Below are 57,127 nucleotides of genomic sequence, written 5' to 3'. Positions count from 1 at the left end.
TGCGGCAGCGAACGGCTGGACTGCGCACCATCACCCTGGTGACCAGCGGCGCCTGCTTGTTTGTGATCCTTGGCACCTTGACCGGCAACGGAACCGCGACCGTGACACAAATGGCGGCGTATGTGGTGTCCGGCGTGGGCTTTCTGGGCGGCGGCGTCATCATGCGCGAGCAGGGCGCAATCCAGGGTATCAATACGGCGGCCACCTTGTGGTGCTCTGCGGCCGTTGGCGTTCTTTGCGGAGCGTCGCACTACGGGCCCGCCATCGCTGGAACCCTGGTGATTCTCTTCACCAACACCGTGCTCCGGGAGATAGGGCGCGCAATCAATACCGCGCCTGTGGCTTCCGCCGACCTCGTGAGCAAATATGTGCTGACGGTAGTCTGCCGCGCGGAGGATGAAGTGAATATCCGGGCGTTGATCACCAACTCCATGGTGTCCGCGCCGCTGTCGTTCCAGGGACTTAGCAGCACGGATGTCGACGACGATTCGGGGCGAGTGGAAGTGGTTGCAACGCTCGAAACGCATCCGAAATATCAATCAAAGGTTGAAGCCGTTGCGAGCCGGCTCAGCATGGACAAGGGTGTGTCCAGCGTGAGCTGGGCCGCGCTCGATACCGTGCCGGTGCCTGACTGACGCTGCGCATGGCTTATCGGCTTGATCCGCGTGCCCGCACGCGTGGGGCATGGCATGGGTTTTGAAAGGATGCATCGGTAGTATCCGGGGCAGCGATGCCTGGCGCGTACTCATGCCGACATGGCGTGCAGGTTCGACCCGCCGTGCATGATGAGCGGAGGGTCGTATCCTCAGGCGTCGCTTCACCCCATTCAAAGGTTGCAGATGAGTACTTATGTGTTGTTGGTTTGCGGGTTCGGGGCTGGATTCGCGATTGCCATCTGGGGAATATTCGACACACTGAAGCGCACCCGGGGCGAATCGCATGAGCACGATGACCACGCCCATTCCACGGGCGATAAATCCAGGCAGTAAATGACTCTCTCCGGCGCGGCAGGCGTTCATCCCGACGTTTGCGCGGGGGTAAGCCCTTGCCAACCGCCGCCAAGCGCCTTCAATAACAACACGCTTGCATCCAGCCTGCGTGCGTCGATCTGGTCGGCGGTGCGCTGATTCGTCAACGCGATAGTTTGCGCGGTCACTACGTCGAGATAGCTCACGGCGCCCGCCTGAAACCGGTTGGTCGTCAGTTTCAATGCAAGCGCGGCAGCGGACGTTGCGCGTTGCTGGCTTGCGGCTTCGCTCTGAAGCGACTGTAATGCCGACAGATTGTCCTCAACCTGCTGAAACGCCACGAGCACGGTCTGGCGGTAATCAGCGACCGAGGCGTCGTACTGTGAGTTGGCGCTCTTCAGTGTCGCGTCGCGCCGGCCGCCATCGAACAACGTGCCCACCAGTTGCGGACCAATCGACCAGAAGAGGCTGGGGGCGGTCAGCCACGGCGCAAAAAACGTGCTTTCGAGTCCGGCGCTCGCCGAGAGGGCAAGATCGGGAAAGAATGCGGCATGCGCCTCGCCTATCTGCGCATTGGCCGCGAATACGCGGCGTTCGGCAGCAGCAATATCGGGGCGGCGTTCGAGAAGCTGCGAGGGCAAGCTGGGTGGAATAGATGGTACAACGAATGATTGCTGCTTGGCCGCAATGGAGAACGTCGATGCCGGTTCGCCGACCAACGTGGCAATCGCATGCTGAAGCTGTGCGCGCTGGACATCGATATCCGTGTCCTGTGTCCGCGTACTTTCCAGTTGGGTCGCGGCAAGCGCGACCGCCGATGCGTCGATTGCGCCATTCTTCAGTTGCTGGTTCAGGATTCGCAACGCGTCGGCATAGGCGTTCACGGTGTCGTCCAGGAGTTTCTTCTGGGTATCGAGTGAACGCAGGTCGAAGTAATCGACGGCCAGATCGCTGGTCATAGAGAGGCGCACCGCTTCAAGATCGGCCTCGCTTGCAGCCGCCTTCGCTTGCGCGTTGACGGTTGCGTCTTTCACGCGGCCAAACAGGTCGGGCTCCCACGAAGCGCTCAAGCCGGTCGAATAGTCGGGTATGGTCTTGCCCGCAAGCGAATGGCCCTGCACGTTCTGCGATGTACGGAACCGGCTCTCGGACGCGCCCGCGGTCACGGTCGGGAAGAAGCCGGCGCGCTGATAGTCGACGAACGCACGTGCCTGCTGCAATTGCGCGACTGTTTTCTTCACGGTCTGGTTGGACACATCAATACGGTTTTCGAGCTCGTTCAACTGCGGGTCGCCGAAGACGGTCCACCATGGACCGCGCGGCTGGGTATCGGCAGGCGTGGCGAGCGCCCAACCTGCGGCGCCGGCATAGTGCGCCGGTACGGAGACATCCGGCTTCTGATAGGCAGGCAAGGTGGAGCAAGCGCTGAGTGCAACGCCCAGGCAGACGACCAACGTCTTGCGGGCGAGTGCGAAGGGTGACATGGGCATGGGAGCGATCCTCAGGAAGCGGACGAAGCGATCTGCATCGGCTCGCCTGGACTGATAGCGTCCCCCGGATTGTCGATGACACGATCAGTGGCCGTGAGCCCGGTCGTGACTTCAACATGGGTGCCGAAGTCCCTTCCGACGGTCACGGTCTTGAGCGCGGTTTTACCCGTACTGTCGACAACCGCGACGGTCACGCCATTGGGTCTGAACAGGAGCGCGCTTACCGGCAGGTCAAGCGCGGGGCTGGCGTTCTGCAGCGCCAGATGTACCTGTGCATAGGCGCCGGGCAGCAGCGCGCCGTCGCGGTTGTCGACATCGACTTCCACGTGCAGCGTGCGGCTGACCGGATCGATCGCGCCGGCACTGCGCGCGACTTTCGCGGCGAAGCGCCTGCCGGGATATTGCTGCACACTCAGATAAACCTCGGTGCCCGGCGTGACGTAGGGCGCATCGTTTTGCGGCACATCGACGAACACCCGCAACGTGTCCGTCTGCTCCACATGAAAGAGTTCACCAGGCATGGCGGCCAGACCCGGTGAACCGCCCGCCGTGACCAGCGCACCCACGTCCACGTTGCGAGCTGTCACGACGCCGTCGAAGGGCGCGCTTACCTTCTCGTACGACACAAGCTCTGACAGGCGCTGCACATTCGCTTGGGCAGACTGCAGCATGGCGCGTTTCGCCTGCATGTCGCTGACTTTCGTGTCGGTGTCCTGTTGCGAGACCGACTGCGTCTTCAGCATGTCCTGCCAGCGTTGCGCGCTGACTTTGGCGTAGTTGAAATTGGCTTGTGCCGTTGCTTCGTCGGCGCGGGCCTGACTAAGCTGTGCATCGAGCTCCGGCGTCTGGATGACGGCCAGCGTTTGCCCTGTCTTCACTCTCGCACCAATGTCGGCGTACCAGTGCTCGAGGTAACCGCTTGTGCGGGCATAGATCGCGGCGTCGGCGTAGGGCATCACCGAACCGGGCAGCAGCAGCTCCTGGACGGCAGGTGCGCGGCGCGGCTTGATGATCGAGACGCTGAGCGCACGTTGCGCAGCGGCTTGCGAGGTCAGCGCGGTGCTGGCTTGAAGTCTCGGAACAATGCCGACAACGAGCAACGTGGCAGCAATAGCGCCGAATGCCAGCGGCATCATGAAGCGTCGCTTGGTGTCAGGCTTAGGGGCAAGCTTCGGGTTCGTCTCACCGGCCAACGCCGGTGGTTCGTGCATGTCGTTGTGATGGTTCATTGTCTAAGCTCGTCTAAAGGCGGTCACTGAATGGCCGGATTAGCTTGGCGCGCCGCTTTGCTCAAACGGCGCCTTTCGATCCACGCGTGGACCATGCCGAATACGACCGGGACGAAAAGAAGGGTGGAGACCGTGCCAATCGCCAGGCCGCCGATCACGGCACGCCCAAGCGGCGCGTTCTGTTCGCCGCCGTCACCCAGACCAAGCGCCATCGGCAACATGCCGATCAACATGGCGAGCGCGGTCATCAGCACGGGCCGGAAGCGATTGAAGCCGGCTTCAAGAGCAGCGGTCAGCGGCGCCGCGCCACCCTGCAACATCTCGCGCGCCGTGTTGATGACGAGAATGCTGTTGGCCGTTGCAATACCGATGCACAGGATGGTGCCTGTGAGCGCGGGAACGCTTAGCGTGGTGTGCGTGGCGAAGAGCATCCAGGCAATACCCGCGAGTGACGCGGGCAAGCCGCTAATGATGATCAGCGGGTCGATCCACGACTGGAAGTTCACGACCATGAGCAGGTAGACCAGCGCGATGGCGAATACGAGTCCCAGTCCCAGGCCGCTAAACGATTCATTCATCGACTGCACCTGGCCGCGGACCACGATTGACGAGCCGGCGGGCAACTGTGCCTGCGCCTGGTCCACGAGCCGGGTCACGTCGGACGCCACGCCGCCGAGATCGCGTCCTTGCGCTGAAGCGAAGATATCAAGCACGGGCTGCACGTTGTAGTGTGAGACCACGGCTTGCTGCGTGCCACGTGACATCGTGCCCAATGAACCCAACAGGCTTTGCGGCGACGGGGATGTGACGTCCTTCGTCAAGGGTACGTTCGCCAGCGTTTGCAGCGAATGAATGTCGTATTGCGGCACTTCGGTCATCAACGGATAACTCACGCCGTTCTTCGGATCGAGCCAGAAATTTGGTGTGGTCTGCGAACTACCCGACAGCGCGATCAGCAGGTTCTGCGCAACATCGCGCTGTGTGAGACCGGCTTGCATCGCCTTGGTCCGATCTACGTTGACGTTGATCGCGGGTTCGTCGCCGGGCTGCTGAATGCGGGCATCGACCAGACCACGGACGGTTCTCAGCTTTGCCAGCAAGTTGTTTGCAACCACACGGTTCTGGTCGAGCTTGTTGCCGACGATCTGGATGTCGATCGGCGCGGGGAGGCCGAAGTTGAGGATCTGGCTCACGATATCCGCCGGGAGGAACGCGAAGATGGTGCCGGGGAACGACGCGGTCAATACGTTCCGCAATTTTGCGACGTAGTCCGCCGTGGGCGCGTGTCCTTTCTTCAACGTGATCATGATGTCCGCGTCTTCCGATCCGACCGGCGCCGACGAGTCATAGGTCAGGTTGATACCGCTCACCGGCACGCCGATGTTGTCGAGCAACGCGGCCTCGTCCGATTTCGGAATGACTGTGCCGATCTTCGCTTCGACTTCATCCGCGAGACGCGCAGTCTGCTCGATCCGGGTGCCGGTGGGAGCACGCATGTGCAGGCGAATTTCGCCGGTATCAACAGCCGGGAAAAAGTCGCGGCCTGTGAAGGGAACGAGCGCGAATGAGCCCACGCAGAGCAGCATGAACACCAGCAGGAACCGGCGACGATTTTCAATGGCGCGGCTGAGCGTCGCCTTATAGCCGTGCCGCAATTTTTCGAAGCGACGTTCGAACCCCGCCTGGAATCGCATCAGGAAAGCGAGCGGCCCGCGTGCTGGCCTGCCGTCTTCCGATGGCATCTTCATGAGATACATCGCAAGCGTCGGAATCAGGGTGCGCGAGAAGAAGTAGGACGCGCACATCGCAAACACAACCGCTTCAGCAAGCGGCACAAACAGATAACGCGCTACCCCTGAGAGCAGGAACATTGGCACGAACACAATGCAGATGGAGAGCGTTGAAACGAAGGTAGGGACCGCGATTTCGCCCGAGCCGTTGAGAATGGCATCATGCAGCGGCGCCCCCCGTTCCAGATGGTGCGTGATGTTTTCGATAGCAACCGTCGCGTCGTCGACCAGGATCCCGACCGCCAGCGCGAGCCCTCCGAGGGTCATGATGTTGATGGTTTGCCCGAGTGCGGACAGCGCGATCAGCGAGGTCAGTACCGAGAGCGGGATGGTAACTGCAATGATTAACGTCGCGCGCCAACTGCCAAGGAACAGCAGAATCATCAGCGCAGTCAGGCATGCGGCGATCATTGCCTCCCGCACCACGCCTGTTACGGCTGACTTCACGAATACCGACTGATCGGAGAGCGCCGTGATGTGCAGCGCCTGCGGCAGTCCTGCCGCAATCTTCGGCAGCATGGACTTGATCTGCCCGATGATTGTCAGCGTCGACGTGCTGCCGGTCTTTTCCACCGTGAGCAGCGCGGCGCGCTTGCCGTCGCTGCGCACGATGTTGGTTTGCGGCGCATACCCGTCACGCACTTGCGCGACGTCCCGTACATACACCACACCGCCTTTGACGGTCTTGATCGGCAAGTTGTTGAGCGCCGCGACGCTGTCCGTGCTGCCGTTCATCTGCACGTTGTATTCGCGTGCGCCGATCTTGGCGGTGCCCCCCGGCAGGATCAGGTTCTGAGCATTGACCGCATTGACTACGTCGCTGGGCGACAAGCCTTTGGCCTGCAACGCACGCGGATCGATGTCAATCATGATCTGGCGGATCTTGCCGCCAAAAGGCAGCGGTACGGCCGCGCCCTGCACCGTAGCAAGCTGCGTGCGAATGAAGCTGTTGCCCAGGTCGTAGAGCGTTTGTTCAGGCAGCGTGTTGCTCGACAGTCCCAGTTGCAGGATAGGGACAGTCGACGCGTTGTACGTAATGATGTTCGGCGGCAACGTGCCTGGCGGCAGCACGCGCAGGATGGATTCGGAATTGGAGCCGGCTTCGGCGATGGCGCGATTGATGTCGGCGCCGGGGTGAAAGAATATCTTGATGACCGAGACGCCGTTCAGCGACTGCGATTCAATGTGTTCGATGTCTTCAACATCGGAAGTCAGTGCGCGTTCATAGTTCGACGTGATCCGCTTCGCCATGTCTTCCGCGGAGAAGCCGTTATACGACCAGACAATGCTCACCACCGGGATATTGATGTTCGGAAAAATATCCGTAGGCGTACGCATGATGGCGAGCGGTCCGATCAGGAACAGCAGGATCGCGAGCACAATAAAGGTATAAGGCCTGCGCAGGGCCAGTCTGACAATCCACATTGGACATTCCCGGAAGATAAACTGCGCTTGAAAGCGGAGACTTCGTAACGTGCGGCCAGTGTGACGAACGGGTCTTTACCCGGTACTGACCGCAAGGTTACAAAGTTGTTATCTTCGAATGCCGGCCTGTGCAACATGACGATCTTGTCATCTGGGCGTCAGCTTCTGGACAGTGCTTGCCGCGCAGAATGAAGTTGCTTACCGTCGCTTACCGGACGGTGAAGCACGAGCTTCATTCATTGAGAGTGAAGCCACTTTTCAAAGAGGCGACTCATCATGAAAGCACTGATCTGCGCAACACTTGCTCTAGTTTTGGCTACTCCCGCCATGTCGTTCGCTCAAACCACGGATCAGCCCGTCACGCGTGCCCAGGTGCGCGCAGATCTGATCCAGCTCGAGAATGCGGGATGGCGCCCCAACTCGCAGGACGCTTACTATCCGAATGATATTCAGGCTGCCGAAGCACGCGTGCATTCAGGAGACACCACTACCAGTTACGGTGGAACCACGGAGAATGGAACGTCAATGTCGCAGCCACCGATGAACGGAACTGCGGTGGCCCCGGTGTCGAACGGACAGTGATCTGGACTGTGGCTTAGGACTGGTTGGCGCGCGGCTTGGTTAGACGTGGTGTACCTGAGCGACGATTTTTCAGCTTGTTAGCTGGATCGCGAAGTGCCGCCAAGCGGGCAACCGCGCGGATGAGGGAAGTTGCGGCCGCTGACAGAAACAACGGCCGAGATAACACTAGCGAACGCAGCATTGAGCGGCGAAGCGCCGGACTAACCAACGTCCGGCGCTTCGCCATTGCATAGGCTGAACTCCAAGTCAGCCTGGTCAGCCTGCTAACCTGTCAAATGCGCTGTCCTTGCTCGCAGTCCTCGCCATTGGCTTCCGCTTTCAATGCGCGCACGCGCGCCGGCAAGAAGGGATGAATCAGTAGTTGATAAGCGCCGCCACCAATCACGCCGCCTATCAACGGAGCGACCACCGGAATCCACCAGTAGTTGTCCGGCGAAGGCAGCGCTGACGAACCCCAACCTGCAAAGTACGCAAACAAACGCGGGCCAAGATCGCGGGCCGGATTCATTGCCCAGGCTTCCAGATAACCCATCGACGACCCAAGGATTGCCACCAGGAACCCGATCATGAGCGCACCCGCATTTGCCTGGGGCGCCATTTCGTTGAACTGCTCGGTGATGGCGAAAATCCCGAACAAAAGAAACGCCGTCAGGATGACTTCATCGGAGAACGCGTGCATGGGGGTGATGGCCAAGCCCGGATGCGTGAAGAACACACCCGCTGCGCCGCCGTCCGCCCGTGACAGATGATGAACCAGGTTGTAATGGTCGATCACCGGCCCGAACAGCGCATAAACAATGATGGCGCCCAGAATGCCGCCAACGAGTTGCGCTACCCAGTAGGGCAACACTTTCTTCCACGAGAAACCGCGGAAAAGTGCAAGAGCGAGCGTTACCGCAGGATTGGCATGCGTACCCGAAATGGATCCGGTCACATAGATGGCCAGCGTTACGGCCAGGCCCCACGACATGCAGACACCCCAGTAAGCATTCACGTACGGGCTGGGATCGTATAGCACGTACATGCACGCGACTGAATCACCGAACGCGATGATGATGAGGACGGCGATAGCCTCGGATATGAGTTCGCCGACAAATTGCCTGCCGGTAGGTTTTGCAATAGTTGTTGACATGAAAAGGATTCCTAAAAGAAGAACTGCGTTGCCTCAAAGAAGGCCAAGTTGACGTGACCGAGGCTCACGTTGAACGCAGGTTCAACGTGAGTTAAACCTGACCTCAGGTGGCGTCGGCCCATGCCTTGGCGGCATTCACCGCACGTTGCCAGCCGTGCATCTGGCGCTTGACCTCGTCAGCCGCAATATCCGGCGAGAAACGACGGTCCAGCTTCCATTGGCTTTGCAGTTCATTCACGTCTTTCCAGTAACCGACTGCCAGCCCGGCCAGATACGCCGCGCCCAGCGCAGTAGTTTCGCTGATCTGCGGACGGACTACGTCCACACCCAGCATGTCGGCCTGGAATTGCATCAGCAGGTTGTTGGCGACCGCGCCGCCGTCAACGCGCAATTCGCCAATGCGGATGCCGGAGTCGGCTTCCATGGCCTTCAATACATCGATCGATTGAAACGCGATACTTTCCAGCGCCGCCCGTGCAATGTGGGCGGAGGTCGTGCCACGTGTCACGCCGAACAACGTTCCGCGTGCACGTGCATTCCAGTGCGGCGCACCCAGACCTGCAAAAGCGGGCACCATATAGACGCCGTCGCTATGCGCCACGCTGCGCGCAAGAGCTTCGATTTCGTTCGCACTCTTGATGATACCAAGGCCGTCGCGAATCCATTGCACGACCGCGCCGCCAATAAAGATGCTGCCTTCCAGCGCATAATTGACCTGGTCACCGATCTGCCATGCAATAGTGGTAACCAGGTTGTTGCGCGATTCGATCGGCTTGTCGCCGGTGTTCATGACGAGGAAACAACCGGTGCCATAGGTGTTTTTCACCATGCCGGACTTCGTGCACATCTGGCCGAAGAGGGCGGCGTGCTGGTCGCCTGCAATGCCGGCAAGCGGAATCTTCGAGGCGAATACCGTGGTCTTGGTCGGGCCGTACACATCAGACGAGGCGCGCACTTCGGGCAGCATGCTGCGCGGAATGTCCAGCGCGTCGAGCAGTTCGTCGTCCCACTTGAGCGTGTGGATATTGAAGAGCATGGTGCGCGACGCGTTGGTGACGTCGGTGATATGCAAACCGTGTTTCGTGAAATTCCATACGAGCCAGCTATCGACCGTACCGAATGCAAGGCGTCCTTGTTTCGCTTTCTCGCGAGCGCCTTCCACGTTGTCGAGGATCCAGCGGATCTTGGTCGCGGAGAAGTACGAATCAATTGGCAAGCCCGTCTTGGCACGGACCTTTTCTTCCAGGCCCTGCGCCTTCAACTCGTCGCAGAAGTCGGCGGTGCGGCGGTCTTGCCACACAATGGCGTTATAGATCGGCTGGCCGGTTTCGCGATCCCAGACAATGGTGGTCTCGCGCTGGTTGGTAATGCCAATAGCGGCTATGGATGCACCGTTCAGACCCGCGCGGGTGACGGCTTCGGCGGCTACGCCAGCCTGGGTCGACCAGATTTCCTGCGGGTCATGCTCGACCCAGCCCGGTTGTGGATAGATCTGGCCAAATTCCTTCTGCGCCACCGACACTACATTGCCCTGGCGATCGAACACCATTGCGCGTGAACTCGTCGTGCCCTGGTCGAGCGCGAGGATGTATTGCTCCTGCATTGTCTTCTCCACTGGTTTTTTAAATGGATCGCCGCTTCGTGCATGATGCCTCGCGACGTTGCTGACTTCTTGTTTTGACTGCGGCTTCGGTGAGGCAGGCACTTCTACAAAATTACGTTTCTATTACGGCGTTATATCCGGCTAGCCGCTTGATGCGGTTGGGGTACGGGCCGCCAATAGCGCAATGACGGCGTGGTTTCATCCGCAAAATCACGGCGCTACTTCATTGAATGCCGGTCGCTTTACCTATGCAACGGGGTCTTCAGGCAGCGGTCTCCATACCCCCATTCGGCCCGCGCGAGCCGCCGCTGGTCGGTCCGCTGCACGTCACAGATGAGTGGAAAACGAACTTGCCTTGTTCGTAAAACAACACCGTCGGGTCAGATATCAGCGATATCGCACACGTCGCCGCCTTGACCAATATCTTACGTTGCTACCTGCTGATCGGCCATTGCGCCTCGATTCATGTCATTCGTTCATGTCAATTAAGAAAATCTATGGAACCGATAATGTTCGAATTCGAATGCTAGTGAACAAAATCGAAAATGTAAAGGCACATTTGTGACGAGTGACAAAGGTACAGGGCGACGAGTCGGAGTTAGTGGAAAACCTCGAAATGGCATCGTTAAGAATTCTTGAAAGTTCGAAAGAGAACGGACACGCCAAGCAATAGCGCCCGCAATGGGGGTAACTCTGCAAGCCCAGGTTTGGACGTGTTGATGCCGCGGTTTCATGGACTGCGAGCCGAGCGCCCGCTCACATTCCTGCTAGCGAGCCGCGATTATTTTGCAGAGGCCGGCTAAGGGCGACCGGCAATCCGGCAACAATTTGCCTGTGCAGGTAGAGTGAAACTCCGCGACTAGAAAGTTTGCCGCGGCTGATGCAATGTCGAGAAAACAGAGGCCAACCATGCGGGTCGTCAGACAGGTCACTAAGCTTATTCGGGTTGTCGCCGTGGTCGCGCTCGCGCCCTTCGGGTTGTTGTCGACACCCGCACATGCAAGTGCGATAGAAGAACAGCTCGATTGCAAATCGACGGGCCACGTGTTCATCAGCGCACTGATGCAGAGTGGCGAGATACAGTCCAAGCCCATGCATGTCGAGAAGAATTCAATCAACGCATTCCGACCGGCCCGGGGTGTGAAGCTGACGGCATTCGATTTCCCGGTCTTCGTGGTGCTCGGCTATGAGAAGGACGATCCGCTCTTCAAGCCGGGCAAGGGCGATCCTGTCGCGGACTGGGCATACGGTGTAGTGGTGACAGGCGCGTCGGACGACGTCAGGCAGCGCCTGAGTCAAATAGGCAGCGACGCTATTGTTCACGAAGTCACGCCCGTAATGACGGCGATTCTTTGTAAGGCCCATTGAAAGTCGATTCGCAAGGCGCGCCTAAGACCCTCACAGCTTGTCTTATGCAAGTGCATTAAGGGGCAACGGGACCCTGGTCGCCACTCAATGCGTTGCAGGTTCTTTACTCTGCCGCCGCCGGCAACTGTGCGTTTTCGGTGCGCAGCGTGAGGCGGGCGATGCCAAACGCCACCAGCGAGGAGAGTGCGATTGCGACCACCATCGGCTTGGGCGCGCCATCGGCGAACAAGCCGGACACGGCCATCACCGCAGCGCCCACGACAAACTGCAATGCGCCCATCAGCGCCGAAGCCGTACCCGCAATTGCCCCATGACTTTCAAGCGACAAAACCGCTGAAGTCGGCAAGACAAGCCCCAGGAAGCCATATCCGATAAACAGGAAAACCATCATTAGCGCGAGGCTATCGGCGCCCGCCAAAAACAGCACCGCTACGATGCTCATCGAAATTGCGAAGCCGGTAACCGCCACGCGAATGACGCGCGGCAGACCGTACTTGGCAGTGAGGCGCGCAGTCAACTGGCTGAAGCCGAAAAACGCCGCTGCGTTAAGCGCGAAGCACAGGCTGAACAACGTGGGCGACAAACCATAGTGGTTGATGATCACGAACGAGGCGCTTGCCAGGTAGATAAAAAACGACGAGACGCCGAACGCACCGACAAACGTCAGACCAAGAAACATCGGATCACTAAGTAATTTTCGATAACCCGCGAATGCGCTCGCCCACGAGCTGCCAGCGCGATGATGGATTTCCCGCGTCTCCTGCAACTGCGTAACCGCGAGCACGAGGGCAAGGCCGCCGGCTACAGTCAGCGCCCAGAAGACACCGCGCCAGCCGAACGCCGCAATGATGAAGCTGCCGGTCAGCGGCGCCAAGAGTGGAGAAACGCTCACGACAAGCATCAGCAGCGACATGAGCCGGGTAGCATCGTGACCGGTGTAAAGGTCCCGCACGATGGCGCGCGGAACGACCATGCCGGCACACGCGCCCAACGCCTGGAGCACACGAAAACCGATCAGGACGTGCACGTCCGGCGCAAAGGCGCAGCCCACACTGCCGATAGTAAAAATCGTCAGACCGACGTAGATCGGCATCTTGCGGCCGAAGATATCCGAAAGCGGCCCGTAGACGAGCTGGCAAACCCCGAGCGTGATAAAAAACACCATCAGGCTCATCTGCACCTCGGCCGGGGTGGCGTGCAGCGCCCCTCCAATGGAAGGCAGGGCGGGCAGGTACATGTCGATGGCAAAGGGGCCCACGGCGGTAATCAGGCCCAGCACAATGGCAAGTTGAAGAAATCGTCGTGTCATCATTTATTGAAAGGAAAGAGTGGCGGCATGGTAATCGAAGTCATGCCGGTTCGAGTGCGCGGGTCAAGTGCGCGGGTCAAGCGCGCATCACGGCGCATTCCAATTTCGGATACCAGTCCGACCCGCGCCCGCCGGGTGTCAGGTCGAGCATGGTCCACAGCGGCATGGGGCTACATACATGACGAACGACGCCTCGAGAAATCGACATCGCCTGCTTCAACCATGTCGATATTCACCCGTACGCATGACGCAACGTAGGGCTTTTACATCGGAAGAGAGTCGAGTCGGGTAGGGCAGCTAAAAACGCGGCCGAAAGCAAAACCAAGTCAAACGGGTGCGGGTTTGAAATCCCCAGGTCAAGCGGACGCGAACTCTGCATCTGCCCTTCATGATGTGCACTATAGTGAAATCCACGCTGGCGCGCTCAGATGACCAGGAGACTATGCGGCGGCGCAGGAGACGACCGGAAGGTTCACAACAGGCATAACTTCGCCTTCGGGTCCCGTTCAATAAACATGGCGTCCAGCGCCATGGTCTAGAACAACAAGGAGTGAGATTCAATGATCCAGGCACATCCACTATCCTGCCCATGCTGTGGGGATCCAGCCACCCGCGTGCTTACCCGCCGTCGTTTCCTGGCCCTCGCAGCCGAGGGCGCCGCGGCACTCGCCTTGCTACCGCATTCCGCCTACGCCGACACGGGCGCGACCCGGACCATCGCCTACGACTCGGTCCCTAATCCATTGCATTTACCGCGCGATACTTACTTCGGCGAATGTTCGGGCGTCGCGTTGAACTCCAAAGGCCATATCTTCGTGCTGTCGCGAGGCAATACGAGCGGCCCGGCTTACGGTGCGGCGGCGGCTCAGTTGCTTGAGTTCGCACCCGACGGCCGGTTCGTGCGCGAGATCGGCCACAACCTCTATGCCTGGTCTTTCGCGCACATGGTCAAGGTGGATCGCGAGGACAATATCTGGGTGACGGACAAGGGCTCGGACATGGTAATCAAGTTCACGCCCGACGGCCGCGTAGCGATGGTATTCGGCCGCAAGCAAGAGGCCGCCGATGAGGAAACCGGTCCGCTCAAGCATCCGAATCCGCCGCTTCCTGCCGAGCCGGGCCGCTTTCGCCAGGTAACCGACGTGGCCTGGGACGCCGCCGGCAACAGCTATATCAGCGACGGGTATATCAACTCGCGCGTGGCCAAGGTCGACAAGAACGGTAACTGGCTGAAGTCATGGGGCGAGCGCGGCACCGGGCCCGGACAGTTCCACACGCCGCATAGCATTGCGCTTGACGCTAACGGTAGTGTCTATGTAGCCGACCGAAGCAACCGTCGCATCCAGGTGTTCGACGGCGAAGGCAATTTCCAGCGCCAGTTCACTATCGACGTGCCCGTGCCTCCCGGTGCGCGGCCCGCAATTGGTTATGCGCCAGATGAGGCAGCCATAGCCGCCGGCACGTTTGCACCCGGCTCGCCGTGGGCCATCTGCATCTCGCCGGGACCCAACCAGGTGCTGTACAGCTCCGATGCTTTCCCTGGGCGCATCTATAAGCTGTCGCTTGAGGGCGAGGTGTTGGGGGTACTCGGCGAATCAGGTAAGCAACTGAAGCAGTTCGGCTGGATCCATCAGATGGCTTGTCCATCGGAGAACGTGCTGTTTGTTGCCGAACTGCTGAACTGGCGCGTACAGAAGCTGGTGTTGCACGCGTGACGCTCATTGTGAAATGAATCTGATCGAGTCGCCGGAGTGGCGGGCTGCTGCTCGCCACTTCATCTAAGGCTGCTGTCCGGGGCTTTGCGTTAGCCCAAAACATGCGTTAGCGATCGTTGGCGAAGTTGATCTAATCCGCTTATCCAAGGGTCTCATATTTACTGACTTTCTCAAGGCGCCTCTAGCGGCTGTCAACCAATGCTCACCCCCAGCAAACCTGCACCGCACTCGGCGATATCCACTATACAAATCCCGGATAGTGCTTAAGAAGCGTTGTCCCAAGCGGATCAAAGGCGATACTGCGGACACGCCCTCCCGAACCTACGGGTTGCCCCGCATAGTCGACGCTAATGACCCGCCACTAGTATCCCCGCCGCAGAAGCGCGATATGTATAAACTGGGAAAATCGACAGGTCAGCGGCATGCCTGCGGGTTTGTCCTTTAGCGAATTTTTGTCAGCACCGCCCCTTTTTGTGCGCTAAGCGGTCAAGCAGTCAGCAACCCCGTGTCGTACAGCACGCCCGGTGACGACGTAACAAAAATATAAGGAAGAGACATGAGCAGCAGTCCGTCAGTCGACGTTCAGACCTTCATTAATGAACACCCGTTCGGCGGGTTTCAATGGCTGATCTTTGGAATGTGCTTTGTCATTGTCCTGCTGGATGGATTCGACACAGCGGCTATCGGGTTTATCGCGCCGTCCCTGATCACCGAGTGGAATATCAGCAGGCCTGCACTTGCTCCGGTCCTGAGCGCCGCGTTGTTCGGGCTGGCGTTCGGTGCGCTCCTCGCCGGTCCGCTTTCCGACCGCCTGGGACGGCGGGTGCTTCTGATTGCATCGGTCGTGATCTTCGGCGTTGCTTGCCTGGCTTCCGCTTTCTCCGGCGACCTCACCCATTTGACAATATTGCGCTTCATCACGGGACTCGGACTAGGCGCAGCCATGCCTAATGCAGTGACGATCATGAGCGAGTTCTGTCCGGATCGCCGACGCGCAACCCTGATCAACCTGATGTTCTGCGGTTTCCCGCTAGGCGCTGCGTTCGGCGGTTTTCTCGCGGCGTGGATGATTCCCGCTTTCGGATGGCGTAGCGTTCTGATGCTCGGCGGCGCGACTCCGCTTTTGCTGGCAGTCTTGCTGCTCATCGCGCTTCCGGAGTCGGTGCGTTACCGGGTTGCGCATGCGCATGCCGTCGACAAGATTCGCGCAACGCTTAGCCGCATTGGTCGCAGCGCCGCTAACGCCACGTCGTTCGTCATGACGGAACAGGCTCAGGCCGTGCCGGGAAAAAGCGGTATCCGGCTGGTGCTGTCGCGGGAGTACATCGTTGGGTCGGTGATGCTTTGGCTGACCTATTTCATGGGACTCGTCATCTTCTACGCATCGATCAACTGGATGCCGATTCTGCTTAAAGAGGCGGGTCTGAGCGCGCAGCGCGCCACGCTGATTTCTGCGCTGTTCCCGCTGGGCGGCGTGGGCGCCGTGCTGTGCGGCGTCCTGATGGACAGGTTCAATCCGAACCGCATCATTGGAGCATGCTACGCATTGACCGCGATCAGCGTGTATTGCATTGGTCACGCGGTCGGCAATATCAGCCTGCTGATCGTCGTCGTCTTTGCGGCAGGCGTATTGATGAACACGGCACAGTCGTCCATGCCCGCGCTAGCGGCCGCGTTCTATCCAACCCAGGGGCGCGGCACCGGCGTTGCATGGATGCTGGGCATTGGCCGGTTCGGCGGCATAGCGGGTTCGTTCCTGGTCGCCGAGCTGACCCGGCAGCACTTCAGTTTTGAAAACATCTTCGCTGTAGTGGCAGTGCCCGGCGCGGTCGCATGCATTGCACTACTGATCAAACAAGCCTTTCAACCAAGATCCGCAAGCGTCAAGGTCAGCGACATAGGAACGGTTTCGCACTAGTCGCGCGGACGACATACAAAAAAAAGCCCGCGCCCCTCTCGAAGGCGCGGGTTAAAGCTTACGGAGCGTCGCCCGCCAGGACGAGGGGGACCCGGCGAGGACGAGACCTAGCATAGGCGTTTTCGTTTGAAACAGGTCTTTCCCCATATATCGGCTCCTTACGGACCTTTCCCGGAGGCCGTGCCCGGGAACGTGCTTAAGGATTGGTATAAATCGGGAACAGTTTTAAATAACAACCTGCGCTTCGCGGACCACGACAGACCGGGTGATCAACGGATCAATGGTTTCAGTTGCCGTGAACTGATCCGCCACCGCACGCGCCGCGAGGTGACTCACCCGACGGAGTTGCCAGGGCGCTGGTCATCCACGGGCGAACCGCTTCAGCCTCGTGATATGGCGCCGCCTTTGAGCTCGGAGCTCGCGTTTGAAGATCGCGCCTGCTGCGCTTGCATCCCGAGTTCAAGCAAGCGATTGGTCGCAATCGATCCGGCGACCGCGCACAACATCGGCACAATGAAGTCGTGATCCACACGCGTGAATTCGACCATGAGGACGAGCGCGGTGACCGGCATTTTCATCGATGAAGCGAGAAAGGCCGTGGCCCCGACAATCGCAAAAGCACCCATGGGCGTACCCGGCCATATCAACGTCCAGACTCCGCCCAGCACGATAGCGAGCAGCGCGCCGTTAGACATGCCGGGAGTGAGCAGGCCGCCTTGGGCGCCCGCGCGCAAACTGCTGGTGGTTATGGCGACCTTGATGACCAGCAGCGTGGCTGCAAGGCCGATGGTCAGCTCATTGCTGAAGCCCAGCTGCGCAGGTGTCTTGCCGTTGCCGAGGATCTGCGGGAACGACACCGCGAACAAGCCGATGATCAGGAAGTTGACGAGCGAGAAAAGCGGCAGCGTCCATCCCTTCGGTGCGGCCGCGCGGGCCTTCGTCGTCAACTGGACGAACGCGAACGCGGCCACGCCAAATACGGGACCCGTGACAATGGACCACGTCACGAGGTTCGCGCTCAAGCCGAAGTGCGGCACGACGTATTGCGATTCGTCGCCGAGGCCGAGCCACGCGACCACAGCCGCGATGACCGAGGTGACCAGCGCGGGAATCACGACACGCAGCTCGAACGACCGGAGCAATACTTCGAGAACAAAGATCGCTCCGCCAAACGGAACGTTGTACACGGCAGCGAGCCCGGCGCCTGCGCCACACGCCACCATCAAGCGGGTTTGCTCGACGGTGAGGCCGGCGTAGTGCGACAGCCATCCTGCAAGCAAGGAGCCGATCTCGCGAGGCGCAACCTCACGGCCAAGCGGCGAGCCCAGTGCAACGGTGATGATCTGAAGCAGCGCATGCGCGGTCGTGGTGACGGGAGGCATGCGCGGGTCGTCGGATGACACGGCCTTCTTGATGCTGACCAGCGGCCGCCCATAACGATAGATGACGAACCAGCCGCAGCCTGCAACGAGACCGCAGAGCACCAGCACGGCGACCCGGCGGCCAGCCGATGCCGCCACGACGCCCTCGTAGAAACTCTCGTGTCCGACCAGTTGCGTGATGCTGTAGCCGTAAGCGACGTGCTGAATGAAATGCAGCAGCAGCGCCAACGCCATGCCGCCCAGGCCGGCGCCAATCCCTGTAAGAACGGTGACCATCGCGAATCTGATCAGTGGGTTGCCGGGGACTCCGGGGCGGGGTGGTTGAGCGAGCATCGGAGAATGTTAGCGATATGAAAGGGGTGGCCGATTGAGCATCCTTGCATTCATCGGTTAAGCATAATCAAAAAACTTCAATTAGCGTGAACCCGAATCTACCGCTTGAGGAATCAGGCGTCAAATTCATTTATTTTTTTAATTAATGTACTTTGCGCATGATTCCAATGGGACCCCGGCGTGCTCCTATTGATCGCGATCAGCTTTGCGTCGGCCCCTTGAGCCGTTCAAGAAGCGAACTGATCAGATCGATCGGCATGGGGAAAACAATGGTCGAATTCTTATCGCCGGCTATGTTGGTCAGTGTCTGCAGATAGCGCAGTTGCATGGCTTGCGGCGCTTGCGCGAGCATTTGCGCGGCCTGCAACAGCTTTTCCGACGCTTGCAGTTCGCCCTCCGCGTGGATGATCTTCGCGCGCCGTTCGCGCTCGGCTTCAGCTTGCCGGGCAATGGCGCGCACCATGGTCTCGTTCAAATCGACGTCCTTGATCTCGACATTCGACACCTTGATGCCCCATGCATCGGTCTGCGCATCGAGCACCTTTTGAATGTCCATGTTGAGGCGCTCGCGCTCCGCCAGCAGCTCGTCGAGTTCATGCTTGCCGAGGATCGCGCGCAAGGTCGTCTGCGACAACTGGCTGGTTGCCTCGAAGAAACGCGCGACCTGGATGACAGCCTTCTCTGGATCGACCACGCGAAAGTAGACCACCGCGTTGACCTTCACGGAAACGTTGTCGCGCGTGATCACGTCTTGCGGCGGTACGTCGAAGACGACGGTGCGCAGATCCATTCTTACCACTTGCTGCACCGCGGGAATGATGAGGACGAGGCCCGGCCCCTTGACCTTCCAGAAGCGCCCGAGCATGAAGACGACACCGCGCTCGTATTCGCGAAAGATGCGGATTGCCGAGAACAAGATGAGGATGACTAACGCCAGCAAGACGCCGCTGAAGCCAAACGTGAATCCGACCATTATTTTTCTCCTTGTTTTACTTCGTCCAGTCGCGCCACGCTCAGCATGAGCCCATGACGCCCTAGCACCCGGACGCGCTCCCCGCGCACGAGCAGTGCCGGAGTCTCGTGAGAGCACACACGCCATCGTTCGCCGTGCACGCGAGCCCAGCCGCTGTCGCTCGGCGGCACGTCTTCCAGCATCTCGCCGATACTGCCAAGCAGCGCTTCCCCGCCGCTTACCACCGGCCGCCGGCGTGCCCGCAATGCGACGCTCGACACAACGAACACGAACAGCGCAGTGGCGACCGTCAGGCCGACCACGAGTGACACCGGAATGCCGTAGCCGGGAGTGTCGGTACGAAACAGCATGAGCGCGCCCATCGCAAACGCGACAATGCCGCCGAAGCCGAGCGTGCCGAACGTGGGCAGGAAAATCTCGGCAACGAGAAAAGCGATGCCAAGCAGGATCAAGCCCAGTCCCGCAAAGTCGACGGGCAGCAATTGCAATGCAAACAAGCCCAGCATCAGGCTGATTGCGCCTGCAACACCGGGTAACGCGAGGCCGGGATTCGCGAACTCGAAGAACAGGCCGTACATGCCGATCGTAATGAGAATGAGCGCTACGCTCGGATCAGTAATTGTCGCGAGAAAGCGGCTGCGCCAGTCGGGCTGGATCGTCACGACAACCGCGCCGGATGTAGCGAGGACATGATCGCCCGTGATCGTGTGCACATGCCGGCCGTTCAGCTTCGCGAGAAGGTCGGGTACGTCGGACGCGTTCAGGTCGATCACGTTCTGCGCGAGTGCTTCGCTCGCTGACAAGCTGACCGCTTCGCGTACCGCGCGTTCGGCCCACTGCACATTGCGGCCGCGCAGTTGCGCGAGGCCACGTATATAGGCCGCTGCATCCTGCACTTGCTTGGTGGTCTCGGTGGATGCCGCATTTATGCCAGCGGATGCCGACGCACCTGTGTCTGTCTTCGCCTGGCCCGGGTCAGGCTCGGTGGGCCCGCCTGCGCTGAGACGGATAGGCGTGGCGGCGCCCAGGTTGGTGCCAGGCGCCATCGCGGCTATGTGGCTTGCATAGACGATGTACGTCCCGGCGCTCGCAGCCCGTGCCCCGCCCGGTGCAATGAACGCTGCAACGGGAACAGGTGACGCGAGGATAGCCTTGATGATCGAGCGCATCGACTGGTCGAGTCCGCCGGGGGTATCGATCTCGAGAACGGCCAGTTGAGCACGTTCTTCAACCGCCCGGGCAAGCGCGCGAACGACGAAGTCGGCGCTAGCCGGGCCGACAGCGCCGTCAAGTGGAATGACCACGACAACCGGGCCCGCGGCTACGGCATTGCAGAGCATCAGCCCTACGAAAAAGGCCGCCGCTTTGCGCAACAAGAAGGCCGCTGTACGGAGAAATGCGCGCACGGCATGCGGGCGAAACAAGCGAGACGGATAGCGTTCCATCACGATAAGAGCCGCATCTGCAGACAGGGTGACGCAGGCTCAACGAGGGTTGCCTGACATTAAGCTTATGCCAAATTAAGCACATACCAAATGTGTCCGCTCTAAGGATTTACACGATGAAGCCGCGGCTACCGCTCAAGCGATATCAGGCGCGGGCAAAGGCTTCACTTACCTCATCCGATCGTTTCTGGTTGCGTGCGATGCCGGAATATTTTCACGGCTTTGATCGTTTAGTCCATATACCGCGACGCAAGCGGTGCAAGCACGCGCAATGTGTCAGTCGACGCTGGTAGGAAGCCGTGCTGGGTCCACGCAGGAGACGATGATGCGACAGTTACTTCAACTGGGAATAATGCTTGCCGCCATGGGTTTTGCCGGGCCCGCGCTTGCGCAAACGTACGGCGACGCAGCCGGTTCAGATGTTGACTCCGGCGTCAATTGCCGCGCCGTAGCGGGACAAGCGGATGTTGATGGATCGCCGCAGCAAGTCGTGGGACGGGCGTGTCTGCAAAGCGATGGAACCTGGCAGTTCGTCGAGAGCCCTGACGGCGGCATGCTTGTGTACCCGGTCGGGTACTATCCGTATTCCGATCCTTGGTACTGGGGGCCGCCGCTTTTCATTGGCGCGGGCGTGAGCTTTATTTTCGTCGATCGTTTCCACCACCATTCACACTTCGATCATTTTCATCAAACGGGTCATATGCACGTCGGCGCGCCAATGGGTTCCGGCTTTCACGGCGGACCATCGCAATTTGGCGGCGGCATGCACGCGTTCTGGGGAACGGGGCGGCACTAGGTCGAGGCTTGGATTGGGCTGGCTCAAGCAGTATGAGTATTGAAATTTTTAAATACAACTTTCGGCGAGAACGCGGCATTCGAATGATGCATTGCCTCTTGCTGGGTCAAAAGCTGGACTGCAGCCCGACCCGCTTCCGACAATTCCGACAAGGTTGATTCGCCCGCTTATTGCAGGACGACCGTGGGCAATTTCGATTCATCCAGCACGGCGACTCCGCAGAACCAGTCGCCTCCATGCACGTCGTATTTCCAATGCATATTGGATTTCAGCAGCGACCTGCAGTTATCGAGCGAAATCATGCCGGGCTCGGCAACGGTGCATCGACCTACGGCAATCGTGGGCTCCGGCAACACATGCTCGGAGGCTGTGCGAACAGGCGAGGGCGTCGAGGTGGATTGCAGGTCATCGACCAATTGCTCAAGTTCCTCGATACGGCCGGAATACCAGGTCGTGAGACACGTTTCATCGGTGCAATGCGTTTCTCTCCAAGACCATTTGGCATCGCTGTCCGCACGGAATGAACGTTTATCCGCAACTGCGCGGCGCGCTTTCCAATACAGCTTTCCGAGTTGATCGTCGAGCTTCGACAAATCCGGGTTATGGCAGATCAGCTTTTCAGTCGCTGAGTGACCGAGGTTGCAATCGAAGCTGGTGGCATGGGCCACGAGCGGACTGCCTAATAGAATTATGGAGATCAGGGTGGTCTTGAAGAGAGTCATCGTTATCGCTGGAAGAATGGGCCTTTCACTCATACTCGGCTGGATTCGATGCAAGGAATGCAAAGAAAAGAACTGGGGTTCGGTCTGTACTTACCAAATATTTCCAATTGACCAGGCGGTTGTTCAAAGAGTGTGTAAACGGCTGGCTAGCGGGTTTTTTTTCAAGCGGCGTGAGGTACGCTAGGGAGAGTAGGCTGGCGGGTAGAGGAGAGTACGAAGGAGGGCACGACCGGCGCTGGTTGAACATGTTACTTAAAGCTTGCAGCGCTGCCTGAGCGCTAGCTGCGCGTCAGGAATGCGGGGTCATCACATTGACTGTGCGGTAAGTCGGGGTAAGGAGGCAGGAAAATATTGCGGTCATTCTTTGATGATCACAGGCCATTACGCGAGATCATCCTATGTCGAAAGACAAGTTTCACGAGTAATCAGGCATCTGCTGCGAGCCTCGGTGCTAACGACGCAGCTGGGTTCCACTAGCGTGCAGCGAGTCGCGCAGATTGTCACTATCATCGAGGGTGCGGCGCTCAAGGCCAATGCCCCGGATTGAACCTGACGGACTAAGCCGCCCGCCCGGGAAATGAAGGTGCCGGAAGGTGCCGGCTGAAAGAAACAAGGATCTGATCAGTGCATTGGTGGAGCGCGTAAGTGTAGGCCGAAGCTGACGGTATGGTGGCTTCCGCCCTCGCTAGTTCCAAAACATGGCTCATCGGAGTTGGCTTATGTTGAAAACGGTCGCAGCCTCTTTATTGCGTCCTGGCATGTTCCTGCACAGTCTGGATCGGCGTTGGCTCGATCACCCATTCTGGAAGAACTCGTTTTTGCTTACCGCTGTCGATATTGAGAAGATCGTCACAAGCGGAATTACATCTATTGTGATTGATACGGATCGAGGTCTCTCGTGCCCGGAGGAGTTCCTGGGCGAACCGGTTGACCCGTTCAATGCAGGCAGCTCCATCGCGCAGACGGGGGACGGCCAGCTACTCGACACGGCGGCTACGGCACGCACGCAACTGCCGCGAAGACCAGTAGCCGAGGAAATTGAACACGCAAAGCGTCTGTTCGAATCGGCCTCCAATGAGATGAAGATGGTGTTTCAGCAAGCCCGCATGGGAAGAGCCGTGTCTGGCACTGGCATGATGCCGCTGGTGCAGAGCATTGCCGCGTCAGTTATGCGCAACCCATACGCATTGACCAGCGTGGCGCGCCTCAAGCACCACGACGGCTACACGTATATGCATTCCGTTGCCGTATGTGCGCTGATGACGGCGTTGGCGCGGGAACTCGAACTTGACGAGCCAGTTGTGCTGGAGGCGGGCGTGGCTGGTTTGCTACATGACCTCGGCAAAGCGCTCATGCCGCTCGCCGTGCTGAACAAGCCCGGAAAGCTGAGTGTGGAAGAGTACGAGGTCGCCAAGAAACACTCTTATGACGGCTGGCACATGCTGCAGTCAGCCGATGTCAGTGCCGGAGTGCTGGAGGTCGCGCTGTACCATCACGAAAAGGTCAATGGCCGTGGGTATCCGCATGGGCTCAAGGACAAAGCCATTCCCCTGCTGGCCCGGATGGGTGCGGTCTGCGACGTGTACGACGCCGTCACATCCGAGCGGCCATACAAATCGTCCTGGCATCCGACTCAGGCGCTTCGCAGCATGGCTTCGTGGGATGGGCAGTTCGACAAGACCATTCTTGCGGCCTTCATCAGCACGGTCGGCATTTATCCGGTGGGCTCGCTGGTCCGGCTGGAATCGGGCTTCCTTGCTGTCGTGCTCGATCAGGGCAGCGGGTCAATCCTCACGCCGACCGTCAAGATGTTCTTCTCATGCAAGTCGAATCAGCCGGTCTTCCCTCAAATAGTAGACCTGAAGAAATCAAAGGGCGCCGACCGGATAGTGGCCATTGAAGATCCCAAACAGTGGAATCTTCCGCAACTAAACGACCTTTGGCTGAATCAGGCCGGTCCCTTTGCGTAGGCGTCGCAGGGGGCGCCATGGGTCGTTGCATCGTCTTGCCAGATGTACCCGGGCTGTGCCGGGTTAGCTTAAGCAGACTATTCAGTCGCCGCCGTTTCAGCTCGACTGTGTAACGCCGAGATTTCATTCCCATCAGGTTCTGAATCACGTACGACTGATTGACCGGGCTCGGCGCGAAAAGAGCGCCAGCGGCCTTGTTACGTTCGCGCACCTGTCCAGGTAATGCCTGGTAAGCAGATGGCATCTCCAGCCCGTAATTGCCGAAATGCCCCTCTTCAAAGCGCTCTAATCTCACTATGCGCGCATGGAGTCCTCTGCGTTGACTCCTGCGTACGCACATCAGGTCCATGACGGGAAGGTGCGTCAGTTGCCTCGGAACTCAGGCCGGTCCAAACCCGCAGCAACGACTCTTGAGGGAGAAAAATCTTGAGGCGCTGTATTTTTATCGCGATGCTCTTTTGCACACTCAATCTTCAAGCTTGCGCCAGTTCGGTAGAAACGTTTGCCCTTGGCGGAATCGTCGGTGCCGTGGCGGGCGTATCCGCTATCGTCTGTGCGGTCGGATGCAAATGATTCGCGCCACGAAGCGCCCAATTGTTCTCGACGTTTCCCGCCGGAATGCATCAATCGTGCGGCACGACGACAAGCATACGAGTCAGGCGCTGGGGAATGTCACTCGCTGCCTTTGTGCACTGGAACCCCTTGATTCGCCGGCGGATCACGGCGTTATGCAGTTCGCGCAGGGAACGATGACAGCCGTACTTTCGCATGGGTTGAGCGAAACAGCGATCGAACGGCTTCTTAAGCGTAACGACGTTGTATTGCTGATGGAATGCGATCAAAGGGTATGCCGCGTGCCTTATCGCGGCAAGCAACGTAGGAGCGACGTACTGAGCTTCCTGAGAATAGCGGGGCCGCAGGTACGGGCGCTTGTCTATAGCCACCACGCTGAAGAGGGCCCTGTCTGGATCGACGTCATGTCGGGCGAAGTCTCCGCCCGGTAACAGAACGCCAGGATCTGCCTGCTTTTCTCGTGTCTCGTACCACTCGCGGGCGCGATGGAAAGTAGAGTCGATCAGCGCCGCTTCAACTGCGGTAAGGATACGTTGTTAATGATTTTGTATTTTATGAATCAACGAGACGCCATCAGGTATCTCGTTGAAATCCGGCGAGATACGTTAGCCAAGCCAAGCTCGAGAGTCATTGTTAAAACGCATTTGCATGAAAGTCCTGGTGTTGAAGGGGTCGAACGCGTCCTCCTCGACGTTAGGGCCGCCCGTGCCGCATATTTCGTGGAATGCGGTTCGGCGGAAGGAGATCGGATCGTGTTTATTACCTGAATGCCGTTCCCTGCTGATCGCGGGGAAGCCGTTGAGAGGAAGCCGTAGCGGGAAACTTGCCGCGGCGAACCCGGCTTCTTGATACGTCGATCATGCCGCTTCGAATCGCCACTCCTCAAAGCTTCTTAACTCCCCCGTCTGGATGTCGACCCATAACATTTCTCCGTCTGATGTGTGGTTGAAGACTAGCGCGCGAACCTCGCGCTGACTATCCAGGAATCCCAGCACGGCACGCAGCGTGTGTTTGCCGCGATAGCGAATTGCACGGCTTGATACACCTTGGCCGCTAACAAGCATGATGGGGTTGATGCGCACTTTGCAAGCAATCTCGCCAGTCGTGGAAAAATTCATTTCATCCTCCAAGTACGTTCAATACTCAGTGATAACGTCAGCGATGCGAACAACATTAGGTTACGAAAGACCCGGTAAGAGGATTGTCTGCAGGACGTTATTTGCTTAGGAAAACAAGTCATAAATTGGCTGATCGCCTAGTCAATTTACTTGCATTAAATGCTCGGGAAAGCATAAAAATCTCACCCCTTGCAAGCTAATGCTTAAGCGGAAAGTAATAACATCGTTACCGGGCATTTCATTACCTATGCCAACATCGCTTAGTCCATAGGACTGCACGCAAGCTAGCCAGCTTCGGCTTCTTACCCCGCCTTTCCAACGCTACAGATTTCTGCTTGCCGGGTCGATATGACGTCTGGGCGAATGAATCCGTGCACTCGCCGCTCAAACGTACGCAGCACTGCGAACCTGCTCTATGAAGCCGATTCGCATCACGTAACAACTAACCGAGAGACACCATGGCACTCGATTCCAGCATGTCAATTTCATCTTCGGATTTTTCCGACAGCACGGCCAAGCCATCGTCCGGTGTGTCCGGCAGCGCGCTTCCTGAACGGCCGTCGGCGACATCGTCAGGAAGCGGAGACGTCTTGATGGCGGCGCTCAAGCTTACGTTGCAACGCATGGGGATCGACCCAAGCGGGTTTGTGTCTACGGACACTGAGTCCGTTTCAAACTCGGGCACCACCGCAGAATCCCAGGCGCGCGGGGAGGCGAACCAAGGCGCAGGCAAGCAATTTCTGGTGGCGCTGTATCAGGCGCTTGTCTTGCAGCACGGCCTCAATGCACCCGCTCAGCAAGAGGGCGATGCTGCACCAACGGACCAGGTGACATCAGCCTATGTCGATCTCGGCTCTTCCATAGAAGAGCTTGCGAAAACTGTCCGGTCTACCTCCGTGGAGCGCGATAGTCCAGCCGACACCTGGGACTGGCAGCTCGACGACCCCCTTGGACCCACCTCGGGCAGTGATGATGGTGCGAACGAAAGCACCACAATTGTCGGAGCCGTCAGCACCCTCGACACCGCGTTGCAATCCTACGTGGCGCCTGACGGCAACGCGGGAGAGGTGCCGTTAGCGGATGTTCTGGATGGTTTGAGCGAAGAGACCAAGGGCGTCAGATGGAATCCGGTCGGACTGGTAGTCGACGTGAAGATCTAGGATTTCTAGTGGCAAATGCTCATCGGCAGCGCGCGTTGGGCCCTAGCATTAAATGCGGTTGAGACCGTGCGGTAAGTGCTGGTAAGGAGTCGAGAAAAAGCGGTGATCTTTCATTAATCAACGCTAGCCGTTAAGCGTGATCATTCAATGTCGAAAGAGAGTTCTAGCGACCTGGCATGTGTTCAAGTCTGCCGTGGGGCTACCTTGACGCTGCCTCGATCCCTTCATCTTTATTGAAAGCGAGCCTGATCATGAATGTTAACAGCTATAGCCCCGCAGAACGTATTGCGCCGACAACCATGCGCCCGACCGGCGGCAGCTCGGGCAGCGCAGCCGGCAATAGCGCCAAAACCGATTCGCCGTCGCTGCCGATTGAGCAGGCGACTCCCCCAACGCTGCCGTCGAATGGCTTGATTGGCACACGCATCAACACCAGCGTCTGAAAAGGTAGCGGTCTTATTTATGTTCAATTTGCAGTCTTATAAACGCCACGTGCGGCTGGTGGCCTGCCTGATGGCAGGCGTGGTCATATTGCCAATGGAAGGTTGCGCGGTGGCTGCGCTGCCGTGCCGCCTGGCATCGGCCACGCTTAAGATCGTGCCTGGCGTGGGTCATGCGGCCGCCGCGCCGTTTGATACATGCGCCGACGCCATCGATTGACCAAGTCCTACGCTCCACTCGCCGCTCGCCGCTCGCCGCTCGCCGCTCGCCGCTCGCCGCTCGCCGCTCGCCACTCGCCGCTCGACGTGATACGCGGGCGAGCACGGCTTAGGGCTTGGCAGCAAGTCGGCAATCCAGACGCTGGCTATTATTTGGTCGTGCTGCACGTGACCAAGAACCTTAATCTGGCGAACCATTGAAAACATGAACTCGTTAAAGTTTGCGATTCTGGCTAGCGGCATGGTTTCGTTAGCCGGATGCTCAGGCGGCTCGAATTCTATCGTCGATATGCCGACGTTCGCGCCGGTCGTGGTCTCAAGTCCGTTGAATATTGAAACCGGGGGCGCGATCTTCCAGGGTGGCAACACGCTAGCCTTGTACGAAACGCCTCGCGCGCAACACGTGGGCGACGTATTGACGATTCGTCTCTCGGAGTCCTATTCGGCCAATAACAGCGGCGATGCGTCAGCTAACCGTTCGAGCGACATCAGCGCGCAAGCCGCGGATCAATCCAGCGGCGCAGCGGCGCGCCTGGCCAAGCTGTTTAACATTGGGTCCGCTAGCACGACGTTCAAAGGGCAGGGGGCTGTGTCGAACACGACTGGAATGACGGGGACGCTGGCGGTGTCGGTTATCGCGACGCTGCCGACTGGGAATCTTGTGGTTGCGGGGGACAAGATCATTGCGATGAACCAGAACCGCGATCGCTTGCGGTTGTCGGGTATCGTGAATCCTAAGGACATCGAGGTTGGAAACTACGTATCGTCCAGCAAGGTTGCCAATGCGCGTATTGAGCAGGCAGGTGTCGGCATGCTCGCCGACTCAACTACGGTGGGCTGGCTGCAGCGAATGTTTCTTAGCGTGCTGACGTTCTGATCCCGCGAGGTTAGCCGTCGGTGTTGGCGCCCAGTTTGCCGGTACCAAGCATTTCGGCATCAACTCTGATCGCCTTAAGCCACCTTAAACCAGCGTCTTTCGCCGGATCATTTCGACCGGAAGACAAGACTGCCGGTTATCTTTCCCCATAGGCTTAACCCATCCGGGAACAGCACCGAGGACCGCAGCCGTTTCAGTGCCGGCTCTTGGCCGGGGCGCGCTCTTCACGGTGCGCACGGATGTTTCGCCAGCGTGCTCAGATCTTCATCCAGGCTCGTGCGAATGGTCGTGATCGCCTGGTCCACATTGGTCGGGCGGAGCAGATTGCGCGCCAGTGCTTCATAGACATATTGGCGGATCTCCGGGATCTGCGTCTTTAGCAGGACGTCGTGGTAGATATCCCTCATCTCGCTTTCCCGGCCGTTCAGGTCATATAGCCTTTGCAAATGCTGTAGATCGTTCACTACCGCAAAATTCGGTCCGAACCCTTCGTGGCCAAAGCGGCCGCTATCCGGGTTCGACGGCGAAGTGCTTTGGGCGACTGCGCTGCCTGCACTGGTTGCCAGGACGCTTGCGAGAAGGAGAGTTTGGGTAAGTTGTTTCATGATTATCGAGTAGGACTTCACTAAGCGGAAGTCGATTAAGAAATGACAAGACAACTTCACCGTCGACAGGTGGCAAACTTAGCAACACTGCTGATCATTTTCGTGGGTGCAAGTGGATTGAATGGCGCACGGGTGTCACGAAGTACTCAAGCGTCCTTCGTTGCATCTGCATTGATCCCAACTTAGACACTAGCCGCTGGCCATGTCCAGGATCCCCTCACATTGATTCGTCAATTTGCAGGGTTATGATTGCGCACTTTCGCTAGCGCTGAAACGCCGAGCAACATGCGCGTTCGCCAAGTCCTTCCTGAATCTTATAAATAATTTCGCCGCATTTATTCAAATAGGGAAAGTAAACGCATGCGTATTCGAAAGGACAGGAAACTAAAAGAAATATTCCGTAAGCCTTAGGGCAAAGGCTTGTCTTTTTCACGCAATTTGCTTGAGAGGAATAGAGGATCATTCGATTCAGAGCAGATCGTTACCAATACAATGTGACGCTGCTCCTAACCTCGTCGTCTTCGTCAAACGATCAATTGATCGACGATCTATTTTTGAGCTCTGTAAAATTTGCGGAGGGAGCATGTTGTTAATCGGTGGTGCAGTCGGCTTTATGTCCGGGGTTCTGCTTATGTTTTTCCTCCTGGGACTTCGGGCGCATGAGGATCAGGTAGTCGATCTCGCCGGCACCCTGATTACGCACAATCCGGCTCAAGTGCGGACTCCGAGCGCTGAGGCGTTCTTGCGAGTTCGTGGTTCGCAGGCTTGAATCTTTGGGCTCAGTGCTATAGCGCTAGCCAATGCAGCAGTCGAGCAGTTCGTATAAGAAGAGGATTACGCCAATGGCGAAGAAAAGCATTACTGAAGACGCTCAAGACGTGATGCGGGCGGCCATCCTGATCGAACTCGGCGCACGTATTCAGGTGCTGGAAAGCGAAGTCAACCTCTCCCGTGACCGCATGATTCGCCTTTATCAGGAAGTAAAGGGCGTGTCACCGCCGAAGGGCATGTTGCCGTTCTCGGTCGACTGGTTCCTGACATGGGCACCGAATATTCATGCATCGCTCTTCTACAACATCTATAGATTCCTGAGGGATCTTGCGGGCTGTTCGCATTTCGATGCATTGACAAAGGGCTATAAGCTTTATCTCGAGCATTGTGAGCGTCATGGCAGCTACATCATGCTAAGCTTCACGCGCGCCTGGACGCTCGTGCGTTTCTTCGACGCCGGCATCCTGCAGTTGACCCGATGCTGCACCTGCACTGGCAAGTTCGTCACGCGCAAGCAAGACGCGGCGCACGGCGAGGTGTGCGGTAGTTGCCAGCCGCCGTCGCGGGCGGGCAAGAGCTCCAAGGCCGTTTCGCGTATCACGGAAGACGAAGCCGCAGGTGAATGCAGCACCGTACAGCCCGATGCCATGGAGGAGCTGGATTCGGCTCTATCCGGCTACGTTGACATGAAGCCGGCTCAGCACGAAGCATCCTGCGGACAGACCGCCTGGGCGGGTTGCCTGAGTTAGCTGCTGAGCGGGCTGCATGAGCGGCCGCCCTGAGCTACGCTATAGAGCCTGCGAGTCCCGGGTTCGTTTCACGGGACTCGGGATGATGTCGCGGCCTTTCTGGCCGCATTGGCGCTTCATTCTCTAATCAATCCGACGTTGCAACCACCATCTTGTCGATGAGTGCCGTGACCTTGGTCGCCGTGCTCGCGAAGCGGTCGAGCTTGGCGCCGCTTGTCGCGTAGCTGGCAGCGACCACGATCTTCCCGCGTTGGATCAACGTGAGGTTGATGGCAGAGAGGTACTCGGTGTATCCGTCGGTAAATGTCCGGTGCCCCCAATCCGTGGCCGCGCTGTATACGAGTGTCGCTTCGCAACCGGGTGGTGAGGTTCCTGGTGCATACACGGTCGACTCCACCCCGCGTTTATGCAACGCGTATTGCAAGGCCGGGACAAAGTCGCCAACGGGGACCATGGAATTCCACTCGATGCAAACAGCGTGAAGCGACGCCTTATCGCCATTGATGACGGTGGGTGACGAGTGGATCGACGCAATGCTCATGCCGGCTTGTACGACCGACCCGGCTGCATCGACAGCGGAAATCACGGTCAGTGCGCAGCCCGATATCAAGCAGGGGCTAAACGCGGCGCAGATGAGCGCAGCATTGCGCAGAGATGTTTTTACCCGGCAGGCGAGGAGTCCCATTGGTTTGGCGACGTCAGTCATGCCAAGACGAATGACGGGTTCGACAATGGCCGAACCGTATCCTTCGGTCCTGCATTCGATCGAGCTAGTCATGACGCCACTACTCCTATTTTGCGTTCTTCAACGGATAGCAAACAGGTGCAATTCGTGTGAACCTCGCACGCTTGCAGTAACGCTGACTGGGCCCGACGCGCTCTTGACGATGAAATGACCGCAATAACGACGAGTAATAGACCTGCTGACTTGCATGATTGATTTCCGGGAATAAACAGGGCACTCGTTGCGATTCGGCTGGTAGTCAGCAATGGTTCTCTGGCCGTAATTCCATGGTCGGGTATTTCAGCAAGCGGTGAAACGGCAAGCAACAGACGGCTCCCGTAAGTCCTTTCTCAACCTTTCCGTGACGGTCGAAAAGTCATGCAGCCTGGTCCGGAGCGGTACGTGCCAACTTGCGTCAGCTCGCATCGACACTGCTTGTCTTCCATTGCTGTACAACAGACTTCACCCAGGCGTCCGGCGCTTTCAGCAGATAAACGAGCGTGGCGTTACGCGTAGCCGGCAAGAAACGCAAGGTGATCGAGCTCACCGCGTTTTCCCATTCGTAGACCGGTAGCGCACTGCTTGCGGATGTGGCGGCAGATGCATGAGCGCCAGTGCGCGGGGCGCCATAGCGGTCCGCAAGCGCGTGGCGCAGATCGGCCGCAGTGTCTTCGTCTATGACGAACGACATCTCATACAACCTGAAGGTGGTTTGTCCGCTGACTCGTGCGAAGCGCAGCGTGTGGTCCTGCGCCGGCGCACCGTCGACCACTGCGCGCGATATCGCCCAGCCATTGGCTCGTTGATGCGCCCAGCGGCAAGCAACCGTCAGGCTCTCGCGCGTCTTCAGGCTCATGCCGAGGGAGCCGGCGATTACGTCGGTCTCGCACACCGGCACGCTGTCGATCGGGGTCGCCCTTACGGTCGCGCCCGCCTGGAATTCGTCGAGGGTTATGCCGAGAGGGATTCCGCGAAACGCGAAGGGCGCATCTTGGGGGTGCCCTTTCTGATCAGCGGTTTTGCCCTTGGAAGCGCCGCCGTCGTGCGCGACCGGGTCCGCGTGAACGCTGGCGAACGGAGTGAGCGACAGCACTCCGGCAGCTAGCGCAAGTGCGTAGGCAAGCAGGGTGGGTTTCATGGCTTAATTGATCGCCAACGCACGCATGTCGAATGACATGTGTGCGGTTCGTTTAGCGAACCTAACCCTTTGCAGCGTTGCTGAAGGCCATTGAGCGCATTGGGCCATTGTGGGCACATGAAGCCGGTTTGAGAAACCAGCAAGTTCTGGATTGCCGTGGTGGGTCATGATAAGCCTCGCGTAGCGCATTGATTCCGACCTTCTATTCGACACCACGCATTGAAGCCCCGTGCTTGCAGGTGATCGATGCGCGGCGAAGCGTATTACGTGTCGAATCATCGCACCGGCTTTGTGCGTGTGATGTGAGAAGGAGTGCGCGGTTTCCCGCGGTGCTTACGAGCTGTTTCCGCTGCTTACCAATTTTTAACCGGAGGTTCTCCGTGGTTAAGCAATCGGGAAACGGGCGAGCCTGAGTTAGAACATCGTGTTGTCGTTAGCCGCGTGCTCGGGCACCGGTTGGATCACATCCCAATGTTCGGCAATCTTGCCGTGATCGACGCGGAAGATATCGACGATGGCGTTGCCGCGATCTTGCGGGTTGCTGGTCGAATGAACATGAAGAAACACGAGGTCGCCATCGGCTGCGCTGCGCACGATTGTGGAGTGTGCCTCGGGGTTTGCTTTGAAGCGCTCCGTGAAGAAGCTGATAAACGGCGCCGACCCGCTTGGCACATGCGGATTGTGCTGAACGTAATTTGGCGCAAGCACGGTGCTGGCGATACTGAGATCGTGCTGGTTGAATACCGTGTCGTAGAAGTGCAAGACCAGTGCGCGATTGCTCTCTTCCTGGACGAGATTCCGAGTTGCTGTATGAGCCGGCATGGCGCTATCTTCCGCGCAGGCGGCATGGCTCACGACCATGGCAAGCAGTGCAGTGGCGGCGAGCGCACGGCGAACGAGGGGTGTCTTGGGCAGTGTGGTGATCATATGAAATCCGTTGGGTGGAAAATTGCCGGCATTGCGCCGGGCTTTTCAGGTTTGGTGGATAACTCATTGCTGGCGTCAGCGCCAGTTCCTGCATCGTCATTCAATTATCTGATGAAATGAGCGCCACGCCGCGCGTGACATGCCGCGACATAATTGTTGAATAGAGATTGCGCGGTCATTCATTCATACTCCACTTCGTTGCAGGAACGCCAGAACTCGCGGATTTGACACAGACGCGACACAGATTCCATCAGGCGTTTTCCGCACACATAGAGCGCCGATGATCAGCTATCCATACGTGTTTATCTCATCGGACGACGTGTTTGAATAATCGAGACACGATGGTGTCAATGACAGGATGAACATGCTGAATATTCTTAAGATGTTAGCTGGGCGAAGCGCGTTTCGTGCACTGTCCGCCTTGGCTTTTTGTGCCGTTCTGCTGACCGGCTGCGCTGGCGGCGTCACCAACGTGAGTGCTTTTCCGGCGGCGGCGCAAGTGCGGCCAGAGGCCATTTATGTCTACGCGTTTGAAAGCACGCCGGATCAAGTGAAACTCGACGGCGGTTTGCTTCAGAAGGTGAAGACGCAATTCGACGGTGCGTCGACCATGAAGAAACAAGCCGACGATGCGGCCGAAGTGCGCGAGCAGGTGGCCGATGAAATCGTCAAGCAGCTTCAGTCGATGGGCCTGCACGCAGTACGTGCAGATTCGCCCGCGCCTACCGACCGGAACGTCCTGATCGTGCAAGGCAGCTTCGAGACGATCGACGCCGGGAATCGCCGCCGCCGGATGCTGGTCGGTCTGGGTGCGGGAAAAAGCCAGGTCGGCACGTCCGTGCAGGTCGTGTACCAACCGGCCGGCGAAACGCCGAGGTTGATACAGAGTTTCGACGCCACGGCGGACAGCGGCAAGGCCCCTGGCGTGGTGGAAACAGCGGGAATTGGCGCCGCTGCCGGACATGTCGCGACATCGGCTGCGGCAGGCGTGGGTCTGCATGCTGTGTCCGAGACCAAACACGCCGGGGTGTCGGCAGATGCGAAGCGACTCGCCGATTCCGTTGCGAAGCAGGTTGCGCAGATCGGCGTAGGCGAGGGCTGGATGACGCCTGACATAATCAAAGGCTAGTGTCCGGGCTGCCCGATCCAGGATCGGACATCAAAGCCCGCGGGTTCAGAACGGTACTTCAGCCACGTGCCAGAGCACGCCGGAAGGATCGAAGATGAACCCGACTTTCATGCCCCAGCTTTGCAGCGCCGGCTCGCGAGGGGCATTAACAGAAAACTGTTCGACAAGCTCTCCGGGTTTCGTTTTCTGCCACCACGAATCCACATCCCGGACGAGAAGTTGAATCATGCAGTTCTCGGCAAATTCCTTGGCGTAGAAATTCTGCAGAATGAAGCTGAAACTGCCCAGCTTTAATATCGCAATGCTTTCGTCCTCGTGGGTCAGTGTGAAACCTAATGCCCGGTAGAAACGCTTTGAGGCGTCGAAGTCTTTCGCGGGCACGAAAGGTCGAATAGCCAGGATCTGATCCATGATGAGTGGTCACTCCGCAAGATGATGTTGCTGCAGTTGTTGGTGAAACCGCGTGGAAATTTTATCAAGCTGCGGTGCACTGGGGAAGATGACCGAACCGATGGCATCCAGCGCGATTAGAACGCTCATGGCTCGGTCGCGGTCAACTGCCGTAGCTGCTCCAGCAGCATGACGGCAGGGCGCGGCAGGATGCCCTGGCGGCGTCGGAAGGCCGTTAGCGTGCGGCGTGCGACGAGCCCTGGAATGGGCAAGGTATCGAACACGCCGGCCGCGCTTTCGGTGTCGTACATCGGCGCGGCCATCCAGCTTAAAAATCCCGCACGCGTGACGAGACTTTTCAGAACGGTAATCGAGCGGGTCTCGACCGCGATGTCCGGCATGCCGAGCCCATGCTCGGCGAACACACGCTGCATGTGCTCGAACGGGCCAGTGCCCCTGGGTGGCACGCACCACCGCTGACCGAGTGTGTCGGCAAGGCATAGGTCCGTTTTGGCACGCAGCGGGTGATCGAGCGCGGCAACCACGTAGCTCGTGTCCTCCCAGCAACAATCGGCTATAGCTTCAATTTCATCGGTATCGGGCACGGCCATGCTGAGCGCAAGGTCGATCTCCTGCTTGAGCAGGCTGTCGGCGAGCCGGTCCCACACGCCCTCAATAATCTGCACGCGCAAGTTCGGCCAGCGGGCCAGAACGCCGCTGACCGCGAGCGGCAGTACGAGGGTTGCAATGCTCGCCACTGCACCTACCCGGATCGTGCCCTTCGCGAGGCCGCGAATCGCGTCGATCTCTTCGCGTGCATTGTCGGCTTCATGTAGTAGCAGAGTTGCGTGCGGGAGCAAGGCCTCGCCGATCGCGGTAAGTTGCATGCCCTTTGAATGGCGTTCGAACAGAGGGGCGCCTAGCTCTTCCTCCAGTCGCTTGATCGTCCGGCTCAGAGCCGGTTGCGTCACATGGAGAACCTCCGCCGCGCGACCAAGGCTACTGCTTTCGACAATTGTCGTGAACGCATGAAGTTGCTGAAGGCTAAAGGTCATGATTGCTCGGGAGCGGGAGGCGAAAAGGAACGCAGATCAACGCGATGTCCCTTAACAATAAAGGTTAAAACGGAAACGTGTGCTGGAAGAGTGGGGTCTACCGGTGAAACGGAGCGCGATGCAATAGCCGACATTCCGCACGATCTCTAATTGTTGGCATAAATCGACTGAAAACGCATCGATTTGACATTGGACTAGATCTTCGTCGGAAAATCGAAAGCTACGTATTGTTCTACGTATTGTGATTTATTGGGAAGATCGACGGTGCAGATTGAGCTGATATGCGCTAGCCGCAGATAATGAATCAGATTGTCTACTGCCGGTCGTTTGCGCACCGAAGCTGCGCGTCGCGCATCCTCTTCGCCTGACCCCCGCGATGTCCCTTAGTCCAACTGGACGATGCGAGCGCGGCTCGAATCACCGTCAATGATGGTATGAGCCGAAACCGGCGGAACGTCGCGTTTCTCCCGTTCTGCCGTCTCGAAGCACATAAGCGCGCAGCGCATTTCCGGGCTGCATTGAGGGATTTGACGCGAGTCATGCAAGAGGTCTGGAAATGAGATCCACAATACAGAGGGATTGGCTGATCGCCGCATTCTTGGTAGCGATCGGCGTGGTCGGCGTATCTGTGCGGCAGCTTTCCGCGTGCGCATGGAATGGCGAGTTTCCGGGCATGGTCTGTACGGCCGGCTCGTCGTTGTCGCTGTTTCTTGGCGTTACCGGCACGGCTGCGCTGCTCGGTCATCTGCGGGCTCGCCGCTCGGGTGCTGATGAACAGTGCTTTACGTTCATTGGCGCGGTCGGTGGCGCGGCGTTGGTGTTCGCGATTATGCTGACCGGCTTTTAACCAGGCGGGGCGGTGTATCACCCCGAGGCGACGCGCAAGATCCACCTCTACGGTTAATCTCAATCGGACTGGTGCGGCACGTGTCGCCATTCTTAATCGGCAAGCGGCAAGCTGCATGCATGGCAAGGCGCTCTCCTGTCCCGTTCAACAGTCGATGTTTCGGCTGATCGACACAACGCGTATCAGGCGATGATTGCCGGATGTGCTTGAACCGGCCCGCCCAACGCGTCCCGATGTGAAGGAGGTTGCCGCCCGTCCAGGTCGGTTATGCCGTATTCGTGAGCGAGTTCTGCGCCGACCAACACCATGCCCGACTTCTGCTGGCGCTGCGGATCGTGATACAACCTATCGATCAGACGTCCAGTGAATTGTGGCGTCTCGGCCAGCTCGCTGAAGCCCGCATACTGTTCCGGATCTTGGGCAATCACGCGAGCGGTGCGCTCCGTTTTTAGCATGCCCATCCAGATAGACACCGCCGCCACCCCGTGCGGTCTCAGATCGACTGCCATGTCCTTGGCGAACTTGTCGACGCCGGCTTTTTGCGCGCCATACGCTGCGCCATGCATATAACAACTGGCACCGAACGACGACGTGAATGCAATCAGGCCGTTGCGTTGCGCAGCCATCAAAGGTGCAGCATGCCAGCTCGCCACGTAAGCGGAACGCAGGCCCACATCGAGAATGTCGACCAGATCGAGCGGCTTTTCCCAGAAGGGTGCCGGACGAATCAGTTCATCGTGCAACGCGGTGGCGTTGTTGACGAGGATGTCGAGTCGCCCGCTGTTCCCCCGGATCTTCGCGAAAACGTCCACGACTTGGCTGTCGTCCGCGTGGTCGCAGATCAGCGCAATGCCTTTGCCGCCAAGCCGGTCGATCCCCGCAGCGGTCGCGTGTACGGTGCCGGGTAACGCAGAGTCGCCTTCGCGCTGCGACCGGCCTGTCACGTACACTGTCGCGCCGGTAGCACCGAGCGCGAGTGCAATACCTTTGCCGGCGCCGCGAGACGCGCCGGTTACGAGCGCGACATAGGGTTCGGTCTGATTAGTCATATGGGGGCGTCCATAAAGAAAAATCGAAGACGGCGCTTCGTCCACACAGTGCGCTCATCGGCGTGATGAGCAAACCGTACCGTGCAGAGTCAGGCGGCCGTGCGCGCGTCGTCCCGCAATAGGACGCGTAGATACTCGTCTTGAGTTCGGCACGACGGCATGCCAGCCCCGGGCGCGTGCACGCCTTCGAGATCGGCTTCACCAAGCGGAATGAACGCGATGATTTCAAGGTCATGGCCTGACAGTGCAGGCAGATGGAACGGACTCGACAGCACGTTCAGACGACGCACGCCGAGTTCGCGCAGGATCTGCGAGCCGATGCCGGTGAGCCGGCCATCCTTGCGCTTCGTCGCGCCGTTGCCGAGCAGGGCGTCGGCACGCATGTCGCAGTCGAGTAGCACGGCCACGCCGCAGCCGGCCGAGTCGATCTTTTGCAAAGCGGCGTGCAGCGGCCAGGAATGCACCGTCGATTGGGCGTCGAGCAAATCGAGAATCGAAAAGCACTCGTGCATGCGCATGAGTACCGGCACGTCAGGCGTCGGGGTGCCGCGTACCAAAGCTAGATGCGTAGACGAGTGGACCGTGTCGCGATACTGAATTGCCCGGAAGGGTCCCCACGGTGTCTGCAGCGGACGTTCGGCGACGCGTTCGATCAACGATTCGTTGACGCTGCGATAGTGGATCAGATCGGCAATGGTGCCAATCTTGAGTCCATGGCGCCGAGCGAATTCGATCAGTTGCGGCAGGCGAGCCATCGTACCGTCGTCGTTCATGATTTCGCAGATGACGGCGGCGGGTGTCAGACCTGCCAGCGCGGTGAGATCACAGCCCGCTTCGGTGTGGCCGGCACGCACCAGCACGCCGCCGGGGCGCGCGACGATCGGAAACACGTGACCCGGTTGCACAAGGTCGCCGGCGCGGGCTTGCGCATGAATCGCGGTGCGGATCGTGTGTGCGCGGTCGGCGGCGGAGATACCCGTCGTCACGCCGTGTGCCGCTTCGATACTCACCGTAAATGCGGTGCCGTACTGCGTGCCGTTGCGCTTCGTCATCGGCGGCAGCTCGAGGCGCGCACAGTGCTCGGCGCTCACTGTCAGACAGACCAGTCCCCGTCCGAAGCGGGCCATGAAGTTGATTGCTTCAGGCGTGACGTAATCGGCGGCAATCAGCAGGTCGCCTTCGTTCTCGCGATCTTCTTCGTCGATCAGAACGATCATTCGGCCGGCTTTTAGTTCGGTGACTATTTCGTCGGTGGTGGCCAGTTTCATGGTTGTGAGCGCGTGCTGCGTGTGTGAGAGAGAAGGCGACGCTTAACGAGCTTCAACGAGCTTCAACTTGTGCCGGAGCCGAACGACGGCGCGCGCTTGCCGAAGAACGCATCAATCCCTTCGCGGAAGTCGTTGCCGGCCGCGCATCGAAGAAAACTGCGCTGCTCCGCATACAGATGCCCGGTGAAGCTGCGGTGTTGCGCGTTCAGCAGAAGATCCTTGGTCTGTGCGAACGCATCCGGCGACAGCGCGCCGAGACGCTGCAATACCAGGCGCGTTTGCGCGGCAAGCTCGTTGTCCGGGACGACCCAGTTGATGATCCCTGCGCGAAGCGCTTCGTCCGCCGTGTGCCGCTCGTTCAGATACATCCATTGCGCGGCCTGTTTTGTGCCGAGCACGCGTGGCAACGTGAAGGTCGCGCCCCCGTCGGGGGATGTACCTATGCGGCCATAGCCCGACGTGAATGTCGCGCGTTGCGCCGCGATTGCCAGGTCGCACGCGGCAACGAGACTCAGGCCGAACCCTGCCACCGCGCCGTTGATGCTGGCGATCACTGGTTTGCGTGAGCGCGAGACGGTCTCGACGACCGTTTGCGCCAATCTGACGAGCTTGCCGATCGCGCGGTCGCGTGCTGCCGGGGCTGCGTCGAGCGCACTGCGCAGCGTGTGCAGGTCGCCGCCCGCCATGAAGGTGTCGCCGGCGCCGGTGAGCACGATCGCGCGCACCTCGTCATGGCGCGTAAGACGAGAGAGTTTTGTGCTCAGCTCCAGCGCCATCGCTTCGTTGAGGGCGTTTAGTGCATCGGGACGGTCGAAAGTCAGCGTCGCGACGCCATGCTCGGCCGCGAGACGAATGAGTGCAGTCATGTCATTCCAGCCAGCAGGATCAAAGAGCTCATGCGTTCAGCGCCGCGTGCAACGTCCGAGCCGCTGAGGTGACGGCGCGATCGGCTGCGTCGAGAACACCTAGCGCGCTGGCGAAACCGTGCATCTGTCCCGGCCAGCGCAGATGAGTGGTCAACACGCCGGCCTGCGCGAGACGCTGCGCATAGTGCTCGGCTTCATCGCGCAGTGGATCGTATTCGGCGCTGATGATCGTTGCGCTCGCAACGCCGGTGAGATCGGCGGTGGCGAGCGGACTCGCGAGCGGATTGGCGCGATTGGCTTGAGCATCGAAGTACTGATCCTTGAACCAGCGCATCATCGCGGCGCTCAGGAGATAGCCGTCGCCAAGCGACTCATACGAATGATGCTCGATCGCGCAATCGACGACCGGATAGAGCAGCAACTGATGCGCAATGGGCACGTCGCTATGACGCAGTTGCTGGGCCGCGACGGCGGCAAGGTTTCCGCCCGCGCTGTCGCCTGCCACTGCAATTGGACCAGGCCGCGCGCGTAAATCGCGTGCGTTCTCGTACGCCCAGCGAGCCGCGTCGCACGCATCGTGGGCAGCGGCAGGAAAACGCGCTTCCGGTGCGAGCCGGTAATCGACCGACAGCACCAGCGTTTGCGCACGCTGCGCCAGGCATCGGCACAGGTTCGCATGCGTATCGAGTCCGCACGCGACGAAGCCGCCGCCGTGAAAGAACACTGTAAGCGGGAAAGGGCCGTCGCCGGTCGGCCGGTAGAGGCGGGCGGGCAGCGGGCCGCCCGAAGCCGGAATGATCCAGTCCTCTTCACCGGCAATCTGATCGCCTGCCGCAAAGCCGCCGCCTGAGCCGCCGCCTGCTGCGAGCATCGCGCGGTAAGCGGACGCGGTGAGCTGCGCGAAGTCAATCGCGGGCATGCCGGAATAAGCGGCAAGCATGGCCTGCGCCTGGGGATCGAGCGACATCGGGTCTCCTGAGAAAACTGCAATACATGCCACAAGGAAAGTGCCACAACGAAAGTCGCAGGTACCGCGCATAACAACGCGCTGCGAGACGCCGCACTTGGCTGCTCACGTGGTCGCTTATGTGGCCTCTTACGCGTCAGATGCTTCGTCACCGGATGCATTGAAGCGCAGCGGCTTCGCTGCTACATCGTCCAATTGGACGAGAGTGTTTGGTATGACCAGAAAAAGTTTCGTCGGCTAAGTACTTCTCCCGATGCCAGCCAAAAAAGCGGCCCTTAAGCTGGGCGTCGCGACGCAAAGTCGCATGGAGGACGGAGTGTTGATGGAGACAAAATGGGCCCACGAAGAGGGGCATGCCGCAGGCGAGCTGGCGGACGTAAGCGTTGCGCAGTTCAGCGGCCTCATGGCGCGCATTTATCAGGGCCCGCTGGAAAACCCGCCATGGGCCGGGGCACTCGAACTGATTCGAACCTCGCTCAACGCGAACTACGCAACCTTGATCCTGCGTTCGCCTTCGAGTGACCGGCGCGGGTTGATGGTGCACGCATCCGAACTGGGCCCGGGCGTGCCGGGCGAAGCGTCGTACAACAACTACTACTATTCGCTCGATCCGTTCGTCGGGTTACCGGCGGATCGCGTGGTGACCGTCGACGAAGTATTCGGTGACACCGGCTGGCTCGCCAGCGAGCTCTACCAGCAGTTTCTGAAACCCGCCGATATTCGCTACATCATGGGTGCGGATCTGCGCACCGAATCAGGTGTCGAGTGCCGCTTTCGCGTGTGCCGTGGCCATGACGCCAAGCATTTTTCCGCTCGCGACAAGGCGTTCTGCGCGTTGCTGCTGCCGCACCTCAGACGCGCGGTTGAACTGCATTCGCGGCTCGATATCGTCGAATCGGAGCGCACACTGTATGCGAGCGCCATCGACCGCATGCTGGTCGGCACGGTGACGCTCGACGAGAGCGGTGCGATCATGCGCACCAATAGCGTCGCTGACGAAATTCTCGCGGAGGGCAATGGTCTGCGGACGATGCACGGTACGGTCGAGGCCACCGATGCGAAGGAGAACCGCAACCTGCAACGGCTGATTCGACAAGCGCTGATGGGCCACTTCGGCACGGCGGCGCCGATGGTCGAAGCAATGCCAATCACACGCGGCGGCGACAAGCCGAAGCTCGGCGTGCTGGTGCGCACCATCCCGCTGTCCGACTGGTCGGAGGACAACAAGCGCCGGCCCGCAACGGTGGTGTTCCTGCGAGACCCCGATCGCAAGTCGCAGGGCTCGCAGGAGATCGTGCGCAAGCTCTTCGACCTGACGCCCGCCGAGACTTCGCTGGCGTTGTTGTTGACCAACGGCTTGACGCTCGAAGAGGCGGCGGAAGAGCTGGGCATCAGCAAGAACACTGCGCGCGCTCATCTGCGCGCAATCTTCTCGAAGACCGGCGTGACGCGTCAGGCCACGCTTGTGCGGATCCTGTTAGGAAGTGTCGTGCCGCTGGGTTGATCCCTTGTTGGGGTCACGTGACCCGCGCTGCCGCGCCCGTTAAAAGCGCGGCGGCACAATCTGTCGGATCAGCATCAGCATCATGCAGAGCGCTTCTGCGACAACACCAGTAGCCCGCCGTTGGCATCGTCGAGCACCGCCCGCCATTCGTGCGGCCCCTGCTGCACAGGCACACGCACCGACCCGCCCGCCTGGACTACGCGTGCCATGGCTGCGTACAGGTCGTCGTCTTCGTCCACACGGAATGCCAGGGCTGCACGCTCGACAATCCGCTCCTCACCCGCAATCAGCGCGATCGTCAATGCTCCGCCGTCGAGAGCGCAGTAACGGTCGCCGTCGCGAAACTTCACTGTCAATCCCAGCCCGTCGACAAAGAGCGGCAGTGCCGCATCGATCGTGTCGACTGGGTACAGCATCATCGAAGCCTTCATCGCAGTTCGCTCCTTTTCGGTTGAGTGTCGTCTAACCACGGTCCGATGCTAGCGTGCGCGCCGCGCGTCGCACGAGGTCCGATCGGACTATTCGCGATAGAAAACGGCTTCTGCACATCCTTCTGCCGCACAAGCGTGCACCGTTAATCCAAACAGACGATGCCGGCAAACACACGCGATCTGAAACTCCATTGCGTGGACCGTCACGACTTCACTGGTCGCGAGCGGAAAAGCCCAATTCAGCACAGTCCAAAATTCATGGAGACGCACGCAATGAAGTTTTCTCTCATTTACGAAGCCCAGACCACGGACGCTTCGCGGGAAGGCGATCACCGGGTTTTTAAGGAAACCGTCGAGCAGGCGCTGCTCGCCGAAGAGATGGGTTTCGATACCGTCTGGTGCGTCGAACACACGTCGCTCACGAACTATGCGCACATGAGCGCGCCGGAGACGTTCCTCGCCTACCTAGCCGGCCGCACGACGCGTATCGGCCTCGGTCACGGCGTGATTTGCCTGCCGCCTGCGATGAATCATCCCATCAAGGTCGCTGAACGCATTGCGATGCTCGACATTCTGTCGGAAGGGCGCGTGCATTTCGGCGTAGGCAAGGGCGGCAGCCAGCAGGAGGCTGGCGCTTTCGGCTACGACCTCGCCGAACTGCAACCGATGATCGACGAATCGATGTACCTGGTGCCGAAGATGTTCGTACAGGACGAGATCGAGCACGACGGCAAGTACATCAAGATCCCGAAGCGGCCGATCCATCCTAAGCCGTATCAGGACCCGCATCCGCCTATGTACATGGCTTGCACTAACAATGACGGCTTGCTGCGCGCAGGGCAGCGCGGCCTCGGCGCACTGGTGCTTGGCTTCGGCGGTCCCGACGAAGTCGCGAAGAAGAACGCGATCTATCGCGAGGCATGGGCCACGCGCCGTGCGGAGGATCAGGTGGGCTTCCGGCCGACGCAGCATCTCGCGGCGTTGTGTCCGACGGTCGTGCTGAGCGACGGCCAGCAGGCTCGCAAGATCGGCATTCGTGGCCAGCGCTATTTCATGGAGTCGCTCGCGTACTGGTACACGGGCGGCGAGCGTCCCGACCCGGCGAGCTGGGGCGACGATCTGGTGAAGGCCAACACCGGCGAACTGGTGATCCGCTCGCGCTTCGCGTCGGAAGAAGTCGTAGTCAATTTCAGCGATCCGGCGTTGTCGATGATGAACCCGAATCACGCGTACGGCACGGTCAACGATTGCATAGGCTATGTGGGCCGTTTGATGGAAGCGGGCGTGGACGAAGTGCTGTTTCTCTGCCAGATGGGGACGGTGCCGCAAGCGGCGCAACTCGAAACGATCCGCAACATTGGCGAGCACGTGATTCCGTATTTCAATCGCGCGAACGGCGAGAAAACCCGCGTGTACGCCTGACGGCCCTGATCCGGCGCGATGTGCGTCGCTAGTCCCTTCAGACGATGCGACGCCGCGGCCGGAGTTCGAAGATGGACCCAACAGACAAGCGCGGCGAAGGTCGCGCGCCATGGAGACAGCCGTGCATCGCGACAACGATTCAAACACCCTTGCAACCGAACTGATTGCCCGTGCCGTAGCGCTGGCGCCAGTCCTCGCGCAGCGCGCGGCGCAGGCCGAAGCGAACGGCCGGATTCCCGCCGACACGCTCGCCGACTTCCAGGCGGCGGGGCTATTCAGGGTGCTGCAGCCGAAGCGCTACGGCGGCTACGAACTCGATCCGCAAACGTTCTTTGAAATCCAGATGGCGGTGGCGCGCGGTTGCATGTCGACGGCGTGGGTCTACGGTGTGGTCGGGGTGCACAACTGGCAGCTCGCGCTGTTTGACGAGCGAGCGCAACACGACGTGTGGGGCACGGACTCGACGACGTTGATCGCATCGACGTATATGCCGGTGGGACGCGTGACGCCGGTCGAAGGCGGTTTCCGGCTCTCGGGTCACTGGAAGTTTTCAAGCGGCAGCGAACTGTGTGAATGGATTTTTCTCGGCGCGCTGGTGCCACCGGCGAAAGAGGGCGAACCGCCCGAATACCGCACTTTCCTGTTGCCGAAGAGCGACTACACGATCGCGCAGGACTGGGACGTGCTCGGGTTGCGCGCGACCGGCAGTCACGACATTGTTGTCGACGATGCGTTCGTGCCGGACTATCGCACGCACAAGGCCATCGACGGCATGATGGGCACGAGCCCCGGTCTCGCGCTCAACGATGCACCGCTGTTCCACTTGCCGTTCGCGCAGATTTTCGTGCGCGCAGTGTGCACCGCGTGCATTGGCGCGCTGCAAGGCGCACTCGACGATTTCACGTCCTACGCGGTGACACGCGTCAGTGCCAACAGCGGCGCGAAAACCAGCGACGATTCCGGCGCGCAAACCGCGTGCGCCACCGCTGCCGTCGCGCTGGATGAAATGAAGCTGCTGCTCAAGCGCAATTTCGCCGAGTTGCTGGCAGCCGCAAACGGCGGCCCCGCAGTCTCGATCGAGCGGCGCGTGTTGTTCCGCTATCAGTCCGCGCAAGTGGCCGAGCGTTGCGCGCAGGCCGCCAATACGCTGCTGCGCTACGCGGGCGGCAATGGCATCTATCATCGCAATCCGCTGGTACGGCGCTTTCTCGATCTGCATGCGGCGCGCGCGCACTACGCAAACAGCGTCGATCGCTTCGGCCAGAATCTGGGCGCGGTCATGCTCGGCCGTCCGAACACCGACTTCTTCGTCTGACGGACGGAGCCCATGACTGAACAGCTCATGCAGACCTACCGGTTCGACGTGGTGGTAGTCGGTTCCGGAGCCGGCGGGATGCTGGCTGCCTGCCGCGCGGCTGACAACGGCCTGTCGGTGGTAGTGCTCGAAAAGAGCGCCATGTATGGCGGTACATCCGCCGTATCCGGCGGCGGCATCTGGATTCCGTGCAATCACCATATCGCCGAACTCGGTGCATCCGACACGCGCGAAACGGCGCGCATCTACATCGACGCCTGCACGAAAGGTGTCACGTCAGCCGCGAAAGTCGATGCGTATCTCGACATCGCGCCCGAGATGCTGCGTTATCTGGAGGCGCAAACGCCGGTGCGCTACGAAGCACTTCCGGCCTATGCGGACTACTTCCAGGATTTGCCCGGCTCGATGCCCGGCTATCGAGCGCTGGATCCGCTGCCCTTCGATGGCGCGAGCCTCGGCGAAGAATTCGCGCGGTTGCGCCTGCCTTCGCCCGGCACGCTGATCGGCGGACGGGTGGCGGTGACGTCGAAGGAAGCGCATGTGCTGCTGTCGAAAGCACCCGGTTATGTCCGTCTCGCGCTGCGGCAGTTCGCCCGCTACTGGTTCGATGTGCGCGCTCGCAGCCGTTCACGCCGTGACCGGCGCCTCACACTCGGCAATGCGTTGGCCGGCGGCTTGCGCCGCGCGCTGCTCGATCGCGATGTGCCGCTGTGGCTCAATGCGCCGATGCGCGAACTGATCTACGACGAGGGCCGAGTGACCGGGGTCAGGGTCGAGTACAACGGCGAGCCGGTGCGTGTGATGGCGGGGCGCGGCGTGATCCTCGCGGCGGGCGGGTTCGAGCGCAATCAGGCGATGCGTGAGCGCTATCTGCCGCGGCCGACTCAGGCGCAATGGAGCGCGACGCCACCGGACAATACCGGCGACGCGATTACCGCGGGCATGCAGCAGGGCGCATCGATTGCGCTGATGGAGCATGTGTGGGGCGCACCGACCGTGCATGTCGATCATGAAGAGAAGCAACGGGCGTTGTTTGTCGAACGCAATCTGCCCGGATGCGTTGTCGTGAACGGGATGGGCAAACGCTTCGTCAACGAAGCCGCACCGTATTCCGAGTTTGTGCCGGCGATGTATCGCGATCACGCGAAGACCGGTGCGAGCGTACCCGCATGGATGGTGTTCGACGCACAGTTCCGTCACAAGTACCCATGCGGGCCGATCATGCCCGGCGCCATGATGCCGGATTCACGCATTCCCGCCGCGTTTCGCCCGCTGCTGCATCGCGCCGATTCGCTCGATGCACTGGCTGCGCAAATTGACGTCGATGCGCAAGGTTTGCGTGACACTATTGCCAACATGAATCGCTATGCACAAAGCGGAATAGACGAAGAGTTCGGCAAGGGCGGCAACGCGTTCGATACGTATTACGGCGATCCGCACGTGAAGCCGAACCCGTGCCTTGCCTCTATCGTGAAGGGACCATTCTACGCAGTGCGTATCGACGCGGGTGACATTGGCACCAAAGGCGGCCTTGTCACCGACGAATTCGCCCGCGTGCTGCGCGCCGACGGCTCGCCGATTACCGGTCTCTATGCGATCGGCAACACCAGCGCTTCGATGATGGGCGCGAGTTATCCGGGCGCCGGTTCGACGCTTGGACCCGCGATGACCTTCGGCTTCATCGCGGCGAATCATCTTGCCGGACGCGGTGCGTTACCTTTATCTCAGGGATCGCAGGCAATGCGGGCAACGCAGCACTCAGGAGCTACGCCATGAACGATCTTTCTTCTCATCCGTTGCGTGCCGACATGCTGCTGGCCATGCGCCGCCTCGCGCGTTCGGTCGCGGTGATCAGTTGTTGCGATGGCGAGCGGCGCTATTCGATGTCGGCCACCGCAGTCGATTCGCTCTCGACCGAACCTCCTTCGTTGCTGATCTGCATTAACCGCACGTCGTCGATTTTTCCGCCGCTCGATGCCGGGGCGGATTTCTGCGTCAACGTGCTGTCGGCCCAGCATCAGGACATCGCGATCGATTGCAGCGGACGCTTGAAAGGTGAAGCGCGCTTCACAACCGGCAACTGGCAGAGCTCGGGTCGCGGCGTCCCTTACCTGCATGATGCGCAGGCGAGCCTGATCTGCAAACAGGATGGCCGCTTCGACTACGGCACCCATACGATTTTCATCGGACAACTCGAACAGGTGTTGATGAGCGGCGAGGTCGATCCGCTCGTCTACGTGGACGGCGTGTACACCACTGCCGCGGCGCCGTTGCGCTGCGCGGCGGCCTGAAGCGCGCGGGTCTCATGAGTACACCATCAGGTCGGGTCAAGGGCGCCGCGACGCCAGTTGAAGCGCCGCTCGTCGTCACCGACCCCGCGTGCATGCGCTGGGACGACGTCTGTGACGTGCTGGTGGTGGGCTATGGCGCAGCGGGCGCGTGTGCCGCGCTCGAGGCTGCCGAGGCGCGCTCGGTGGTGCGCATCGTCGAACGCTTCGAGGGCGGTGGCGCGAGCGCGAAAAGCGGCGGCGTAGTCTACGCGGGCGGCGGCACGCGCTATCAGACCGAAGCGGGTTATGCCGACACGCCGGAAGCGATGTTCGCCTATCTGCAACAGGAAGTCGGCGACGCCGTTTCTGCCGCGACGCTCAAGCGCTTTTGCGCCGGCAGCGTCGATATGCTTCGCTGGCTTGAACGGATCGGCGTGCGCTTTGCTTCGTCGGTGCCGCCGCGCAAGACCTCATATCCGCAGGACCGGTATTACCTGTACTACTCTGGCAACGAAGCTGTGGGCGATATGCCGCGCGAGAGCCCTGCGGCGCCGCGCGGACATCGCGTCGTGGGGCGCGGCATGTCGGGACGCGTGCTGTTCGACACCCTGCGCCACGCCGTCGAATCCCAGCCGTTGATCGACACGATGTGTCATGCCGCCGTGCGCGGCCTCATCACGGACACGAAGGGACGGGTGATCGGAGCGCAAATCTGGCAGGTCGCGCCTGGCCGCGCGCAACGTTGGCATCGCCGCTTCGCGCGCTGGGCTGAACGCGTGCACAACGGCTTGCCTGGGCTTGCGGACCGCCTGCGCGCTGCTTTGCATCGTATTGAACTGCGCGACGGCCGCCTGCTTACTATCAAGGCCAATGCAGTTGTGCTGACGACCGGCGGCTTTATCTTCAATCGAGCGATGGTGGCGCAGCATGCGCCGCATTATCTGCAGAACTGGCGGCTCGGCACCACCGGTTGCGACGGCGCCGGCATTCGGCTTGGCGTATCGGCCGGGGGCCTCACGAAGCGCCTCGGACGCTTGTCGGCGTGGCGCTTCATCAATCCGCCGTACGCTTGGGCGCAGGGCTGCGTCGTGGATCGTCACGGTGAGCGCTTCTGCAACGAAGAGGTGTACGGCGCTGCACTCGGCCATGCGATGTGCGAAACCCGCGAAGGCCGCGCATGGCTGATTCTCGATGCGCGTCTCGTCGGTCTCGCGCTGCATGAATGTCTGCGCGGCAAGCTGTGGGCGTTTCAGAGCGTGCCCGCTGCGCTGCTGATGTTGCTGGGCTGCAAGCGGGCGCGCTCCCTCGCCGGGCTGGCGAAACGTATTGATATCGATCCGGCTGTACTGCAGTACACCATTGACACGTACAACACGACCGCGCTTGACGGCCGCGACAGCGCATTCGGAAAATCAGCCGCCATGCTGCAACCGCTCATGCGCAGTCCTTATTATGCGATCGACATTTCATCGGATAGCCGCGTGTTTCCGTGCCCGTCGATCACGCTCGGCGGACTGCACGTCGACGAAACGAGCAATGCGGTTTTGTCCGCGACAGGCGCTCCCGTCGAGGGTCTCTTTGCCGCGGGCCGCGCTGCGTGCGGGCTCGCATCGAATCACTACGTGAGCGGACTTTCGCTCGCGGACTGTATCTGGTCTGGCCGTCAGGCGGGCCGGGCCGCAGCGGGCGCTGTTCTCGCGAACTGCGCTCATTCCCTGACTGAAACTGACTGACACTGACTAAGAGAGAACGAATATGGGAGACAGACTCAAAGGCAAGATCGCCGTCGTGACGGGCGCCGCGAGCGGCGTCGGCAAGCAGGACGCACTGCTGTTCGCCCGTGAAGGCGCGCGGGTCGTGCTGACCGACGTGAACGAGGAAGCTGGTCGTGAAGTGGCTGCGCAGATCGGCAATGCGGCGGTATTCATCCGTCACGATATTACGTCGGAGACCGGCTGGAACGATGTGTTCGGCGCTGCGCAAACGCATTTCGGCACGCCAGATGTGCTCGTCAACAATGCCGCGGTGCTGTTGCTCGGCAACATTGAGGACACGACGCTCGAACAGTGGCAGCGCGTGCTGCGCGTCAACGCCGAAGGCTATTTCCTCGGCTGCCGCGCGGCCGTGAAGGCGATGAAGGAGAAGGGCGGCTCGATCGTGAACATGTCGTCGGTGGCCGCGCTCGGCGGGCTCGGCGCGTTCTGCGCGTATTCGGCGAGCAAGGGCGCCGTGACCGCGATGACCCGCGCGATTGCCGCGCATTGCAAGCAGCTTGGCTACAAAGTCCGCTGCAACACGATTCACCCGGACGGCATCCTTACGCCGATGACCGCGCCGTTCTTTGGTTCTGCCGAAGAAACCCGCGAGGCGCTCACGCAATCGGTTGATCCGCACGCTCGCATGTGCTTGCCCGAGGACATCGCGAATCTGGTGCTGTTCCTCGCCTCCGATGAATCGCGCTTTATCAACGGCAGCGAGTATCGGATCGATAACGCGCAGATGATCATGGGCGTTGCCTGAGTTCGCCCGCCATGGCCGATCCGCGGTTTTACCGGCTGAAGGTGGCAGATGTGATCGCGGAGAGTGCCGACGCGCGCTCTTTCGTGTTCGATCTGCCGCCGGCGTTGCGCGATGCGTTCAGCTATCGCCCGGGGCAATTCCTGACGCTCAAGGTGCCATGCCCGGGCGAGGACGAGAACGTGGTCGTGCAGCGCTGTTATTCGCTGTCGAGCGCGCCGGGTATTGACACCGCGCCGAAGATCACCGTCAAGCGGGTGCGCGACGGGCGCGCGTCGAACTGGATGTGTGAGCGCATTCAACCCGGCGATGAACTCGACGTGATGGCGCCTGCAGGCGTATTCAGCCCGCGTTCTCTCGATGACGATCTGTTGCTGTTCGCGGGCGGTAGCGGCATTACGCCGGTGCTGTCGATTCTGAAGTCGGCGCTGGTGAGCGGACGCGGCATGCTGACGCTGATCTATGCGAACCGCGACGAGCAATCGGTGATCTTCAGCAATGAACTGCGCCAGCTTTCGCAACGGCACCCCGGCAGATTGCGGGCGATTCACTGGCTGGACAGCGTGCAGGGCATTCCGCAGCAACGCCATCTTGAAGAGCTGGCACGGCCGTGGAGCAAGCACGAGTGTTTTATATGCGGTCCCGCACTGTTCATGGAGAGTGCTTTGGCGGCGGTGCAGGCGCTCGGGTTGCCACGTGCGCGGATACACGTCGAGAGGTTCGCCTCGTTGCCTGATCAGCCGCTCATTCAGCCGCTCATTCAGGCATCGGACGACGCTACGGTGGCAACGGAGCCGGACATCACTGCGGCCTCCGCCGCCATCGAAACCGTGCTCGACGGCAAGACCTTCGACGTCGCCTGCAAGCCTGGCGACACCTTGCTCGACGCGATGCTGCGTGCCGGCGTGCCCGCGCCGAACTCGTGCCGCAGCGGCTTGTGCGGCGCCTGCATGTGCCGGGTCGTTGCCGGCAGCGTGAACCTGAAAGGAAACCATGTGCTCGACGAAGCCGAACTGGCGGACGGCTGGACCCTTGCATGCAGTGCGTCACCGGCCGGCGCGACGCTGCGCGTGGTCTTCCCCGACTAGGTCCGCGTCGTCCCGGAGCGAGCGCACGTTGCACGCGTTCGGGGCAACCAGGACCGCTTCCATCGAATTTCACCATGACGCTGAACCACACCCTGACGACGCCCGCGCTGATCGCGCGCGGCGCCGCGCGCTACGGCACGCACCTCGCGATCGAAACGGCTGAGGGCAACCTGAGCTATGCGCAACTCAATGCGGCGCGCATCGAAGCTGCCCGCGCGCTGATGAGCTGCGATATCAAGGCGGGCGACCGGGTCGCCGTCTGGGCGCCAAACGTCACGGCCTGGATCGTCGCGGCGCTAGCGGTCCATAGCGTCGGCGCGGCGCTGGTGCCCGTTAATACGCGGATGAAGGGCATGGAGGCCGGCGCGATCCTCGAGGACAGCGGCGCGCGGCTGCTGTTCTGCTGTGGCAGCTTCCTCGGCGACTCGTATCCGGCGATGCTCGCGGCGCATCGTCCGGCATCGCTCGAACGGGTCGTGGTGTTCGACGCGGCGCCTGCCGGGACCGGCAACGTTAGCAACATAGGCTGCAATCCAGACTACCAGCCAGTCTGCGATGAAACCTGGGCCGCGTTCCTGTTGCGCGCGGCAGCGACTTCGCTCGACGCATTCCGCGCGCGCGAATCGGCGGTGCAGCCCGACACGCTGATGGACATCATGTTCACGTCGGGCACGACCGGCCGCCCGAAGGGTGTGATGACGACGCACGGCCAGAACCTGCGTGCGATTCACGATTGGGCCGCCATTGCGACGCTGCGTGAGGACGATCGCTATCTGATCGTCAATCCGTTCTTTCATGCATTTGGTTACAAGGCGGGATGGCTCGCCGCGCTGGCGAGTGGCGCGACGATCTTGCCGCATCTCGTCTTCAACCCGCAGCAGGTGCTGGAGCGCGTCGTGCACGAACGCGTCTCCGTGCTGCCGGGGCCGCCGACGCTTTATCACGCCTTGCTCGATACTCCCAATCTGTCGGCGCGCGACCTGTCGTCGCTCCGTATTGCGGTGACGGGCGCGGCGGCGATTGCACCGAGCCTGGTCGAACAGATGCGCGCGCAATTGGGCTTCGACGTCGTACTAACCGGATACGGCCTCACGGAATCGTGCGGTTTCGCCGCGCTGTGCCGAGCCGGCGACGATGCACAGACAGTCGCCTGCACGTCCGGCCGCGCGATGCCCGGCGTCGAGATCCGCATCGCTGATTCTCAGGGCGCGGCAGTCGCTACGGGCGTCACCGGCGAAGTGCTGATTCGCGGCTACAACGTGATGCAGGGCTACTTCCGGCAACCCGACACCGCATGCGACACCGTCGACGCCGACGGCTGGCTGCACACGGGCGACCTCGGCGTACTCGACGAAAACGGCTACCTCCGCATCACCGACCGCATCAAGGACATGTTCATCGTCGGCGGTTTCAACTGCTATCCGGCGGAGATCGAGCGGCTCTTTAGTGCTCATCCCGCGGTCGCGCAAATCGCGGTGGTCGGCGTGCCCGACGAACGCCTCGGCGAAGTGGGGCACGCGTACGTCGTATTGCGTTCCGGCATGCAGGCGGGTGTTGTGGAACTGAGCGAATGGGCGCGCCGGAACATGGCGAATTACAAGGTGCCGCGGCACCTGACGTTCGTCGCGCAACTGCCGACCAGTGCGGCGGGCAAGGTGCTCAAATACCGCCTGCGCGAACCCGTCGCCACGGTGTCATCCAGCGTTGCCTAGCTAGTCCCAACAGACGATGTAACGAGCCTCCGGCGCCGCCAGAATAAGCCTGACAACAACAGGTTCTGGAGGAGTCGGAGATGATCGATGTGCGGGCTTTGGGCTACGTCGTCGTACAGTCGGCGAACGTCGAAACATGGCGCGGCTATGCGGAAAACATGCTGGGCATGCAGGTGCACGACGCGGAGGACGGCGCGCTGTATCTGAAGATGGACGAGCGCGATTTCCGCTATCTGGTGGTGCCGGGCGACACCGATTGCTACTTCGCCTCGGGCTGGGAACTGCCCGACGCGCATGCACTGGAAGACGCGGTGCGGGGGCTCGAGCGGGCCGGCGTGGAAGCAATGCGTGCCAGCGCGCAAGAGGCCGCGCTGCGTCGCGTGCAGGCGATGGTCTGGTGTGTCGATCCTTCCGGCAATCGCCATGAGTTCTTCTGGGGTGTACGAGCCGGCTTCCGCCGCTTCGTGTCGCCGCTTGGCGTGGCGGGTTTCGTGACCGGCCCGATGGGCCTCGGCCACACGGTCCTGCCCGCGCCGCAATTCGACGCCACCGACGCCTTCGTGCGCGACGTGCTCGGCTTCGAACTCTCGGACATCTTTCGGGTGAAGTTCACTGACGATCCAGCCGAGCCGGAAAAGCGCATCCATTTCCTGCACTGCAAGAACGCGCGTCATCACAGCCTCGCGATCATGGATCTCGCCGTGCCGTCGGGCTGTATTCACGTGATGGCCGAAGTCGCTTCAATGGACGAAGTCGGCCGTGCACTCGACCGCGTCGCAGCGCTTGGCGTGAAGCTTTCCGCAACGCTCGGCCGGCACTGCAACGACCAGATGATCTCGTTCTATATGAAAACGCCTGGCGGATTTGACCTGGAGTACGGCTACGGCGGGCTGACGGTCGACTGGGCTCAGCACAGCGTCTTCGAGGCGACTCGCGTCAGCCTGTGGGGCCATGACTTCAGCGTCGGTTTCCGTCAGACAGAATAAGAGGATTCCTGATGAAAAAAATCGATAAACAGTTAAGCGCGCGCGACGTCGTCGCGCAACTCGCCGACGGCATGACGATCGGTATTGGCGGATGGGGGCCACGGCGCAAGCCCATGGCGCTGGTGCGTGAAATCGTCCGCTCGAACCTCAAGGATCTGACCGTGGTCGCCTACGGCGGTCCTGATGTCGGCTTGCTGTGCGCCGCCGGTAAGCTCAGGAAAGTGGTGTTCGGCTTCGTGTCGCTCGATGTCATCCCGCTCGAACCGCATTTTCGCCGGGCGCGTGAGAACGGCGCGGTCGACGTTTGGGAGCTCGACGAAGGGCTGCTGCAACTCGGCCTGCGCGCCGCGGCGGCACGCCTGCCGTTTCTGCCGACGCGCGTGGGGCTCGGCACCGATCTGCTGAAGCACGCGCCACAGATGCGCACGGTGCAGTCGCCGTATGGTGGCGAGACGCTGCTGGCTATGCCGGCGATCGAACTCGATGCCGCTTTGCTGCACGTGAACGCGGCTGACCGGATGGGCAATACGCGCATCGACGGTCCCGATCCTTTCTTCGATGCGTGGTTTGCACGCGCGGCGGCGAAGTGCTTCGTCAGCAGCGAAACGCTGGTTGACACGCTTGCCAGCGAAGACCTCAGTCTGGCGCGTCGCAACACGTTTGAACGTTCGCTCGTGAGCGGGGTGGTGCACGCGCCGGCCGGCGCGCATCCGAGCTCATGCGCACCCGCGTACGGATGGGATCTGCCGCATCTGAAAGCGTATTGCGCGAGTGCCGAAGACCCTCAGCAGACTGCGGCCTATCTCCAGGATGTGGTGGGAGCCGACGAGGCTGCCTATCTGCAGCGTGCAGGCGGTCCGTCCCATATAGCGGCGTTGCCGCTGCCGATTCTGTAAAGGAACACGTGTGAGCGACTCTCTCGATTATTCCCTCGCTGAATTGATGATCGTCGCCGCGGCCCGCTTGTGGCGCGACGACGGCGAAGTGCTGGCCACCGGTATCGGCACCGGTCCGCGGCTTGCTGCGGGCCTTGCCCGCCTTGCCTATAACGCCGGCTTGATGCTCACCGACGGCGAAGCGTATCTGGTTGAGAGTCCGGTGCCGCTCGGGCCGCGCGAAGCGGGCTATCGCGTGCAAGCGTCCGGCTTGATGACCTATGAGCGCGTGTTCGATTGCGTGTGGCACGGACAGCGGCACGCGCTGGTGATGCCGACGCAGATCGACCGCTTCGGCCAGGCCAACATCTCATGGCTCGGCGACGACTATGCGCGACCGAAAACGCAACTGCTCGGCGCACGCGGTTTTCCCGGCAACAGCATCAATCATGCGAATTCGTTCTTCGTCAGCGGCCACAGCAAACGCACGTTTGTGGCGGGCGAAGTCGACATGGTGTGCAGCGTTGGGTATAACCCGGCGCGCGAGATTCCCGGCATGCACGCGTTCACCGATCTGCGCAGTATCGTCACCGATCTGTGCCTGATGGACTTCGGCGGCCCCGCTCATGCGGTGCGCGTGCGTTCGCTGCACCCGGGCGTGAGTTTCGACGAAGTTCAGGAGGCGACCGGTTTTGCGTTGCTCGCACATCCGGAGATCGGCGTCACGCCGCCGCCCGACGCCAATGATCTGCGCATCCTGCGCGGGCTCGACCCGCACGACCTGCGTGCGAGCGTGGTGCGCAACAACCCCGCGCCGCGTCGCGCCTGAGGTAATCAATCATGCAAGCCACTCTGTCCACGGTCGGCGGGAACGTCGTCGACTATGCCGTCGCCGACGGCGTCGCCACGATTACGATGAACCGCCCCGAGTATCACAACGCGCAGAACTCGGCGATGACCTATGCACTCGACGATGCGTTCCGTCGCGCTTCGCACGACGATGCGGTGAAGGTCATCGTACTGGCCGGTGCGGGCAAGCATTTCTCTGCGGGCCATGATATTGGCACGCCCGGGCGCGATATTGATCAATCGTTCGAGCGGACTTCCCTCTGGTACGACCACGTCAACAAAGACGGCGGCGAATTCCTGTATGCGCGCGAGCAGGAGGTGTATCTCGGCATGTGCCGCCGTTGGCGCGATCTGCCCAAGCCGACTATCGCGATGGTGCAGGGCGCGTGTGTCGCAGGCGGCTTGATGCTCGCTTGGGTGTGCGACCTGATTGTGGCGTCGGACGACGCGTTCTTTTCCGATCCGGTCGTACGCATGGGCATTCCCGGCGTCGAATATTTCGCCCACGCGTATGAGCTGAATCCGCGCATTGCCAAGGAATTCCTGTTCCTCGGCGAACGGATGGATGCGGCGCGCGCCTATCAGATGGGCATGGTTAATCGCGTCGTGCCGCGTGACAGGCTGCGTGACACCGCGTTCGAGATCTCCGCAAAAATCGCGCGCATGCCGCGCCTCGGTCTCGCGCTGACCAAGCAGGCGGTCAATCACGTCGAGGAGTTGCAGGGCAAACGCGCCGCGATGGACGCGGCATTCGCGTGGCATCACTTCGCGCACGCGCACAACGAACTGGTGAGCGGCGACAGGCTGGGCGGCTACGACGCCCGCAAGATGGCGCAGTCGCAACGGCCCGTAGCGTTGGACGGCGAGGCGGGCGCAGAGGCGGGCGGCCAGGCTGGCGAAGCGTCGAACCGTGCCGGAGAAGCCGCATGACCGCGACGCTGCATACGCCGCTATGCGATCTGCTCGGCTGCCGCTATCCGATCGTGCAGACGGCCATGGGTTGGGTCGCGGACGCCAGGCTCGTCGCGGCCACCTGCAATGCGGGCGGCTTTGGTTTTCTCGCCGGCGCGACGCTCGAAGCGGAACGGGTGGAGGCGGAAATCCTGCGCGTCAAGGAACTGACCGACCGCCCGTTC

53 protein-coding genes (2 of these 53 running past the window's edge) are annotated in these 57,127 nt (G+C 60.3%); 30 read left to right on the top strand and 23 right to left on the bottom strand.

The features are described from left to right. Positions 1-635: the 3' portion of an MgtC/SapB family protein gene (locus SBC1_RS19450; protein ID WP_165098790.1), read on the top strand. 73 nt of this gene lie to the left of the window's left edge; the window shows 635 of its 708 coding nt (coding positions 74-708); its start codon lies off the left edge, out of view; it ends in the stop codon at positions 633-635. Positions 636-1,015: 380 nt separating this feature from the next. On the opposite strand, the gene SBC1_RS19445 is transcribed toward SBC1_RS19450, so the two are convergent. Genes SBC1_RS19445 through SBC1_RS19435 form a run of 3 tightly spaced genes read right to left on the bottom strand, consistent with a single transcriptional unit; the run spans position 1,016 to position 6,902 of the window. Then, positions 1,016-2,458, bottom strand: a complete 1,443-nt coding sequence (locus SBC1_RS19445) for an efflux transporter outer membrane subunit (protein ID WP_165098803.1) — start codon at positions 2,456-2,458, stop codon at positions 1,016-1,018. 11 nt (positions 2,459-2,469) lie between these two features. Beyond that, positions 2,470-3,687: an efflux RND transporter periplasmic adaptor subunit gene (locus SBC1_RS19440; RefSeq protein WP_165098806.1), complete on the bottom strand. Its 1,218-nt coding sequence runs from the start codon at positions 3,685-3,687 to the stop codon at positions 2,470-2,472. A 23-nt stretch (positions 3,688-3,710) separates the two neighbouring features. Next, complete coding sequence (locus SBC1_RS19435; protein ID WP_165098811.1) at positions 3,711-6,902, bottom strand: efflux RND transporter permease subunit; 3,192 nt, start codon at positions 6,900-6,902, stop codon at positions 3,711-3,713. Between the two features lie 276 nt (positions 6,903-7,178). Here SBC1_RS19435 and SBC1_RS19430 point away from each other — a divergent pair, with 276 nt between their 5' ends. Beyond that, entirely contained in the window at positions 7,179-7,484 is a 306-nt protein-coding gene (locus SBC1_RS19430; RefSeq protein WP_165098824.1) for a DUF4148 domain-containing protein, read from the top strand. A gap of 271 nt (positions 7,485-7,755) precedes the next feature. Here the strand turns inward: SBC1_RS19430 and SBC1_RS19425 are convergent, their stop codons facing one another. Next, positions 7,756-8,616, bottom strand: a complete 861-nt coding sequence (locus SBC1_RS19425; protein ID WP_165098827.1) for an MIP/aquaporin family protein — start codon at positions 8,614-8,616, stop codon at positions 7,756-7,758. Positions 8,617-8,719: 103 nt separating this feature from the next. Next, positions 8,720-10,219 (bottom strand): glycerol kinase GlpK, encoded by a 1,500-nt coding sequence (gene glpK / locus SBC1_RS19420; protein WP_165098842.1) that lies wholly within the window; start codon positions 10,217-10,219, stop codon positions 8,720-8,722. A gap of 909 nt (positions 10,220-11,128) precedes the next feature. Between glpK and SBC1_RS19415 the strand changes: the two genes are divergently transcribed. Continuing rightward, on the top strand, positions 11,129-11,587 hold the full coding sequence (locus SBC1_RS19415; RefSeq protein ID WP_165098845.1) for a hypothetical protein: 459 nt from the start codon (positions 11,129-11,131) through the stop codon (positions 11,585-11,587). A 103-nt stretch (positions 11,588-11,690) separates the two neighbouring features. Here the strand turns inward: SBC1_RS19415 and SBC1_RS19410 are convergent, their stop codons facing one another. Beyond that, complete coding sequence (locus SBC1_RS19410) at positions 11,691-12,896, bottom strand: multidrug effflux MFS transporter (protein ID WP_165101493.1); 1,206 nt, start codon at positions 12,894-12,896, stop codon at positions 11,691-11,693. A 560-nt stretch (positions 12,897-13,456) separates the two neighbouring features. On the opposite strand from SBC1_RS19410, the gene SBC1_RS19405 reads away from it, so the two are divergent. Continuing rightward, positions 13,457-14,611: a peptidyl-alpha-hydroxyglycine alpha-amidating lyase family protein gene (locus tag SBC1_RS19405; RefSeq protein WP_165098848.1), complete on the top strand. Its 1,155-nt coding sequence runs from the start codon at positions 13,457-13,459 to the stop codon at positions 14,609-14,611. Positions 14,612-15,167: 556 nt separating this feature from the next. After that, positions 15,168-16,529 carry an MFS transporter gene (locus SBC1_RS19400; protein WP_165098857.1) on the top strand — a complete coding sequence of 454 codons (1,362 nt, stop codon included), beginning with the start codon at positions 15,168-15,170 and terminating at the stop codon, positions 16,527-16,529. 380 nt (positions 16,530-16,909) lie between these two features. On the opposite strand, the gene SBC1_RS19395 is transcribed toward SBC1_RS19400, so the two are convergent. From SBC1_RS19395 to SBC1_RS19385, 3 genes are all read right to left on the bottom strand, one after another. Continuing rightward, on the bottom strand, positions 16,910-18,244 hold the full coding sequence (locus tag SBC1_RS19395; RefSeq protein ID WP_165098860.1) for a chloride channel protein: 1,335 nt from the start codon (positions 18,242-18,244) through the stop codon (positions 16,910-16,912). Between the two features lie 199 nt (positions 18,245-18,443). Beyond that, a complete protein-coding gene (locus tag SBC1_RS19390; RefSeq protein ID WP_165098866.1) occupies positions 18,444-19,217 on the bottom strand; it encodes a slipin family protein in 774 nt (257 codons plus the stop codon). Beyond that, positions 19,217-20,662: a nodulation protein NfeD gene (locus tag SBC1_RS19385; protein WP_165098870.1), complete on the bottom strand. Its 1,446-nt coding sequence runs from the start codon at positions 20,660-20,662 to the stop codon at positions 19,217-19,219. The genes SBC1_RS19390 and SBC1_RS19385 overlap by 1 nt, the downstream gene beginning before the upstream one ends. A 325-nt stretch (positions 20,663-20,987) precedes the next feature. Here SBC1_RS19385 and SBC1_RS19380 point away from each other — a divergent pair, with 325 nt between their 5' ends. Further along, positions 20,988-21,458, top strand: a complete 471-nt coding sequence (locus SBC1_RS19380; protein ID WP_165101497.1) for a hypothetical protein — start codon at positions 20,988-20,990, stop codon at positions 21,456-21,458. Between the two features lie 167 nt (positions 21,459-21,625). Here the strand turns inward: SBC1_RS19380 and SBC1_RS19375 are convergent, their stop codons facing one another. Next, positions 21,626-22,234, bottom strand: a complete 609-nt coding sequence (locus SBC1_RS19375; protein ID WP_241202157.1) for a lysozyme inhibitor LprI family protein — start codon at positions 22,232-22,234, stop codon at positions 21,626-21,628. 665 nt (positions 22,235-22,899) lie between these two features. Here SBC1_RS19375 and SBC1_RS19370 point away from each other — a divergent pair. After that, on the top strand, positions 22,900-24,150 hold the full coding sequence (locus tag SBC1_RS19370) for an HD-GYP domain-containing protein (RefSeq protein ID WP_165098876.1): 1,251 nt from the start codon (positions 22,900-22,902) through the stop codon (positions 24,148-24,150). A gap of 749 nt (positions 24,151-24,899) precedes the next feature. Then, positions 24,900-25,154 carry a hypothetical protein gene (locus tag SBC1_RS19365; RefSeq protein ID WP_165098879.1) on the top strand — a complete coding sequence of 85 codons (255 nt, stop codon included), beginning with the start codon at positions 24,900-24,902 and terminating at the stop codon, positions 25,152-25,154. Positions 25,155-25,580: 426 nt separating this feature from the next. Here SBC1_RS19365 and SBC1_RS19360 read toward each other — a convergent pair whose 3' ends face one another. After that, positions 25,581-25,841, bottom strand: coding sequence for a DUF480 domain-containing protein (locus SBC1_RS19360; protein ID WP_165098909.1), 261 nt, complete (start codon positions 25,839-25,841; stop codon positions 25,581-25,583). Between the two features lie 458 nt (positions 25,842-26,299). On the opposite strand from SBC1_RS19360, the gene SBC1_RS19355 reads away from it, so the two are divergent. The 5 genes from SBC1_RS19355 to SBC1_RS19335 all read left to right on the top strand — a co-directional run bounded on the left by SBC1_RS19355 (position 26,300) and on the right by SBC1_RS19335 (position 28,537). Beyond that, positions 26,300-27,001 (top strand): hypothetical protein, encoded by a 702-nt coding sequence (locus SBC1_RS19355; protein ID WP_165098912.1) that lies wholly within the window; start codon positions 26,300-26,302, stop codon positions 26,999-27,001. 251 nt (positions 27,002-27,252) lie between these two features. After that, positions 27,253-27,444 (top strand): hypothetical protein, encoded by a 192-nt coding sequence (locus SBC1_RS19350; RefSeq protein WP_165098915.1) that lies wholly within the window; start codon positions 27,253-27,255, stop codon positions 27,442-27,444. A gap of 19 nt (positions 27,445-27,463) precedes the next feature. Continuing rightward, complete coding sequence (locus SBC1_RS19345) at positions 27,464-27,661, top strand: DUF6726 family protein (protein WP_165093759.1); 198 nt, start codon at positions 27,464-27,466, stop codon at positions 27,659-27,661. Then, positions 27,658-27,861, top strand: coding sequence for a hypothetical protein (locus SBC1_RS39645; RefSeq protein WP_206366078.1), 204 nt, complete (start codon positions 27,658-27,660; stop codon positions 27,859-27,861). The genes SBC1_RS19345 and SBC1_RS39645 overlap by 4 nt, the downstream gene beginning before the upstream one ends. 4 nt (positions 27,862-27,865) lie before the next feature. Further along, entirely contained in the window at positions 27,866-28,537 is a 672-nt protein-coding gene (locus tag SBC1_RS19335) for a flagellar basal body L-ring protein FlgH (protein ID WP_165098918.1), read from the top strand. A gap of 224 nt (positions 28,538-28,761) precedes the next feature. Here SBC1_RS19335 and SBC1_RS19330 read toward each other — a convergent pair whose 3' ends face one another. Both SBC1_RS19330 and SBC1_RS40415 read right to left on the bottom strand, forming a co-directional pair. After that, positions 28,762-29,142: a hypothetical protein gene (locus SBC1_RS19330; protein WP_165098933.1), complete on the bottom strand. Its 381-nt coding sequence runs from the start codon at positions 29,140-29,142 to the stop codon at positions 28,762-28,764. A 589-nt stretch (positions 29,143-29,731) separates the two neighbouring features. Next, entirely contained in the window at positions 29,732-29,857 is a 126-nt protein-coding gene (locus SBC1_RS40415) for a hypothetical protein (RefSeq protein ID WP_255540772.1), read from the bottom strand. A 127-nt stretch (positions 29,858-29,984) separates the two neighbouring features. Here SBC1_RS40415 and flhC point away from each other — a divergent pair, with 127 nt between their 5' ends. Then, positions 29,985-30,662: a flagellar transcriptional regulator FlhC gene (flhC, locus tag SBC1_RS19325; RefSeq protein ID WP_165098946.1), complete on the top strand. Its 678-nt coding sequence runs from the start codon at positions 29,985-29,987 to the stop codon at positions 30,660-30,662. A gap of 127 nt (positions 30,663-30,789) precedes the next feature. Here the strand turns inward: flhC and SBC1_RS19320 are convergent, their stop codons facing one another. The 3 genes from SBC1_RS19320 to SBC1_RS19310 form a co-directional block, all read right to left on the bottom strand. Beyond that, positions 30,790-31,440 carry a hypothetical protein gene (locus SBC1_RS19320; protein ID WP_241202158.1) on the bottom strand — a complete coding sequence of 217 codons (651 nt, stop codon included), beginning with the start codon at positions 31,438-31,440 and terminating at the stop codon, positions 30,790-30,792. 361 nt (positions 31,441-31,801) lie between these two features. Then, positions 31,802-32,524 carry a hypothetical protein gene (locus SBC1_RS19315; protein ID WP_165098951.1) on the bottom strand — a complete coding sequence of 241 codons (723 nt, stop codon included), beginning with the start codon at positions 32,522-32,524 and terminating at the stop codon, positions 31,802-31,804. 414 nt (positions 32,525-32,938) lie between these two features. Continuing rightward, positions 32,939-33,451: a nuclear transport factor 2 family protein gene (locus tag SBC1_RS19310; RefSeq protein WP_165098956.1), complete on the bottom strand. Its 513-nt coding sequence runs from the start codon at positions 33,449-33,451 to the stop codon at positions 32,939-32,941. Positions 33,452-33,815: 364 nt separating this feature from the next. Here SBC1_RS19310 and SBC1_RS19305 point away from each other — a divergent pair, with 364 nt between their 5' ends. After that, the gene (locus tag SBC1_RS19305) at positions 33,816-34,580 is read left to right on the top strand and encodes a DUF4410 domain-containing protein (RefSeq protein ID WP_165098963.1); all 765 of its coding nucleotides are present in this window, start codon (positions 33,816-33,818) and stop codon (positions 34,578-34,580) included. A gap of 45 nt (positions 34,581-34,625) precedes the next feature. Here the strand turns inward: SBC1_RS19305 and SBC1_RS19300 are convergent, their stop codons facing one another. Next, positions 34,626-34,991, bottom strand: a complete 366-nt coding sequence (locus tag SBC1_RS19300; RefSeq protein WP_165098966.1) for a VOC family protein — start codon at positions 34,989-34,991, stop codon at positions 34,626-34,628. A 125-nt stretch (positions 34,992-35,116) separates the two neighbouring features. Next, positions 35,117-36,025: a LysR family transcriptional regulator gene (locus tag SBC1_RS19295; protein WP_165098977.1), complete on the bottom strand. Its 909-nt coding sequence runs from the start codon at positions 36,023-36,025 to the stop codon at positions 35,117-35,119. A gap of 556 nt (positions 36,026-36,581) precedes the next feature. Here SBC1_RS19295 and SBC1_RS19290 point away from each other — a divergent pair. Beyond that, positions 36,582-36,872, top strand: coding sequence for a hypothetical protein (locus tag SBC1_RS19290; RefSeq protein ID WP_165098980.1), 291 nt, complete (start codon positions 36,582-36,584; stop codon positions 36,870-36,872). Between the two features lie 182 nt (positions 36,873-37,054). Here SBC1_RS19290 and SBC1_RS19285 read toward each other — a convergent pair whose 3' ends face one another. The 4 genes from SBC1_RS19285 to SBC1_RS19270 form a co-directional block, all read right to left on the bottom strand. Continuing rightward, positions 37,055-37,921 (bottom strand): SDR family NAD(P)-dependent oxidoreductase, encoded by an 867-nt coding sequence (locus tag SBC1_RS19285; RefSeq protein ID WP_165098991.1) that lies wholly within the window; start codon positions 37,919-37,921, stop codon positions 37,055-37,057. Positions 37,922-38,010: 89 nt separating this feature from the next. Further along, a complete protein-coding gene (gene ribBA / locus SBC1_RS19280; RefSeq protein WP_165098994.1) occupies positions 38,011-39,189 on the bottom strand; it encodes a bifunctional 3,4-dihydroxy-2-butanone-4-phosphate synthase/GTP cyclohydrolase II in 1,179 nt (392 codons plus the stop codon). A 62-nt stretch (positions 39,190-39,251) separates the two neighbouring features. Next, positions 39,252-40,055, bottom strand: a complete 804-nt coding sequence (locus tag SBC1_RS19275; RefSeq protein ID WP_165098997.1) for an enoyl-CoA hydratase/isomerase family protein — start codon at positions 40,053-40,055, stop codon at positions 39,252-39,254. Positions 40,056-40,083: 28 nt separating this feature from the next. Next, the gene (locus SBC1_RS19270; protein ID WP_165099000.1) at positions 40,084-41,022 is read right to left on the bottom strand and encodes an alpha/beta hydrolase; all 939 of its coding nucleotides are present in this window, start codon (positions 41,020-41,022) and stop codon (positions 40,084-40,086) included. 322 nt (positions 41,023-41,344) lie between these two features. Here SBC1_RS19270 and SBC1_RS19265 point away from each other — a divergent pair, with 322 nt between their 5' ends. Continuing rightward, positions 41,345-42,526, top strand: a complete 1,182-nt coding sequence (locus SBC1_RS19265) for a helix-turn-helix transcriptional regulator (protein ID WP_165099005.1) — start codon at positions 41,345-41,347, stop codon at positions 42,524-42,526. 80 nt (positions 42,527-42,606) lie between these two features. Here the strand turns inward: SBC1_RS19265 and SBC1_RS19260 are convergent, their stop codons facing one another. Further along, positions 42,607-42,957, bottom strand: a complete 351-nt coding sequence (locus SBC1_RS19260; protein ID WP_165099008.1) for a VOC family protein — start codon at positions 42,955-42,957, stop codon at positions 42,607-42,609. A 273-nt stretch (positions 42,958-43,230) separates the two neighbouring features. Between SBC1_RS19260 and SBC1_RS19255 the strand changes: the two genes are divergently transcribed. The 13 genes from SBC1_RS19255 to SBC1_RS19195 form a co-directional block, all read left to right on the top strand. Beyond that, positions 43,231-44,379, top strand: coding sequence for an LLM class flavin-dependent oxidoreductase (locus SBC1_RS19255; protein WP_165099011.1), 1,149 nt, complete (start codon positions 43,231-43,233; stop codon positions 44,377-44,379). 121 nt (positions 44,380-44,500) lie between these two features. Next, positions 44,501-45,694, top strand: a complete 1,194-nt coding sequence (locus SBC1_RS19250; RefSeq protein ID WP_165099020.1) for an acyl-CoA dehydrogenase family protein — start codon at positions 44,501-44,503, stop codon at positions 45,692-45,694. 12 nt (positions 45,695-45,706) lie between these two features. Further along, entirely contained in the window at positions 45,707-47,470 is a 1,764-nt protein-coding gene (locus SBC1_RS19245) for an FAD-dependent oxidoreductase (protein WP_165099039.1), read from the top strand. After that, positions 47,467-47,985 carry a flavin reductase family protein gene (locus SBC1_RS19240; RefSeq protein WP_165099042.1) on the top strand — a complete coding sequence of 173 codons (519 nt, stop codon included), beginning with the start codon at positions 47,467-47,469 and terminating at the stop codon, positions 47,983-47,985. Before SBC1_RS19245 ends, SBC1_RS19240 begins: the two co-directional genes overlap by 4 nt. Positions 47,986-47,999: 14 nt before the next feature. Further along, the gene (locus tag SBC1_RS19235) at positions 48,000-49,697 is read left to right on the top strand and encodes an FAD-binding protein (protein ID WP_165099045.1); all 1,698 of its coding nucleotides are present in this window, start codon (positions 48,000-48,002) and stop codon (positions 49,695-49,697) included. 22 nt (positions 49,698-49,719) lie between these two features. Next, complete coding sequence (locus SBC1_RS19230) at positions 49,720-50,484, top strand: glucose 1-dehydrogenase (protein ID WP_165099057.1); 765 nt, start codon at positions 49,720-49,722, stop codon at positions 50,482-50,484. 11 nt (positions 50,485-50,495) lie between these two features. Then, positions 50,496-51,569, top strand: a complete 1,074-nt coding sequence (locus SBC1_RS19225) for a ferredoxin--NADP reductase (RefSeq protein ID WP_165099063.1) — start codon at positions 50,496-50,498, stop codon at positions 51,567-51,569. A gap of 74 nt (positions 51,570-51,643) precedes the next feature. Continuing rightward, entirely contained in the window at positions 51,644-53,281 is a 1,638-nt protein-coding gene (locus SBC1_RS19220) for a FadD3 family acyl-CoA ligase (RefSeq protein WP_165099067.1), read from the top strand. Positions 53,282-53,361: 80 nt separating this feature from the next. Next, positions 53,362-54,267 carry a VOC family protein gene (locus SBC1_RS19215; protein WP_165099071.1) on the top strand — a complete coding sequence of 302 codons (906 nt, stop codon included), beginning with the start codon at positions 53,362-53,364 and terminating at the stop codon, positions 54,265-54,267. An 11-nt stretch (positions 54,268-54,278) separates the two neighbouring features. Next, a complete protein-coding gene (locus SBC1_RS19210; protein ID WP_165099074.1) occupies positions 54,279-55,163 on the top strand; it encodes a CoA transferase subunit A in 885 nt (294 codons plus the stop codon). A 10-nt stretch (positions 55,164-55,173) separates the two neighbouring features. Next, complete coding sequence (locus tag SBC1_RS19205; RefSeq protein ID WP_165099077.1) at positions 55,174-55,971, top strand: CoA-transferase subunit beta; 798 nt, start codon at positions 55,174-55,176, stop codon at positions 55,969-55,971. An 11-nt stretch (positions 55,972-55,982) separates the two neighbouring features. Next, entirely contained in the window at positions 55,983-56,921 is a 939-nt protein-coding gene (locus SBC1_RS19200) for an enoyl-CoA hydratase (protein ID WP_165099080.1), read from the top strand. Then, positions 56,918-57,127, top strand: partial view of a nitronate monooxygenase family protein gene (locus SBC1_RS19195; RefSeq protein ID WP_165099086.1) — the start only. 888 nt of this gene lie beyond the right edge of the window; only the first 210 of its 1,098 coding nucleotides appear in the window; the start codon lies at positions 56,918-56,920; its stop codon lies beyond the right edge, outside the window. The genes SBC1_RS19200 and SBC1_RS19195 overlap by 4 nt, the downstream gene beginning before the upstream one ends.

The sequence above is a fragment of the Caballeronia sp. SBC1 genome, from assembly GCF_011493005.1.
In the GTDB taxonomy this organism is placed as follows: Bacteria; Pseudomonadota; Gammaproteobacteria; order Burkholderiales; family Burkholderiaceae; genus Caballeronia.
Note: the sequence above shows the minus strand (reverse complement) of the source record. Positions and strands in the feature narration are given on the sequence as shown.

Excerpts from the sequence above, each read along its gene's own strand:
- SBC1_RS19445 (WP_165098803.1), bottom strand. The coding sequence starts at position 2,458 with ATGCCCATGTCACCCTTCGCACTCGCCCGCAAGACGTTGGTCGTCTGC.
- SBC1_RS19440 (WP_165098806.1), bottom strand. The coding sequence starts at position 3,687 with ATGAACCATCACAACGACATGCACGAACCACCGGCGTTGGCCGGTGAG.
- SBC1_RS19435 (WP_165098811.1), bottom strand. The coding sequence starts at position 6,902 with ATGTGGATTGTCAGACTGGCCCTGCGCAGGCCTTATACCTTTATTGTG.
- SBC1_RS19430 (WP_165098824.1), top strand. The coding sequence starts at position 7,179 with ATGAAAGCACTGATCTGCGCAACACTTGCTCTAGTTTTGGCTACTCCC.
- SBC1_RS19425 (WP_165098827.1), bottom strand. The coding sequence starts at position 8,616 with ATGTCAACAACTATTGCAAAACCTACCGGCAGGCAATTTGTCGGCGAA.
- glpK (WP_165098842.1), bottom strand. The coding sequence starts at position 10,219 with ATGCAGGAGCAATACATCCTCGCGCTCGACCAGGGCACGACGAGTTCA.
- SBC1_RS19415 (WP_165098845.1), top strand. The coding sequence starts at position 11,129 with ATGCGGGTCGTCAGACAGGTCACTAAGCTTATTCGGGTTGTCGCCGTG.
- SBC1_RS19410 (WP_165101493.1), bottom strand. The coding sequence starts at position 12,896 with ATGACACGACGATTTCTTCAACTTGCCATTGTGCTGGGCCTGATTACC.
- SBC1_RS19405 (WP_165098848.1), top strand. The coding sequence starts at position 13,457 with ATGATCCAGGCACATCCACTATCCTGCCCATGCTGTGGGGATCCAGCC.
- SBC1_RS19400 (WP_165098857.1), top strand. The coding sequence starts at position 15,168 with ATGAGCAGCAGTCCGTCAGTCGACGTTCAGACCTTCATTAATGAACAC.
- SBC1_RS19395 (WP_165098860.1), bottom strand. The coding sequence starts at position 18,244 with ATGCTCGCTCAACCACCCCGCCCCGGAGTCCCCGGCAACCCACTGATC.
- SBC1_RS19390 (WP_165098866.1), bottom strand. The coding sequence starts at position 19,217 with ATGGTCGGATTCACGTTTGGCTTCAGCGGCGTCTTGCTGGCGTTAGTC.
- SBC1_RS19385 (WP_165098870.1), bottom strand. The coding sequence starts at position 20,662 with ATGGAACGCTATCCGTCTCGCTTGTTTCGCCCGCATGCCGTGCGCGCA.
- SBC1_RS19380 (WP_165101497.1), top strand. The coding sequence starts at position 20,988 with ATGCGACAGTTACTTCAACTGGGAATAATGCTTGCCGCCATGGGTTTT.
- SBC1_RS19370 (WP_165098876.1), top strand. The coding sequence starts at position 22,900 with ATGTTGAAAACGGTCGCAGCCTCTTTATTGCGTCCTGGCATGTTCCTG.
- SBC1_RS19365 (WP_165098879.1), top strand. The coding sequence starts at position 24,900 with ATGACAGCCGTACTTTCGCATGGGTTGAGCGAAACAGCGATCGAACGG.
- SBC1_RS19360 (WP_165098909.1), bottom strand. The coding sequence starts at position 25,841 with ATGAATTTTTCCACGACTGGCGAGATTGCTTGCAAAGTGCGCATCAAC.
- SBC1_RS19355 (WP_165098912.1), top strand. The coding sequence starts at position 26,300 with ATGGCACTCGATTCCAGCATGTCAATTTCATCTTCGGATTTTTCCGAC.
- SBC1_RS19350 (WP_165098915.1), top strand. The coding sequence starts at position 27,253 with ATGAATGTTAACAGCTATAGCCCCGCAGAACGTATTGCGCCGACAACC.
- SBC1_RS19345 (WP_165093759.1), top strand. The coding sequence starts at position 27,464 with ATGTTCAATTTGCAGTCTTATAAACGCCACGTGCGGCTGGTGGCCTGC.
- SBC1_RS19335 (WP_165098918.1), top strand. The coding sequence starts at position 27,866 with ATGAACTCGTTAAAGTTTGCGATTCTGGCTAGCGGCATGGTTTCGTTA.
- SBC1_RS19330 (WP_165098933.1), bottom strand. The coding sequence starts at position 29,142 with ATGAAACAACTTACCCAAACTCTCCTTCTCGCAAGCGTCCTGGCAACC.
- flhC (WP_165098946.1), top strand. The coding sequence starts at position 29,985 with ATGGCGAAGAAAAGCATTACTGAAGACGCTCAAGACGTGATGCGGGCG.
- SBC1_RS19320 (WP_241202158.1), bottom strand. The coding sequence starts at position 31,440 with ATGACTAGCTCGATCGAATGCAGGACCGAAGGATACGGTTCGGCCATT.
- SBC1_RS19315 (WP_165098951.1), bottom strand. The coding sequence starts at position 32,524 with ATGAAACCCACCCTGCTTGCCTACGCACTTGCGCTAGCTGCCGGAGTG.
- SBC1_RS19310 (WP_165098956.1), bottom strand. The coding sequence starts at position 33,451 with ATGATCACCACACTGCCCAAGACACCCCTCGTTCGCCGTGCGCTCGCC.
- SBC1_RS19305 (WP_165098963.1), top strand. The coding sequence starts at position 33,816 with ATGCTGAATATTCTTAAGATGTTAGCTGGGCGAAGCGCGTTTCGTGCA.
- SBC1_RS19300 (WP_165098966.1), bottom strand. The coding sequence starts at position 34,991 with ATGGATCAGATCCTGGCTATTCGACCTTTCGTGCCCGCGAAAGACTTC.
- SBC1_RS19295 (WP_165098977.1), bottom strand. The coding sequence starts at position 36,025 with ATGACCTTTAGCCTTCAGCAACTTCATGCGTTCACGACAATTGTCGAA.
- SBC1_RS19290 (WP_165098980.1), top strand. The coding sequence starts at position 36,582 with ATGAGATCCACAATACAGAGGGATTGGCTGATCGCCGCATTCTTGGTA.
- SBC1_RS19285 (WP_165098991.1), bottom strand. The coding sequence starts at position 37,921 with ATGACTAATCAGACCGAACCCTATGTCGCGCTCGTAACCGGCGCGTCT.
- ribBA (WP_165098994.1), bottom strand. The coding sequence starts at position 39,189 with ATGAAACTGGCCACCACCGACGAAATAGTCACCGAACTAAAAGCCGGC.
- SBC1_RS19275 (WP_165098997.1), bottom strand. The coding sequence starts at position 40,055 with ATGACTGCACTCATTCGTCTCGCGGCCGAGCATGGCGTCGCGACGCTG.
- SBC1_RS19270 (WP_165099000.1), bottom strand. The coding sequence starts at position 41,022 with ATGTCGCTCGATCCCCAGGCGCAGGCCATGCTTGCCGCTTATTCCGGC.
- SBC1_RS19265 (WP_165099005.1), top strand. The coding sequence starts at position 41,345 with ATGGAGACAAAATGGGCCCACGAAGAGGGGCATGCCGCAGGCGAGCTG.
- SBC1_RS19260 (WP_165099008.1), bottom strand. The coding sequence starts at position 42,957 with ATGAAGGCTTCGATGATGCTGTACCCAGTCGACACGATCGATGCGGCA.
- SBC1_RS19255 (WP_165099011.1), top strand. The coding sequence starts at position 43,231 with ATGAAGTTTTCTCTCATTTACGAAGCCCAGACCACGGACGCTTCGCGG.
- SBC1_RS19245 (WP_165099039.1), top strand. The coding sequence starts at position 45,707 with ATGACTGAACAGCTCATGCAGACCTACCGGTTCGACGTGGTGGTAGTC.
- SBC1_RS19240 (WP_165099042.1), top strand. The coding sequence starts at position 47,467 with ATGAACGATCTTTCTTCTCATCCGTTGCGTGCCGACATGCTGCTGGCC.
- SBC1_RS19235 (WP_165099045.1), top strand. The coding sequence starts at position 48,000 with ATGAGTACACCATCAGGTCGGGTCAAGGGCGCCGCGACGCCAGTTGAA.
- SBC1_RS19230 (WP_165099057.1), top strand. The coding sequence starts at position 49,720 with ATGGGAGACAGACTCAAAGGCAAGATCGCCGTCGTGACGGGCGCCGCG.
- SBC1_RS19225 (WP_165099063.1), top strand. The coding sequence starts at position 50,496 with ATGGCCGATCCGCGGTTTTACCGGCTGAAGGTGGCAGATGTGATCGCG.
- SBC1_RS19220 (WP_165099067.1), top strand. The coding sequence starts at position 51,644 with ATGACGCTGAACCACACCCTGACGACGCCCGCGCTGATCGCGCGCGGC.
- SBC1_RS19215 (WP_165099071.1), top strand. The coding sequence starts at position 53,362 with ATGATCGATGTGCGGGCTTTGGGCTACGTCGTCGTACAGTCGGCGAAC.
- SBC1_RS19210 (WP_165099074.1), top strand. The coding sequence starts at position 54,279 with ATGAAAAAAATCGATAAACAGTTAAGCGCGCGCGACGTCGTCGCGCAA.
- SBC1_RS19200 (WP_165099080.1), top strand. The coding sequence starts at position 55,983 with ATGCAAGCCACTCTGTCCACGGTCGGCGGGAACGTCGTCGACTATGCC.